Origin of the sequence: Streptomyces sp. C10-9-1 (genome assembly GCF_024497955.1) — a bacterium.
GTDB lineage: Bacteria > Actinomycetota > Actinomycetes > Streptomycetales > Streptomycetaceae > Streptomyces > Streptomyces sanyensis.
On record NZ_JANHKP010000012.1, the window covers coordinates 167,431 to 224,400 of the forward strand.

At 75.5% G+C, this 56,970-nt stretch carries 47 protein-coding genes and 1 riboswitch (2 of these 48 cut by a window edge); of the genes, 30 read left to right on the forward strand and 17 right to left on the reverse strand.

Annotation, left to right across the window (positions count from 1 at the left end; all coding sequences use genetic code 11):
* Positions 1–630, reverse strand: partial view of a PspC domain-containing protein gene (locus NPS70_RS19010; RefSeq protein ID WP_256525499.1) — the start only. It extends 663 nt beyond the left edge of the window; only the first 630 of its 1,293 coding nucleotides appear in the window; the start codon lies at positions 628–630; its stop codon lies beyond the left edge, outside the window.
* A gap of 211 nt (positions 631–841) precedes the next feature.
* Here NPS70_RS19010 and NPS70_RS19015 point away from each other — a divergent pair, with 211 nt between their 5' ends.
* Both NPS70_RS19015 and NPS70_RS19020 read left to right on the forward strand, forming a co-directional pair.
* Entirely contained in the window at positions 842–2,113 is a 1,272-nt protein-coding gene (locus NPS70_RS19015; protein ID WP_256525500.1) for an ATP-binding protein, read from the forward strand.
* Positions 2,110–2,799, forward strand: a complete 690-nt coding sequence (locus NPS70_RS19020; protein ID WP_256525501.1) for a response regulator transcription factor — start codon at positions 2,110–2,112, stop codon at positions 2,797–2,799. The genes NPS70_RS19015 and NPS70_RS19020 overlap by 4 nt, the downstream gene beginning before the upstream one ends.
* A 76-nt stretch (positions 2,800–2,875) precedes the next feature.
* Here the strand turns inward: NPS70_RS19020 and NPS70_RS19025 are convergent, their stop codons facing one another.
* Positions 2,876–3,937, reverse strand: coding sequence for a C40 family peptidase (locus NPS70_RS19025; RefSeq protein WP_256525502.1), 1,062 nt, complete (start codon positions 3,935–3,937; stop codon positions 2,876–2,878).
* Positions 3,938–4,277: 340 nt separating this feature from the next.
* On the opposite strand from NPS70_RS19025, the gene NPS70_RS19030 reads away from it, so the two are divergent.
* The gene (locus NPS70_RS19030) at positions 4,278–4,631 is read left to right on the forward strand and encodes a hypothetical protein (RefSeq protein WP_256525503.1); all 354 of its coding nucleotides are present in this window, start codon (positions 4,278–4,280) and stop codon (positions 4,629–4,631) included.
* An 84-nt stretch (positions 4,632–4,715) separates the two neighbouring features.
* Here NPS70_RS19030 and NPS70_RS19035 read toward each other — a convergent pair whose 3' ends face one another.
* Positions 4,716–5,903, reverse strand: coding sequence for a C40 family peptidase (locus NPS70_RS19035; protein WP_256525504.1), 1,188 nt, complete (start codon positions 5,901–5,903; stop codon positions 4,716–4,718).
* A 1-nt stretch (position 5,904) separates the two neighbouring features.
* Positions 5,905–6,069: riboswitch (cyclic di-AMP (ydaO/yuaA leader) on the reverse strand.
* Positions 6,070–6,325: 256 nt separating this feature from the next.
* On the opposite strand from NPS70_RS19035, the gene pcrA reads away from it, so the two are divergent.
* Positions 6,326–8,806, forward strand: coding sequence for a DNA helicase PcrA (gene pcrA / locus NPS70_RS19040; RefSeq protein ID WP_256525505.1), 2,481 nt, complete (start codon positions 6,326–6,328; stop codon positions 8,804–8,806).
* A 264-nt stretch (positions 8,807–9,070) separates the two neighbouring features.
* Here pcrA and NPS70_RS19045 read toward each other — a convergent pair whose 3' ends face one another.
* Both NPS70_RS19045 and NPS70_RS19050 read right to left on the reverse strand, forming a co-directional pair.
* Complete coding sequence (locus NPS70_RS19045) at positions 9,071–10,765, reverse strand: peptidoglycan DD-metalloendopeptidase family protein (RefSeq protein WP_256525506.1); 1,695 nt, start codon at positions 10,763–10,765, stop codon at positions 9,071–9,073.
* A gap of 265 nt (positions 10,766–11,030) precedes the next feature.
* Entirely contained in the window at positions 11,031–11,975 is a 945-nt protein-coding gene (locus NPS70_RS19050; protein ID WP_256525568.1) for an alpha/beta fold hydrolase, read from the reverse strand.
* 508 nt (positions 11,976–12,483) lie between these two features.
* On the opposite strand from NPS70_RS19050, the gene NPS70_RS19055 reads away from it, so the two are divergent.
* Complete coding sequence (locus tag NPS70_RS19055; protein ID WP_256525507.1) at positions 12,484–12,891, forward strand: cobalamin B12-binding domain-containing protein; 408 nt, start codon at positions 12,484–12,486, stop codon at positions 12,889–12,891.
* Between the two features lie 377 nt (positions 12,892–13,268).
* Here NPS70_RS19055 and NPS70_RS19060 read toward each other — a convergent pair whose 3' ends face one another.
* A complete protein-coding gene (locus NPS70_RS19060) occupies positions 13,269–14,960 on the reverse strand; it encodes a DUF5691 domain-containing protein (protein WP_256525508.1) in 1,692 nt (563 codons plus the stop codon).
* A gap of 63 nt (positions 14,961–15,023) precedes the next feature.
* Positions 15,024–16,406 (reverse strand): SWIM zinc finger family protein, encoded by a 1,383-nt coding sequence (locus NPS70_RS19065; RefSeq protein WP_256525509.1) that lies wholly within the window; start codon positions 16,404–16,406, stop codon positions 15,024–15,026.
* 262 nt (positions 16,407–16,668) lie between these two features.
* Between NPS70_RS19065 and NPS70_RS19070 the strand changes: the two genes are divergently transcribed.
* From NPS70_RS19070 to sucD, 5 genes are all read left to right on the forward strand, one after another.
* Positions 16,669–17,799 carry an AAA family ATPase gene (locus NPS70_RS19070; protein WP_256525510.1) on the forward strand — a complete coding sequence of 377 codons (1,131 nt, stop codon included), beginning with the start codon at positions 16,669–16,671 and terminating at the stop codon, positions 17,797–17,799.
* Entirely contained in the window at positions 17,757–20,108 is a 2,352-nt protein-coding gene (locus NPS70_RS19075; RefSeq protein ID WP_256525511.1) for a DUF5682 family protein, read from the forward strand. The genes NPS70_RS19070 and NPS70_RS19075 overlap by 43 nt, the downstream gene beginning before the upstream one ends.
* Positions 20,105–21,277: a VWA domain-containing protein gene (locus NPS70_RS19080; protein WP_256525512.1), complete on the forward strand. Its 1,173-nt coding sequence runs from the start codon at positions 20,105–20,107 to the stop codon at positions 21,275–21,277. The genes NPS70_RS19075 and NPS70_RS19080 overlap by 4 nt, the downstream gene beginning before the upstream one ends.
* A gap of 333 nt (positions 21,278–21,610) precedes the next feature.
* Positions 21,611–22,792 carry an ADP-forming succinate--CoA ligase subunit beta gene (sucC, locus tag NPS70_RS19085; protein ID WP_256525513.1) on the forward strand — a complete coding sequence of 394 codons (1,182 nt, stop codon included), beginning with the start codon at positions 21,611–21,613 and terminating at the stop codon, positions 22,790–22,792.
* Between the two features lie 21 nt (positions 22,793–22,813).
* Entirely contained in the window at positions 22,814–23,698 is an 885-nt protein-coding gene (gene sucD / locus NPS70_RS19090) for a succinate--CoA ligase subunit alpha (protein ID WP_256525514.1), read from the forward strand.
* Positions 23,699–23,823: 125 nt separating this feature from the next.
* Here sucD and NPS70_RS19095 read toward each other — a convergent pair whose 3' ends face one another.
* Positions 23,824–25,305 carry a helix-turn-helix domain-containing protein gene (locus tag NPS70_RS19095; protein ID WP_256525515.1) on the reverse strand — a complete coding sequence of 494 codons (1,482 nt, stop codon included), beginning with the start codon at positions 25,303–25,305 and terminating at the stop codon, positions 23,824–23,826.
* A 184-nt stretch (positions 25,306–25,489) separates the two neighbouring features.
* Here NPS70_RS19095 and NPS70_RS19100 point away from each other — a divergent pair, with 184 nt between their 5' ends.
* Entirely contained in the window at positions 25,490–27,142 is a 1,653-nt protein-coding gene (locus NPS70_RS19100) for a DUF6350 family protein (protein ID WP_256525569.1), read from the forward strand.
* A 214-nt stretch (positions 27,143–27,356) separates the two neighbouring features.
* Here NPS70_RS19100 and NPS70_RS19105 read toward each other — a convergent pair whose 3' ends face one another.
* A complete protein-coding gene (locus tag NPS70_RS19105; RefSeq protein WP_256525516.1) occupies positions 27,357–28,076 on the reverse strand; it encodes a hypothetical protein in 720 nt (239 codons plus the stop codon).
* A gap of 222 nt (positions 28,077–28,298) precedes the next feature.
* Between NPS70_RS19105 and purN the strand changes: the two genes are divergently transcribed.
* Both purN and purH read left to right on the forward strand, forming a co-directional pair.
* The gene (gene purN, locus NPS70_RS19110) at positions 28,299–28,916 is read left to right on the forward strand and encodes a phosphoribosylglycinamide formyltransferase (RefSeq protein ID WP_256525517.1); all 618 of its coding nucleotides are present in this window, start codon (positions 28,299–28,301) and stop codon (positions 28,914–28,916) included.
* The gene (gene purH, locus NPS70_RS19115; RefSeq protein WP_256525518.1) at positions 28,903–30,477 is read left to right on the forward strand and encodes a bifunctional phosphoribosylaminoimidazolecarboxamide formyltransferase/IMP cyclohydrolase; all 1,575 of its coding nucleotides are present in this window, start codon (positions 28,903–28,905) and stop codon (positions 30,475–30,477) included. The genes purN and purH overlap by 14 nt, the downstream gene beginning before the upstream one ends.
* Positions 30,478–30,623: 146 nt before the next feature.
* Here purH and NPS70_RS19120 read toward each other — a convergent pair whose 3' ends face one another.
* Positions 30,624–31,196 carry a hypothetical protein gene (locus tag NPS70_RS19120; RefSeq protein WP_256525519.1) on the reverse strand — a complete coding sequence of 191 codons (573 nt, stop codon included), beginning with the start codon at positions 31,194–31,196 and terminating at the stop codon, positions 30,624–30,626.
* A 294-nt stretch (positions 31,197–31,490) separates the two neighbouring features.
* Between NPS70_RS19120 and NPS70_RS19125 the strand changes: the two genes are divergently transcribed.
* From NPS70_RS19125 to NPS70_RS19165, 9 genes are all read left to right on the forward strand, one after another.
* Complete coding sequence (locus NPS70_RS19125) at positions 31,491–32,351, forward strand: bifunctional methylenetetrahydrofolate dehydrogenase/methenyltetrahydrofolate cyclohydrolase (RefSeq protein ID WP_256525520.1); 861 nt, start codon at positions 31,491–31,493, stop codon at positions 32,349–32,351.
* Positions 32,352–32,401: 50 nt separating this feature from the next.
* Positions 32,402–32,962, forward strand: a complete 561-nt coding sequence (locus NPS70_RS19130) for a DUF3017 domain-containing protein (protein ID WP_256525521.1) — start codon at positions 32,402–32,404, stop codon at positions 32,960–32,962.
* A 390-nt stretch (positions 32,963–33,352) separates the two neighbouring features.
* On the forward strand, positions 33,353–34,342 hold the full coding sequence (locus NPS70_RS19135) for a malate dehydrogenase (protein WP_256525522.1): 990 nt from the start codon (positions 33,353–33,355) through the stop codon (positions 34,340–34,342).
* A gap of 414 nt (positions 34,343–34,756) precedes the next feature.
* Positions 34,757–36,244 (forward strand): aldehyde dehydrogenase family protein, encoded by a 1,488-nt coding sequence (locus tag NPS70_RS19140; protein WP_256525523.1) that lies wholly within the window; start codon positions 34,757–34,759, stop codon positions 36,242–36,244.
* Positions 36,245–36,266: 22 nt separating this feature from the next.
* Positions 36,267–37,796, forward strand: coding sequence for a GMC family oxidoreductase (locus NPS70_RS19145; RefSeq protein WP_256525524.1), 1,530 nt, complete (start codon positions 36,267–36,269; stop codon positions 37,794–37,796).
* Positions 37,793–38,893 carry a glycine betaine/L-proline ABC transporter ATP-binding protein gene (locus tag NPS70_RS19150; protein ID WP_256525525.1) on the forward strand — a complete coding sequence of 367 codons (1,101 nt, stop codon included), beginning with the start codon at positions 37,793–37,795 and terminating at the stop codon, positions 38,891–38,893. Before NPS70_RS19145 ends, NPS70_RS19150 begins: the two co-directional genes overlap by 4 nt.
* A 46-nt stretch (positions 38,894–38,939) precedes the next feature.
* The gene (locus tag NPS70_RS19155) at positions 38,940–40,937 is read left to right on the forward strand and encodes a proline/glycine betaine ABC transporter permease (RefSeq protein WP_256525526.1); all 1,998 of its coding nucleotides are present in this window, start codon (positions 38,940–38,942) and stop codon (positions 40,935–40,937) included.
* 77 nt (positions 40,938–41,014) lie between these two features.
* A complete protein-coding gene (locus tag NPS70_RS19160) occupies positions 41,015–41,974 on the forward strand; it encodes an ABC transporter substrate-binding protein (protein WP_256525527.1) in 960 nt (319 codons plus the stop codon).
* 382 nt (positions 41,975–42,356) lie between these two features.
* The gene (locus NPS70_RS19165; RefSeq protein WP_256525528.1) at positions 42,357–42,650 is read left to right on the forward strand and encodes a hypothetical protein; all 294 of its coding nucleotides are present in this window, start codon (positions 42,357–42,359) and stop codon (positions 42,648–42,650) included.
* Between the two features lie 141 nt (positions 42,651–42,791).
* On the opposite strand, the gene NPS70_RS19170 is transcribed toward NPS70_RS19165, so the two are convergent.
* A complete protein-coding gene (locus NPS70_RS19170) occupies positions 42,792–43,538 on the reverse strand; it encodes an isocitrate lyase/phosphoenolpyruvate mutase family protein (protein WP_256525529.1) in 747 nt (248 codons plus the stop codon).
* Between the two features lie 11 nt (positions 43,539–43,549).
* The gene (locus NPS70_RS19175; RefSeq protein WP_256525530.1) at positions 43,550–44,041 is read right to left on the reverse strand and encodes a carboxymuconolactone decarboxylase family protein; all 492 of its coding nucleotides are present in this window, start codon (positions 44,039–44,041) and stop codon (positions 43,550–43,552) included.
* Between the two features lie 46 nt (positions 44,042–44,087).
* Between NPS70_RS19175 and NPS70_RS19180 the strand changes: the two genes are divergently transcribed.
* Entirely contained in the window at positions 44,088–45,506 is a 1,419-nt protein-coding gene (locus tag NPS70_RS19180) for a PLP-dependent aminotransferase family protein (protein ID WP_256525531.1), read from the forward strand.
* Between the two features lie 64 nt (positions 45,507–45,570).
* Here NPS70_RS19180 and NPS70_RS19185 read toward each other — a convergent pair whose 3' ends face one another.
* The gene (locus tag NPS70_RS19185; protein WP_256525570.1) at positions 45,571–46,152 is read right to left on the reverse strand and encodes a DM13 domain-containing protein; all 582 of its coding nucleotides are present in this window, start codon (positions 46,150–46,152) and stop codon (positions 45,571–45,573) included.
* A gap of 240 nt (positions 46,153–46,392) precedes the next feature.
* On the opposite strand from NPS70_RS19185, the gene NPS70_RS19190 reads away from it, so the two are divergent.
* Positions 46,393–47,391: an NAD(P)-dependent oxidoreductase gene (locus tag NPS70_RS19190; protein WP_256525533.1), complete on the forward strand. Its 999-nt coding sequence runs from the start codon at positions 46,393–46,395 to the stop codon at positions 47,389–47,391.
* Between the two features lie 30 nt (positions 47,392–47,421).
* Here NPS70_RS19190 and NPS70_RS19195 read toward each other — a convergent pair whose 3' ends face one another.
* From NPS70_RS19195 to NPS70_RS19205, 3 genes are all read right to left on the reverse strand, one after another.
* Complete coding sequence (locus tag NPS70_RS19195; protein ID WP_256525534.1) at positions 47,422–48,465, reverse strand: S66 peptidase family protein; 1,044 nt, start codon at positions 48,463–48,465, stop codon at positions 47,422–47,424.
* A gap of 111 nt (positions 48,466–48,576) precedes the next feature.
* Positions 48,577–49,689: a HAMP domain-containing sensor histidine kinase gene (locus NPS70_RS19200; protein WP_256525535.1), complete on the reverse strand. Its 1,113-nt coding sequence runs from the start codon at positions 49,687–49,689 to the stop codon at positions 48,577–48,579.
* Positions 49,686–50,462, reverse strand: a complete 777-nt coding sequence (locus tag NPS70_RS19205; protein WP_256525536.1) for a response regulator transcription factor — start codon at positions 50,460–50,462, stop codon at positions 49,686–49,688. Before NPS70_RS19205 ends, NPS70_RS19200 begins: the two co-directional genes overlap by 4 nt.
* A gap of 124 nt (positions 50,463–50,586) precedes the next feature.
* Between NPS70_RS19205 and NPS70_RS19210 the strand changes: the two genes are divergently transcribed.
* Genes NPS70_RS19210 through NPS70_RS19220 form a run of 3 tightly spaced genes read left to right on the forward strand, consistent with a single transcriptional unit; the run spans position 50,587 to position 52,702 of the window.
* Positions 50,587–51,309: a glycosyltransferase family 2 protein gene (locus NPS70_RS19210; protein WP_256525537.1), complete on the forward strand. Its 723-nt coding sequence runs from the start codon at positions 50,587–50,589 to the stop codon at positions 51,307–51,309.
* Positions 51,306–51,923, forward strand: coding sequence for a DUF2064 domain-containing protein (locus tag NPS70_RS19215; protein WP_256525538.1), 618 nt, complete (start codon positions 51,306–51,308; stop codon positions 51,921–51,923). The genes NPS70_RS19210 and NPS70_RS19215 overlap by 4 nt, the downstream gene beginning before the upstream one ends.
* A complete protein-coding gene (locus tag NPS70_RS19220; protein WP_256525539.1) occupies positions 51,920–52,702 on the forward strand; it encodes a bifunctional 2-polyprenyl-6-hydroxyphenol methylase/3-demethylubiquinol 3-O-methyltransferase UbiG in 783 nt (260 codons plus the stop codon). Before NPS70_RS19215 ends, NPS70_RS19220 begins: the two co-directional genes overlap by 4 nt.
* A 355-nt stretch (positions 52,703–53,057) precedes the next feature.
* Here the strand turns inward: NPS70_RS19220 and NPS70_RS19225 are convergent, their stop codons facing one another.
* Complete coding sequence (locus NPS70_RS19225; protein ID WP_256525540.1) at positions 53,058–54,515, reverse strand: molybdopterin-dependent oxidoreductase; 1,458 nt, start codon at positions 54,513–54,515, stop codon at positions 53,058–53,060.
* 105 nt (positions 54,516–54,620) lie between these two features.
* Here NPS70_RS19225 and NPS70_RS19230 point away from each other — a divergent pair, with 105 nt between their 5' ends.
* From NPS70_RS19230 to NPS70_RS19240, 3 genes are all read left to right on the forward strand, one after another.
* Positions 54,621–55,994 (forward strand): hypothetical protein, encoded by a 1,374-nt coding sequence (locus tag NPS70_RS19230; RefSeq protein ID WP_374212026.1) that lies wholly within the window; start codon positions 54,621–54,623, stop codon positions 55,992–55,994.
* Positions 55,995–56,261: 267 nt separating this feature from the next.
* A complete protein-coding gene (locus tag NPS70_RS19235; protein WP_256525542.1) occupies positions 56,262–56,558 on the forward strand; it encodes a hypothetical protein in 297 nt (98 codons plus the stop codon).
* 8 nt (positions 56,559–56,566) lie between these two features.
* Positions 56,567–56,970: the start of a glutathionylspermidine synthase family protein gene (locus NPS70_RS19240; RefSeq protein ID WP_256525543.1), read on the forward strand. 778 nt of this gene lie beyond the right edge of the window; the window shows 404 of its 1,182 coding nt (coding positions 1–404); its start codon is at positions 56,567–56,569; the stop codon falls past the right edge of the window.

Consider the following 56,970-nt stretch of genomic DNA (forward strand, 5'->3'; position numbering starts at 1 on the left):
GGCGGCCTCCTCGGGGCCGAGGGCCGCGGCGTCCGAGGGCCCCCACAGGTAGCCGGTCGCCACGGGCCCCGTGGTGCCGTCCTTGAGGATCGGGTCCCGCCACCAGGAGGGGGCGTCCGGCGAGGGCGGCGCCTTGGTCTCGGGCGGCGCCTCCGCCACGGTGTGCGCCGTCGAGGGCGCCGCCGGTGCGCCCTCGGGTGCACCGGCGCGGCGCCGCAGCGACCACACGCCGAGCCCCGCCGTCGCGAGCGACAGCATCGCCGCGAAGGCGAGCAGATCGGCGTTGCGCAGCATCGACAGCAGCAGGCCGCAGCCGATCAGTGCCAGCAGCAGGGCGCTCAGGCAGGCGCGGTCCACCCGCCCGGAGAGCAGGCGGCGGAACTCGTTCTCCCCGTCGGCGTCGCCGTCGGAGGGGATGAGCAACCAGGCGAAGCCGTAGAAGATCAGGCCGATGCCGCCGGTGGCGGACAGCACGCCGATCGAGACCCGGAAGATCACCGGGTCCACGTCGCAGTGCCGGCCGAGCCCACCGCAGACCCCGGCGACCAGCTTGCCCCGCCGGGAGCGCCGCAGCGGAGGCTGCGGCTGCTCGTGCGGCGGGCTGGGCGGTGCGGCGGTCGGCTGGCTCATGCCTCCATGGTGACGGGCCGTCGGGGTGCACGGCAGCCGTCACGACCCTGGACCTCCCCTGATATTGCCCCGGGTCCGGCCCGGGGCGACCGCTTTCCTGCCCGGCACCGAGCCCGGGGTGCGGCCCGGTGGCCGGGCCGGGGCCGGGTCAGGGTCGGTCTCAGGGGCGGCCCTGATGTCCGCGCCCCCGCCTCCGTGTGACGATCTGCGTATGCCAGTCGCCGCCCGCCCGCCCGAGACCGACGAGCCCGCCGTGCGCAAGCTCTACCGCAGTGCCGACGGCAGGATGCTGGGCGGCGTGGCGCGCGGGCTGGCGGGCCACCTGGGCGTGCCGGTGATCTGGGTGCGGCTGGTGTTCCTGGTGCTGTTCATGGCGGACGGCCTGGGCGCGCTGCCCTACGCCGTCCTCTGGATCGCCGTCCCGCTGGGTGTCGGCGGGCGGGAGACCGCTCCGCGTCCGCTCGTCGAGACCACGCCGGACGGCAGGAAGCGCCTGCGCAAACCCGACAAGGGGCAGATCGTCGCCCTCGCCGCGCTGCTCTTCGGCGGTGCGCTGTTCGTGGAGAACCTCGAACGCAACAGCATCAACCGCTACATCGTGCCCACGCTGCTGATCGGCGCGGGCGTCGTGCTCGTGTGGCGGCAGGCCGACAACGCCCGTCGGGCCAGCTGGCTGCCCGGCTCCTCCGGCGGGGGCCGGCTCTTCCCCGTGGCGCGGGTGGTGGCGGGCGTCGCGCTCGCGGCGGCGGGTCTCACCGCCTTCGTCGTGGTGCGCGGGTCGGCCGCCCAACTGGGCAACATCCTCACCGCCGCGATCGCGGTGATCGTCGGTGTCGCGCTGCTCGCCGGTCCCTGGCTGGTGCGCATGACGCAGGACCTCTCGGAGGAGCGGACGATGCGCATCCGGGCCCAGGAGCGGGCCGAGGTCGCCGCCCACGTCCACGACTCGGTGCTGCACACCCTCACCCTGATCCAGCGCAACGCCGAGGACGCCGGGGAGGTGCGCCGGCTCGCCCGGGCCCAGGAGCGGGAGCTGCGCAACTGGCTCTACCGTCCGGAGGGCACGGGCAAGGAGGAGGACGAGGCCCCCGACACGCTGGCGGAGGCGGTCCGCCGGGCCGCCGCCGAGGTCGAGGACAAGCACGGTGTGCCGGTGGAGGTCGTCGTCGTGGGGGACTGCCCGCTCGACGAGCGTCTGGGGGCGCAGCTGCAGGCCGCGCGCGAGGCGATGGTCAACGCGGCCAAGTACGGTGGCTCCGGAGGGGCCGTGCAGGTGTACGCGGAGGTCGAGCCGCGGTCGGTCTTCGTCTCCGTCAGGGACCGGGGGCCGGGATTCGACCTGGACGCGGTCCCCGATGACAGGATGGGTGTCAGGGAGTCGATCATCGGCCGGATGCAGCGCAACGGCGGGACGGCACGGCTCCGCTCGGCGGCGGGCGGGGGGACCGAGGTGGAGCTCGAGATGGAGAGGGCTGACGGATGACCGAGGCTGCGGAGGAGACCGCCGGACGGCGGGTGCGGGTGGTGCTCGTGGACGACCACCGGATGTTCCGGGCGGGTGTCCAGGCCGAGATCGGGCGGACGGAGGAGACGGGCGTCGAGGTCGTCGGGGAGGCCGCCGACGTGGACCAGGCCGTCACCGTCATCACCGCCACCCGCCCGGAGGTCGTCCTGCTGGACGTCCACCTCCCGGGCGGCGGCGGGGTGGAGGTGCTGCGGCGCTGCGCCACGCTGATGGGCGCGGCGGTCGACCCGGTCCGCTTCCTGGCGCTGTCGGTCTCGGACGCCGCGGAGGACGTCATCGGCGTCATCCGGGGCGGGGCGCGCGGCTACGTCACCAAGACGATCACCGGGGCGGACCTGGTGGACTCCGTCTTCCGTGTGCAGGACGGGGACGCGGTCTTCTCGCCGCGCCTCGCCGGGTTCGTGCTCGACGCCTTCGCCTCCACCGACGCGGTCCCCGTCGACGAGGACCTGGACCGGCTGACCCAGCGGGAGCGCGAGGTGCTGCGGCTGATCGCCCGCGGGTACGCCTACAAGGAGATCGCGAAGCAGCTGTTCATCTCCGTGAAGACGGTCGAGTCCCATGTCTCCGCGGTGCTGCGCAAGCTCCAGCTCTCCAACCGGCACGAACTCACCCGCTGGGCGACCGCCCGCCGACTGGTCTGACTCCGGCCCGGCGCGCCGTGCGGGGGCGCCGGGGCAAGGCGGCCGGGCGGCCGGGAGCGGGGGTGGCGCGTCGGCCTCAGGCGACGCGGACCGCGCCCGCGAACGGCATCTCGTCGATGCCCGCGATCCGCACCGGTGACCCGGGCCGCGGGGCGTGGATCATCCTGCCGTCCCCGATGTAGAGCCCGACGTGGGTGATGCCGGGGTAGAAGAACACCAGGTCGCCCGGCGCCAGTTGGGAACGGGCGACCCGCCGCCCCGCCTCGATCTGCGTGTAGGTGGTGCGGGGGAGGGCCACGCCCGCCGAGCGCCAGGCCGCCTGCGTCAGCCCCGAGCAGTCGTAGGAGCCGGGCCCGGTGGCGCCCCACACGTACGGCTTTCCCAGGGCGCCGTAGGCGTAGGCCACGGCCCGCGCGGCCCGTCCGTCGGCCGGACCCGAGGGCGCCCTGGGGGCGGGCATGTCCGCGCGCCCGGCGCGGTCGGCGCGGTCGGGGCCCTCGGCGGCGCCCCGCGCGTAGGCCGCCCGCTCCTCGGCGGTGAGCCGGGCCAGCAGCCGCTCCGCGTCCGCGAGCCGCTTTCGGACCGACTCCTTGTGCCGTGCCGCCCGGCCGCGGTGCTCCTCCAGTTCGGTCGCCCGCAGCCCGGCGCGCTCGCGCAGCTCGGCGAGGTCGACGAGCTGGCGCCGTACCGAGGCGAGGGCGGACGCCCGGCGGTCGCCGACGCGCTCGGCGAGCGAGGCGCGTTCCAGGTACTCGCCGGGATCGGAGGTGAGGGCGAGCCGGAGACCGGGGTCGATGCCGCCCGCGCGGTACTGCGCGGCGGCGAAGGAACCGAGCGCCTCGCGCGAGGTGTTGAGCCGCTCGGTGCGCCGGGCCGCCTCGTCGCGGAGGGCGCCGAGTTCGTCGCGGGCGGCGTCCGCCTGCTCCTTGGCGCCGTTGTAGCGCTCGGTCGCGGCCTCCGCCTCCCGGTACAGCGTGTCCACCTTCGCCTTGACCTGCGCGGTGGTGGGCCGCGGGTCGGCGTGGGCCGTTCCGCCGAGCGCCGTGCCGCCGGCGGCGCCCGCGAGGGCGAGGGCGGCGGCCGTCCGGCCCGCCGGTCCGGTGTGCGGACGCTGCCTGGGTTTCCGGTGCACTGCCACGGTGGCGCCGTTCCTTCCGTCGTACGTCCGTCGTCCCCGGGGGCCCGGCGGCGCGCACCGCACGGGAGAGCGGCGGGCCGCCGGACCCTTCGGCGGGGGTGGCCGAGCCGTCCGGCTGCACGACGGCGGTGGGAGCCGGCCACCTGGTGCTGGACGCTAGACCTCGCCGCCGCCGCGGGAGGCAGCGCCGACCGGAACTGCCCGAAGCCTTCTCTCCGTGCTTCGTCCCGCGGCCGGAGCGGATCGCCGAAGGACCGGGAACGGAAGCCCGCGGACCGATGCCGCGGACGGGGGCGACCCGGTCGGGATCCGGTGGTATGGGCCGCATAGGCTCCGCCGTATGGACGTACTCATCAATGTCTTCGTCGCCCTGCACGTCATCGGTATCGCCGCGCTCCTGGGCGGTTTCCTGACCCAGATGAAGGCGATGGGCGCGGGCACGGCCCGCTTCACGCCGGCGATGCTCCACGGGGCGCTGACCATGCTGGTCACCGGCGTGGCCCTGGTGGGGCTGAACCAGGCGGACGACCGGCCCGTCGACAACGTCAAGATCGCCGTGAAGCTGGCGGTGCTGGTGGTGGTCCTCGGGCTGGTCTACGTCAAGCGGGACGAGGAGCGGGTGGACAAGGCCCTCTTCGGCGCGGTCGGCGCGCTGACCACGGCGAACATCTTCATCGCCACGCTCTGGACCTGAGCCCCGCTCCGGCCCGGCCCCCTTCCGGCGGACGCGGCGGGCGGGGGCGGCCTCCTGCCGCCCCCGCCGCGGTCCTTGCCGGGCTCAGGCCGGGCGGACGCTGCCGTAGACCGGCATGGAGTAGATGGACTCCTCGCGGACGTTGGCGCCCGGCTTCGGTGCGTGGATCATCATGCCCTCGCCGATGTAGATGCCGACGTGGCTGATGTCGTCGTAGAAGAAGACCAGGTCCCCGGGGAGCAGGTCCTGGGTGGCGACCCGGGTCCCGACCTCCACCTGGTCCCAGGTGGTGCGGGGCAGGTCCACCCCCGCGGCCTTCCAGGCGGCCTGGGTCAGGCCCGAGCAGTCGTAGGAGCTCGGTCCGGTGGCCCCCCAGACGTACGGCTTCCCGATCTGCGCGCGGGCGAAGTCGATCACCTTGTCGGCCTTCGCCGCGTACCCGCCGTCCACGGTCCCGCTCCCGGGGTCCGCGTCCTGCGCCGGGGGCTGCGCCGTCTCCTGTGCCGTCTCCCGCTCGCGGGCGGCCTCGGCCTCCTCCGCCGCCTGCCGCTCGGCCTCGGCCCGTTCCGCCTCGGCCCTGGCCTTCTCCTCCGCCTTGCGGCGGGCCTCCTCGGCCTTCTCGCGCTCAAGGGCCGCAAGCCGCGCCTTCTCCTCGGCGGTCAGCCGGGACAGCAGGGACCGCGCCTCGGCCAGCTTCGCCTGCACGTTCTGCTTGCTGGTGCGCAGTGCCTCCTGGGAGGCGCTCAGCTCCTCCAGGCGCTTGCCCGCCTCCGCGCGCTGCTCGGCGGCCTCGGCGCGCTGGGTCTCGTAGTCGGCGACCGCCTGCTGCTGCTGGTCGGTCATCCGGTCCATCAGGCGGGTCTGGTCGAAGTAGGCCTGGGGGCTCTCCGCGAACATCAGCGCCGCGGTCGGCGCCACCGCCCCGGTGCGGTACTGCGCGGCGGCGAAGGTGCCGAGCGCGCGCCGGGACTCGTTGAGCCTGTCCGCCCGCGTGGCCGCCTCGTCGAGCAGGGTGTCCACCTCGCGCCGCTGCTCGGTCGCGGCCTCCTTGGCCTTGTTGTACTCCTGCGTGGCGCTGCCCGCCTGCCGGTAGAGGTCGTCGACCTTCTTCTGCACCTCCTCGATGGAGGGCGAGGGCTCACCGGGTGCGGCGGAGGCGCTCTGTCCCGACAGCAGCGTGACCCCGGCGAGGGCGGCCGTGGTGAACCCGACGGCGGGGGAGGGCTTGGTGCTGCGGCTGCGGATCCTGCGATGCGACGCCAAGGCCGGCATCTCCTTCTTCCGTGGACCGCCTACCGGGTTAGCTGTCGGGTTCGGGCGAACGGAAGACGCCCTACGGGCAGCGCGCGGCGCGGCCCGATTCACCCCGGTCGTGCATCGAGTGGGTCCCCGGCTCCGAACCGCCCAGCGGCAGGCCCGGATTCGGCGTAGTCGACCCGTTCGGCGCGGTTCGCCGGGAGGGGAGCGGGCCGTCTGGTCGAGCACGCTAGCCAATACGTGAGCACCCTGTGAAGGTTGATGTTCGATATGTCCGATACATTTCCGTGACCTTTTTCGAGAGGGGGTGCCGGGGTCCCGCGCCGGATCCGGCCGGTCACCCGGCGTGCACGATCCGCCCCTGCCCGCGTGCGGTGCCGTCCGGCCGGTGGAAGCCGTCCCGGAGTGTCGGTGGGGCGGCCTAGACTCGGTAGGCGATGAGCAGCCTCTTTGACGACAGCTTCCTGACCGGCCTCCAGCCTCCCGAGGAGGAGCCGCACGGGGAGGAGCACCCCCCGCCGCCCGAGGACGCGGCCCCCGAGCCGATCCCGGACGACCTCTTCCAGGGGGCGTACGACGTGCCGCCGGCCCGGGACGGGTACTACCGCGACGGCGCCCCGCGGCCCGCCGTCGATCCCTCGGTGCTGCTGGAGGGGCTGAACGAGCAGCAGCGGGACGCCGTCGTCCACACCGGATCCCCGCTGCTCATCGTCGCGGGCGCCGGGTCGGGCAAGACGCGCGTGCTCACCCACCGGATCGCCCACCTGCTGGGCACCCGTCACGTCCACCCCGGCCAGATACTGGCGATCACCTTCACCAACAAGGCCGCCGGGGAGATGAAGGAGCGCGTCGGCCAGCTTGTCGGCCCTCGGGCGAACGCCATGTGGGTGATGACCTTCCACAGCGCGTGCGTGCGGATCCTGCGCCGCGAGTCCAAGCGGCTCGGCTTCACCTCGTCGTTCTCGATCTACGACGCGGCCGACTCCAAGCGCCTGATGGCCCTGGTCTGCCGGGACCTGGACCTCGACCCGAAGAAGTTCCCGCCGAAGTCGTTCAGCGCCAAGGTCTCCAACCTCAAGAACGAGCTGGTCGACGAGGAGACCTTCGCCGACCGGGCGGCCGGGGGCGCCTCCCAGGCCGAAGGCGCCGGGGGAGGCTTCGAGAAGACGCTCGCCGAGGCGTACCGGATGTACCAGGCGCGGCTGCGCGAGGCCAACGCCCTGGACTTCGACGACATCATCATGACCACCGTCCACCTGCTCCAGGCCTTCCCGGACGTGGCCGAGCACTACCGGCGCCGCTTCCGCCACGTCCTGGTCGACGAGTACCAGGACACCAACCACGCCCAGTACACCCTGGTACGGGAGCTGGTCGGGCAGGGGTACGAGGACCTGCCGCCCGCCGAGCTGTGCGTCGTCGGCGACGCGGACCAGTCCATCTACGCCTTCCGCGGTGCGACCATCCGCAACATCCTCCAGTTCGAGGAGGACTACCCGGAGGCGACGACGATCCTGCTGGAGCAGAACTACCGCTCCACCCAGACGATCCTGTCGGCGGCCAACGCCGTCATCGAGCGCAACGAGTCCCGCCGTCCGAAGAACCTGTGGACGGACGCGGGCGCCGGCGCGCGGATCGCCGGCTACGTCGCGGACACCGAGCACGACGAGGCGCAGTTCATCGCCGAGGAGATCGACCGGCTCACCGACGCGGGCGAGGCGAAGGCGGGGGACGTCGCCGTCTTCTACCGGACCAACGCCCAGTCCCGCGTCTTCGAGGAGGTCTTCATCCGCGTCGGCCTGCCCTACAAGGTGGTCGGCGGGGTGCGCTTCTACGAGCGCAAGGAGGTCAGGGACGTCCTCGCCTACCTGAGGGTGCTGGCCAACCCCGAGGACGCGGTGCCCCTGCGCCGCATCCTCAACGTCCCCAAGCGGGGCATCGGGGACCGTGCCGAGGCCATGGTCGAGGCGCTCGCACTGCGCGAGCGGATCACCTTCCCGCAGGCGCTGCGGCGCGTGGACGAGGCCTACGGCCTGGCGGCGCGCTCGGCCAACGCCGTGAAGCGCTTCAACGTCCTGATGGAGGAGCTGCGCACCATCGCGGAGTCGGGGGCCGGGCCCGCCGTGGTGCTGGAGGCGGTGCTGGAGCGCACCGGCTACCTGGCCGAGCTCCAGGCGTCGACCGACCCGCAGGACGAGACCCGTATCGAGAACCTCCAGGAACTGGCGGCGGTGGCGCTGGAGTTCGAGAAGGACCGGGCCGAGGGCGACGGTACCGGCACCCTCGCGGAGTTCCTGGAGCAGGTGGCGCTCGTCGCCGACTCCGACCAGATCCCCGACGAGGACGAGGAGGGTTCCGGCGTCATCACGCTGATGACCCTGCACACGGCGAAGGGGCTGGAGTTCCCCGTGGTCTTCCTCACGGGCATGGAGGACGGCGTGTTCCCGCACATGCGGGCCCTCGGGCAGACCAAGGAACTGGAGGAGGAGCGGCGGCTCGCCTACGTCGGCATCACCCGGGCCCGCGAGAGGCTGTACCTGACGCGGTCGGCGATGCGCTCGGCCTGGGGCCAGCCCGCGTACAACCCGCCCTCCCGGTTCCTGGAGGAGATCCCCGCCGCCCACCTGGAGTGGAAGCGGACCGGGCCGATGGCCGCGCCGGCGGGGCCGACGTCCGGTGTCGCCTCGTCGCTCTCCTCGTCCCGGTCGCGCGGCAAGGCCTCCGGGTTCGCCACCCGCCGCACCGGCGACAAGCCGGTGGTCTCGCTGGCGGTGGGCGACCGGGTCACGCACGACCAGTTCGGCCTGGGCACGGTGGTCGGGGTGACGGGCTCGGGGTCGGAGGCGCAGGCGACGATCGACTTCGGCGACGACAAGCCCAAGCGGTTGCTGCTGCGGTACGCACCGGTCGAGAAGCTCTGACACCGGCCGGGGCGCCGAGAGGGCCGAGGCCGGTGCCCCGCACGGGCCGGATGTGCGCGGCACCGCTCCCGGCCCCCCGCGGGCCGCGGACAGGGAGCACGGCGGAGGGCGGCTGCCCGGCCGGCTCGCGAGCCGGTGGGTGGAGGGGTGCGCACGGTGCGCGGGAGCCCGCGCCGGGCTTCCCGGGGCACGGCACCACCGCCTGGGCGGTCCGCCGGGGGCGGACCGGGACGGCGAGGCGGGGGCCCTGCGGCCCCCCGGGCCTCAGGTCGGGTCCAGGCCGTGGCTGCGCAGCCAGGCGAGCGGGTCGACCGCCGAGCCGCCGCCCGGACGCACCTCGAAGTGGAGGTGGGGACCGGTCGAGTTGCCGGAGTTGCCCGAGAAGGCGATGACGTCGCCCGCCTTGACCGATCCACTGCGGATCTTGGTGGTGCTGAGGTGGCAGTACCAGGTCTCGGTCCCGTCGGGGGCGGTCACGATCGCCATGTTGCCGTAGGCGCTGTTCCACTGGGTGCGGACCGTGCCGTCCGTGGCGGCCATCACCGGTGTGCCGTACTGGACGGGGAAGTCGATTCCGGTGTGCAGGGACATCCAGTTGACACCGGACTGGCCGTAGTAGGCGCTCAGCCCGTCCTGCTTGACCGGGAGCACGAACTTGGGCCGCATCGCCTCGCGGCGGGCCGCCTCCTCCTCGCGCTTCTTCTTCTCGGCGGCCTGGCGCGCCTTGAGGTCGATCCGCTCCTGGGTGCGCGAGGCGCGGTCGCTGAAGTCGCGGGCGTCGGCACTGAGCGCGGCCAGCTGCGTGTCCATCTTGCTGTTGGCCGCGACGGCCTTGGCGGACGCCGGGTCGGGCGCGGCCAGGGTGGCCTTGTCGTCCTTCTGCTCGGTGCTGCCGAGGTCGCCGACGGAGGCGGCGGCGATACCGGCGGCCCCGAGGACGCAGACGGAGGGCACCGCGACGGTCAGGAGCGCGGAGCGCTTCGCCGGGGTCCGGCGCCGTCCGCGGCCGCCTCCGGACCGGCGGGCCGGCCGGGCCGCTGCGGGGGGCACGGGCACCGCGGTCATGGTCTGGGTGAGGGCGTTGTGCTGGTCGAGCTCCGGCGCGTCGCTCTCCGGTGCGTCGTCCTCGGTCTCGTACCCGTTCTCAGCGGGCGCGGCGGCCTCGTGGACGGCTTCGCCGTGGGCGGCCTCGTGGCCGGACGGGTCCTGGGCCTCGTAGAGGGCGGCCTGTTCGGCGCCGGGGTCGTAGGCGGGTGCCTCGGCGCCGTGGCCGTCCGGTTCGAAGCCGGTGTCCGCGGCGTCGTAGGAGGCGGCCTCGAACACGGCCGTGGGCTCGTAGCCGGGGTGGGCGTCGTAGGCCGTGGTGCCGTACGCGGTGTAGGCGCCTTCGTGGCCGACGGCGTACTCCTCGTACGCTCCGGGGTGTACGGCCGCTCCCTCGGGGCCCGTGCCCGGGGTGAACTCGCCCTGGGGGGCGTCGTATGCGGCGAACTGCTGGTCCGGCGTGTACTGCTGCGGGACCAGGCCCTCCTGGGCGGCCGCGGGGTCGGCGGCGGAGTTCCAGGCGGTGGCGTCGTAGGCGCCGGTCTCGTAGGTGCCGCCCGGGGCGGGGGAGGGCCACGGGGCCGTCGCGTCGTGGGGGAAGGCGGCCGCCGCGGTCTCGTACTGGCCGGTTCCGGAAGCCTGGTTCCAGGCCCCCGCGTCCCACTGGCCGGTGCCCTCGTACGGCGCGTACTGGCCGTACTGGCCCTCGTACTGCGGCAGTTGGGACGGGTCGCCGGCCGAGGCGTAGGCGTCGTACCCGCCTGACGGGTGTGCGCCGGTGCTCCACTGGGAAGAGTCGTACTGGCCGCTGTGGCCGGATGCGTAGTCCTCGGGGAACGACCCGAAAAGCGGGTCGGAGCCATAGCTGCCGGTGGTGTGCTCGGTGTACCCGGCGTGGGCGTGCTGGTCGTTCACCAACTTCTCTCTCGCCTCGGCAGCAGGACCTGCAACCGGGGGCCCTGGCGCTCGGCTTCCCGGGGTGACGCAGTGGCGCGACTGTACCCGGCGGTATGCGATGCCGACAATCTTCGGGGCCCTCCGGCTGCCCGGGAAACGGGCATTCAGCCGTCTTTCGGTGGACGGTGGGCAGAGCTTTGGCCCTACGTTCGAGACGTGTTCGATAAGCGGTCGCCCATGTGCGGACTCTCGGGTTCCGAGGGCGCGCCGGGCCTGGGGCGGGTCAGGCGACCGACGCCGTCCCGCCGCGTCCGGCCGCGCCGCAGGCCCCCTGTTCCCCGGTGGGCGCCAGCGCCTCGCGGACGCGCGAGGTCACGGCCGGATGCACGGGCAGTGCGAGATGGCCGATCCCCCGCACCGGCACGTCCTCCACCAGCAGGTCGGGGTGGACGATGCGGGCCGTCTCCACCGGGGACATGATCCGGTCCAGATCGCTCCAGAAGCAGACGAACCGCGTGCGGCAGCCCGGTGCGGGCCGGGTCAGCTCCTCGATGACCTCCGACCCCGGACGCATCTGCCGCACGACCGGATGGACCCCGGCGAGCGGTACCACCGAGGTACCCGCATGCGGCGTGCCCAGGGTGACCAGGGTGCGCACACGCCGGTCGCCTCCGAGGCGCTGCACGTAGTAGCGGGCGATCAGCCCGCCGAGGCTGTGGCCGACGACGTCCAGCCGGGGATGCCCGGTCCGGGCGCAGATCTCCTCGACGCGGCGGCCCAGCAGCTCGGCCGCCGCCCGGATGTCGCGGGTCAGCGGGGAGAAGTTGAGGCAGCGCACCTCCCGCTGCCCGTCCTGGGCCAGTGCCCGCCGCAGCAGGACGAAGACCGAGCGGTTGTCCGCGAAGCCGTGCAGCAGCAGGGCGGGAGCGGTGCCGCCGGCCGCCAGCGGCGGAAGGGTGTGCAGGGCCCCGGCCTCCGGGCCGCTGCCGGGCGGCTGCGCCGGTCCGCCCGCCGCCGGGTGCGCGGTGCCGTCCCCGTCCGCGCCGGGGCCCGGCACGCCCGCGCCGGGGCCCCGCCCGGGGCGGGGCCGCTCGGGTGCCAGGCCGGAGGGGTACAGCGCGACGTGTCCGGCCAGCACGAGCAGCTCCAGGGTGGTGGCGCGCAGCAGGTCGGCCGGGAGACGGAACCGGCCCAGCCCGCGCAGGCACCGTGCCGCCCCGGCGGCGATCTCCCGTGCCAGGTCGGGCGGGGCGGCCGGGAGTGAGCGGACGAGGGGGCGCAGTGGAGGCGGGAGCAGGGGAAGGGGCCGCGGAAGCGGTTGCGAGGGGGATGACGGAGCCGACACGGCGACCTCCCGACCGGCGCGGCGGGGGCGGCTCTGCCCCGTGCGCCCTGAGTGGGGGCGCACGGCGCGTCGGTGGTCCGGAGCTGCCGGCCGCCGTGCCGTGCGGCTCGCGGCGCGGTGGCTCGGCAGGCTCCGGACCTGCGGCGGCTCCCCTTGCGACCGTGCCGCGGGTCCACACATGTGGGGGGTGTGCGGTGCCCGGTACCGGCACGGAGCTCGGTGAAATATGTCCCAGGTGTGATTTCCCCCTCCCGGCGCACCGCGAAACGGCGGCTTGCGGGATGCTGGACACCGGAAGATAACGTTCGTTCACTTCCGCGTCCGCCTGCCGCGCCCGTCCCGGGGCGCGGAACCCGTGCCGGAGGCGGCGCAACGGTATGTGGAGGCTGAGATGGGTGTGACGGGTCCGATCCGTGTCGTGGTGGCCAAGCCGGGGCTCGACGGCCATGACCGCGGCGCCAAGGTGATCGCCAGGGCGCTGCGCGACGCCGGGATGGAGGTCATCTACACGGGGCTGCACCAGACACCCGAGCAGATCGTCGACACGGCGATCCAGGAGGACGCCGACGCGATCGGCCTCTCCATCCTCTCGGGTGCCCACAACACGCTCTTCGCGAAGGTCATCGAGCTGCTGAAGGAGCGCGACGCGGAGGACATCAAGGTCTTCGGCGGCGGCATCATCCCGGAGGAGGACATCCCGCCCCTGAAGCAGAAGGGCGTGGCGGAGATCTTCACCCCGGGGGCGACCACCTCGGCGATCGTCGACTGGGTCAACGCCAACGTGCGCGCGGCCGCGTAGCCGTCGTCCGGGGCGGCGGCCGGGACGGAGCCGCGGGGCACGCGACGGCCGTCACCGCCGCTCCGGGCCGCCCGGGCCTCTTGGACGGGCGCTGCCGCGAAACCGGTGCCTCCCTCCGGCGGGCGCGGGCCGCGTGCGCCGGAGGGAGGCACGGGCCGAACCTGCCGGGCCCCCGTGCGCCCCGCCGTCCGGCCCCGACCGGCCGCCCCGTGCCCGTGCTCCCGCCCGCCCCGTCCGGGCCGCCGCACTCCTCTCCTTCCCGCACCCGGCACCGGTGCCTCCCCGCCGCCCCTCCCGGGCGGACCCGCCCGCCGCACCCGTGCCGCGGCCGCGCACCGGCGGCGGCACGGGTGCGGCCGCACCGGCGGCGCCGGACCTCAGGCCCCCCGCCCGTCCGGGGCGCCGGCGCCCCGCTCCTCCAGCGCGGCGACCGCACCGGGGCCGGGACCGCCGCCCTCCGCCCCGGAGAGCTCCTCGTGCATGGCGGCCCGCAGGCGGAGGGTCGAGACCAGCCGCCGGAAGGCCTCCGACCAGTAGCCACCCGCCCCCGGGGAGGCGTCCTCACCCTCGTCCGGCACCGCCGTGAGCGCCTGAAGCTGCCGGGCCGCGGCCGGGTCGAGGCACCGCTCGGCGAGCCCCATCACCCCGCTGAAGCTCCACGGGTAGCTCCCGGCGTCCCGTGCGATGTCCAGGGCGTCCACGACCGCCCGGCCCAACGGCTCCGCCCACGGCACCTCGCAGGCACCCAGCAGCTGGAACGCCTCCGAGAGCCCGTGCGCGGCGATGAACGACCCCGTCCAGCGCGCCCGCTCCCCAGCGGGCAGGACCGCCAGCAAGGCCGCCCGCTCCGCCTGCGAGGTCGTTCCCGGGCCGGTGGACGGCGGCGACGCCGGCTCTCCCAGCAGCGCCCGCGCCCACGGCGCGTCGCGCTGCCGGACAGCCGCCCGGCACCAGGCGGCGTGCAGCTCCTCGGCCCAGCCGTCGCGCACGGGCAGGGCCACGATCTCCCGCGCGCTGCGCCCTCCGAGGCGCGGCGTCCAGACCGCCAGCGGCGCGCACTCCACCAACTGGCCAAACCACCAGGCGCGTTCCCCCCGGCCCGAGGGGGCGTGGGGAACCACGCCGTCCGCCTGCATGGCGGCGTCGCACTCGTGCGGCGCCTCGACCAGGACGGCCTCCCCGCAGCCGGTGCGGTCCATGGCCACGCAGGGCACGGCGCGGGCCGCCATCCGTGCCGCGAAGGCCGACTCCGGGAGCGCGGAGAGGAGTTCGGCCGCCGTCGCGCGCACCGTGCGGCTCCGGTCGCGGAGCGCCCGCTCCAGGAAGGGCTCGTCGGCGGCCGAGAGGCCCGCGCGCAGGGAGTCCGTGAACATCAGCCGGTCCTCCGCGCGCTCGGTCGCCCAGGTGGACTCCAGCAGGGCGCGCGCCGCCCCGGGGTCGTGCCGCCGCAGCGAGACCAGCAGGGCGGCGCGCTCGGCGAACAGCCCCTCGTCCCACAGCCGGCGCACCGCCTCCGGGGCCTCGGCCCCCGGAAGGAGGAAGGCGGGCGAGCCCGCCCGCAGGGCGTACCGCCATGCGGGGTTGAGCCGGGCGAGCCACAGCCCGCGCGGACCGGCGAGGACCAGCACCTGCGCCCGCAGGTCGGTACGGGCGCGCCCGGCCTCCAGCAGTGCGGGCAGCAGGGGGGCAGGGGCCCGGTAGCCCCGGGCGTTGGCCGCGGACAGCCACTGCGGCAGCAGCTCCGTCAGGTCCGGTGCGGTACCCCGGCGGCCCCCCGGTCCGGAGGGCGCCGAGCGGTCCGCGAGGAGCCGGGCCAGCCTCTCCCGCGCCGCCACGGGCAGCGGGGGCCGGGAGTCCTCGGGGGCGGGCGCGGGGCGCTCCCCGGCGGCCGCACCCGGCCGGAGCCCCGCCCTGCGGCGCACGGTCCGGAGCGCTGCGGCGTCGAGCAGGGCGAGCGGCGCCCGCGGACCGGGCGCCACCAGCTCCGGCGGCGGCGGGCGGCGTGCCGTGCCGAGCAGCGCGGAGACCACGAGCTGCTCCCAGGGTGAGGCCGGGGCGGTCCGGCGCATGGCGTCCTCCATCGGGCGTACCGGGTGCGGGCAACCGGCCCGGGGCGGGCCGGACGTGCGGGATCAGGTGAGGGTCACCACCTCCGCGGACCGGTCCGTCCAGGCCGCGAGCGGGACGAACCCCCGGTGCCCGAGTTCGCCGAAGACGGTCACCGCCCGGCCCCCCGCCAGTGCGACGAGCCGCCACAGCCCGGGGCCCGCGGCGGCCGCCGGGGTGATCGGCAGGGCGTCCGCGCCCTCCCCGTCGGCCAGCTGCCAGCCGTCGCCGACCGGCAGCGGGACGACGGGGCCGAGGATCACGGGCCGCGACTCCGCCCAGGGATCGTCCACCAGCGCCCTGCCGTAGGCCGCGGCCGCCCCGGCGCAGGACGTACCGCCGGGCGGCGGCCGGCCGGCGGCCGTGGGCGGGCCGTGCGGCTCCGTCAACTCGCCCCGCAGCCCACCCGATCCGCCGTGCGGGGTCACCTCGGCCCGCAGCACCCGGCCGACCGGGAGCGACAGACCGGGGCTGCGCCCCGCCGCCCCGAACGACAGGAGCAGCACGGCGCGTCCCGACTCCCGGCCGTGCAGCCAGATGCGCCGGGTGGTCAGGCCGCCCGCGGAGGCGTCCTGCTGAGAGAGGACCAGCCAGGAGTCCGCCACCGGGGTTCCGTCAGCTGCGGACGGCAGACCGACGCGGGTGCGGACCGTGGCCGCCAGCGGCCCGGGCAGCCGGTCCCGGCCGAGCCAGGCCCGGTTCAGCAGGTGCAGCAGGGCGCACTCCTCCAGCAGCCGTACCGGCCAGTCCGGGCCCGAGCCCGGCAGGTCCCCCAACTCCCTTACGCGTGCCGCCAGTCCGGGGGCCTGGGCGTCGACCATCCGCGCGGCCGCCTCCTCCCGGAGCACGCCCCCGGAGCGCTCCGCCGAGGCCAGCCCCTCGTGCAGCAGGTCGGCGAGCCGCTGCTCCAGTTCGCTCGCCCCCGCCGTGATGCGCGCCGCGCGCCGCTCGGCCCTTCTGCGGGCCTCCCGCTCGGCCGTCCGCCCGGAGCCGCCGGCCGGTGCGCCCGCCGGGCAAGCGCCCCCGGCCCGGCCGTCGTCCAGCGCGCCGAGTCCCTCCCCGAGCCGCTCGGCGACCCAGCCCGGGGCGGTCGACCGGGGAAGGGCCGACGGCCCTGCGGACCCCAGCAGCAGCAGTCCTCGCACGTGCCCGCACGGCGGTTCCGCAGCCGCGCAGGCGCACCACGCCGCCTCGGCGGCGGTGTCGACGACGACCCGCACGCCGGGTGCGCCCCCCTGCCCGCAGAGCCCCCACAGCACCCCGGCCGCGTCGCGGCCCGCCCCGGACCAGGCGTTCGGGTCGGCGGGTCCGAAGGCCTGGTCCGAGGCGGCGTCAGGGGCCGTCCGGTGCCCCCGTCCGGGAGTCCGGCGCACCTCCTGTCCGGGGGCTTCCCCGTTGGGTCGCAGCATGCCCCCGACGCTAGGGCCCCCCACTGACAACGCCCCCGGCCCTGCCGCGTCCGCCCCGGACGGCCCGCTTCCGAGCGGCGGTCGGCGCGCCCGCACGAGAGCCGAGGCCGGCGGCCGCCCCCTGCGGCACGCCGCTCCCGCCCTCCCCCGGAGAGGCCGCCCGCGGCCCCCGGAACCGGCCGCCCCGGGCGGCGGAGCCGATTGTCAGTGGCGTGGTGCACCGTGGAACGCGCAACGGGTCGAACGATCTGGAGGGGGATCCATGACCGTGCCCGCCACCGCGCCGGACACCCCGGCGGCCGCCGAGCCGGCCCCGGGCGGAGTGCTGCGCCCGCACGCGGAGGAGGCCTTCGCCGCCGAACTCGCCGCGCTCGCCGCCCGGGACGACCGCCGCCGCCCGCCCAACTGGCGGCTGTCGCCCTGGGCCGTCGCCACCTACCTGCTCGGCGGCACCCTCCCCGACGGCACGGTGATCACGCCCAAGTACGTGGGCCCGCGGCGTGTGGTCGAGGTCGCCGTCGCCACGCTCGCCACCGACCGGGCCCTGCTGCTGCTCGGTGTGCCGGGCACGGCGAAGACCTGGGTCTCCGAGCACCTGGCGGCGGCGGTCAGCGGCGACTCGACGCTGCTGGTGCAGGGCACGGCCGGCACCCCGGAGGAGTCCGTCCGCTACGGCTGGGACTACGCGCGGCTCCTCGCCCGGGGGCCGAGCCGTCAGGCCCTGGTGCCCAGCCCGGTGATGCGGGCCATGGCCGAGGGCATGACCGCCCGCGTGGAGGAGCTCACCCGCATCCCCGCCGACGTCCAGGACGGCCTGATCACCCTGCTGTCCGAGAAGACGCTGCCGATCCCGGAGCTCGGCCAGGAGGTCCAGGCGGTCCCCGGCTTCAACCTGATCGCCACGGCCAACGACCGGGACCGCGGCGTCAACGACCTCTCCAGCGCCCTGCGCAGGCGCTTCAACACCGTGGTCCTGCCGCTGCCCGCGACGCCGGAGGAGGAGGTCGACATCGTGGCCCGGCGGGTCGGCCAGATCGGGCGCTCGCTCGACCTGCCCTCCTCCGGGGGGCTGGAGGAGATCCGCCGGGTGGTCACCGTCTTCCGCGAGCTGCGCGAGGGCGTGTCCGCCGACGGCCGCACCCGGCTCAAGTCCCCCTCCGGCACGCTGTCGACGGCGGAGGCGATCTCCGTGGTCACCGGCGGTCTGGCGCTCGCCGCCCACTTCGGGGACGGAGTGCTCCGCCCCCGGGACCTGGCCGCCGGGCTCCGCGGCGCGGTCGTCCGCGACCAGGCGGCCGACCGTGCGGCGTGGCAGGAGTACCTGGAGACCGTGGTGCGCGAGCGGGAGGGGTGGAAGGACCTCTACCGCGCCTGCCGCGAGGCGGACGGGTGACCGGCCCCCTGCTCCTCGGCGTCCGGCACCACGGGCCGGGCTCCGCCCGCGCCGTGCGGGCCGCGCTGGATGCAGCCGACCCGCCCGCGGTGCTGGTCGAGGGGCCGCCCGAGGGCGACGCCCTGCTGCCGTTGGCAGCGGCCGAGGGGATGAGGCCCCCCGTCGCGCTGCTGGTCCACGCGGCGAACGACCCGGGCCGCTCGGCGTTCTGGCCGTTCGCCGCCTTCAGCCCCGAGTGGGTGGCGATCCGCTGGGCACTCGCCCGCGGCGTGCCGGTCCGCTTCGTCGACCTGCCCGCCGCCCATCTGCTGGCGGCGGACGAGGCCGCGGGGGCGGAGGTCGGCGGCGGGGGTGCGCACGGGCGGGAGGCGGCGCGGATCGACCCGCTGCGCGCCCTGGCGCACGCCGCGGGCCACGACGACCCCGAACGCTGGTGGGAGGACGTCGTCGAGCACCGCGGCGCTGCCGGGGACCCGCTCGCGCCGTTCGCCGCCCTCGGGGAGGCGATGTCGGCCCTGCGGGAGGCGCACGGAGACGGCGGCCGTCCCCGGGACGCGCTCCGCGAGGCCCATATGCGCCTCTCGCTGCGCGCCGCCCGCAGGGAGTTCGGGGACGCGGTGGCCGTCGTCTGCGGGGCCTGGCACGTCCCCGCCCTCGCCCGCACGGTCCCCGTCGGCGCGGACCGCGCCCTGCTGAAGGGCCTGCCCAGGGTCCGCACGGAGGCCGGCTGGGTGCCGTGGACGCACCGCAGGCTCGCCCGCTCCTCCGGCTACGGCGCCGGGGTGACCTCGCCCGGCTGGTACGGCCACCTCTTCACGGCGCCGGACCGGCCGGTCGAGCGGTGGATGACCCGGGTCGCCGGGCTCCTGAGGGAGGAGGGACGGACCGTGTCCCCCGCGGAGGTCATCGAGGCGGTCCGGCTCGCCGACGCCCTGGCCGCCGTCCGCGGCCGTCCGCTGGCGGGGCTGGGCGAGACCACGGACGCCGTCCGCGCCGTCATGTGCGACGGCTCCGACCTCCCCCTGCGGCTCGTGGCGGACCGGCTGGTGGTCGGCGACGTCCTCGGCGAGGTCCCCGAGGACGCCCCGGCCGTCCCGCTCCAGCGCGACCTGACCCGGCTCCAGCGCCGCCTCCGGCTCCGCCCCGAGGCGGCCGGGCGGACTCTGGAGCTCGACCTCCGCCGCGACAACGACGCCGCACGCAGCCGCCTGCTGCACCGGCTGCGCCTGCTCGGCGTCGACTGGGGCGAACCGGCGGCCGGACGCGCCGGAACCGGCACCTTCCGCGAGACCTGGAGCGTGCGCTGGCGGCCCGAGCTGTCGGTGAAGGTCGCCGAGGCGGGTGTCTGGGGCACCACCGTGGAAGAGGCGGCCTCGGCCCGGGCGGTGGCATCGGCCCGGGCGGCGGCCTCCCTCCACCAGGTCGCCGGGCTCGTGGAGCAGTGCCTGCTCGGGGGTCTCGCCGACGCCCTCCCGGTGGTCGTGTCCGCCCTCGCCGACCGCGCCGCACTCGACAGCGACGTCGGGCGGCTCGCCGACGCCCTCCCGGCGCTCGCCCGCTCCCTGCGCTACGGGGACGTGCGGGCCACCGACACCGCCGCGCTCGCCCGCGCGGCGACGGGGCTCGCCGAGCGCGTCTGCGTCGGCCTGCCCCCCGCCTGCACCGGGCTGGGCGCCGAGGCCGCGGCCGCGATGCGCGCCCGGATCGACGCCGTGCACACCGCGGTCGGGCTGCTGCCCGGCGAGGGCGGGACGACCGGGCGCTGGTGGACCGTGCTGCGCGGACTCGCGGCGCGGGACACCGTCCCCGGGGAGATCCGCGGGCGGGCCTTCCGGCTCCTGCTGGACGGCGGGCACCTCGCCGAGGGCGAGGCCGCCCGGGCCATGGCGCTCGCCCTCTCCCGGGCCGCACCGCCCGCGGAGGCGGCCGGCTGGATCGAGGGCTTCGCGGGCGGGGCGTCCGGCGGCGGGCTCCTGCTGCTCCACGACGAACGCCTGCTCGCCCTCGTCGACGGCTGGCTGGCGAGCGTGCCGCCGGACGCCTTCACGGCCGTGCTGCCGCTGCTGCGCCGCACCTTCGCCGCCTACGAGGCGGGCGTGCGGCGCTCCCTGGGGGAGCTGGTGGGCCGCGGGCCCGCGGCCGTCGGCCGCACCCCCGGCGCCCTCCCGCCGGACGGCTTCGGCGCGTCCACCGACGCGGACCGTGCCGACGCGGTCCTGCCCGTGCTGCACCTGCTGCTCGGGACCGACCGCACCGCCGCCGGCCCCGCCGGCGCCGGGCACCACGAGCACGCGGAGGCGACCGGATGAGCACGCCGGGCAGCGGGACGGGACAGGACGGGGAGCGGCTGCGGCGCTGGCGGCTCGTCCTCGGCGGTGAGGCGGAGGACGGCACCGGCCACCGCCCCACCGGGCCCGACGCGGCCGCGGACGGCGCGCTCGCCGCGCTCTACGGGGTGCCCCCCGGGCACGACGGACGCGGACCGGCACGCTCGGCCGGACTGGGCGCCTCGGCGCCGTCCGTCGCCCGCTGGCTCGGCGACATCCGCACCTACTTCCCGAGCCCCGTCGTCCGGGTGATGCAGCGCGACGCGATCGAGCGGCTCGGTCTCGCCCGGCTCCTGGCCGAACCCGGGGTGCTGGAGGCCGTCGAGGCGGACGTCCACCTCGTGGGCGCACTGCTCTCCCTGCGCCAGGCGATGCCCGAGCAGACCCGCGAGACGGCGCGCGCGGTGGTGCGCGCCGTCGTCCGGGACCTGGAGAGCAGGCTCGCCACCCGCACCCGCTCGGTGCTCTCGGGCGCGCTGGACCGCTCGGCCAGGACGCGCCGCCCGCGCCACCGCGACATCGACTGGGACCGCACCGTCCGGGCGAACCTGCGCACCTACCTCCCGGAGCAGCGCACGGTCGTGCCCGAACGGCTCGTCGGCTACGGGCGGGCGTCGAAGGGGCCGCGGAAGGAGGTCGTCCTGTGCGTCGACCAGTCGGGGTCCATGGCCGCCTCGGTGGTCTACGCCTCCGTCTTCGGGGCCGTCCTCGCCTCGTTGCCCTCGGTCCGGGCCCGGCTGGTCGCCTTCGACACCTCGGTGGCCGACCTGACGGACCATCTGGGCGACCCGGTGGACGTGCTGTTCGGCACCCGGCTCGGCGGCGGCACGGACATCGACCGCGCACTCGCCTACTGCCAGGGCCTCGTCACCCGCCCGGCGGACACCGTGGTGGTCCTCGTCAGCGACCTCCACGAGGGCGGCATACCCGGCGGGATGCTGGGCCGGGTCGCGGCGATGCGCGCCGACGGCGTGCAGGTCGTGGCCCTCCTCGCGCTCTCGGACGACGGCACCCCGGCGTACGACCGGGAGCACGCCGCGGCGCTGGCCGAGCTGGGGGTGCCGGCCTTCGCCTGCACCCCGGACCACTTCCCCGAGGTGATGGCGGCCGCCATCGAGAAGCGGCCGCTGCCCGTCCCGTCAGGGGGCTGAGCGGCCGGGCCCGCGCCCGGCCCGGGGCCGTGCGCGCGCCGGTCCGGAGCGGGGGGCGGCGGCCCGCCTCCGGCGGACCCGGGCGGGTGCGCGGGCGGTGTGCGCGCGGGCCGGCGGCGCCCGGGAGCGGGCGCCGGGCTGTGACCGTAATCACCGCCCGGGTGTGATCTGCGATTTAGGGCAGCGCCTGCTGCGGGGATAACCTGCCAGGCGGACATGCCGCGCCCACGGACACCGTGTGTGCCTCCCTTGTGACAGCGCTCGTCACGTTGCCCTTCGCGGCACGCCCACGCAGACAACGAACCGCGATCTTCAGAAAAGGGACGGACGCGCGTGGACCTGTTCGAGTACCAGGCGAGGGACCTCTTCGCCAAGCACGGTGTACCGGTGCTGGCCGGTGAAGTCATCGACACGCCTGAGGCGGCGCGCGAGGCGACGGAGCGGCTGGGCGGCAAGTCGGTCGTCAAGGCGCAGGTCAAGGTCGGCGGCCGCGGCAAGGCCGGCGGCGTGAAGCTGGCCGCCACCCCGGACGAGGCCGTCGCCCGCGCGACCGACATCCTGGGCATGGACATCAAGGGCCACACGGTCCACAAGGTGATGATCGCGGAGACCGCTCCGGAGATCGTCGAGGAGTACTACGTCTCCTACCTGCTCGACCGCACCAACCGCACCTTCCTCGCCATGGCCTCCGTGGCCGGCGGCATGGACATCGAGGAGGTCGCCGCGACGACCCCCGAGAAGCTCGCGAAGGTCCCGGTCGACGCCAACGAGGGCGTCTCGATCGAGAAGGCGCGCGAGATCGTCGCCCAGGCGCAGTTCCCCGCCGAGGTCGCCGAGAAGGTCGCCGAGGTCATGGTGACCCTCTGGAAGACCTTCGTCGCCGAGGACGCGCTGCTCGTCGAGGTCAACCCGCTCGCCAAGGTCGCCGGCGGCGAGGTCATCGCCCTCGACGGCAAGGTCTCCCTGGACGCCAACGCCGACTTCCGCCAGCCGGAGCACGAGGCGCTGGAGGACAAGGACGCAGCCAACCCGCTCGAGGCTGCGGCCAAGGCCAAGAACCTCAACTACGTCAAGCTGGACGGCGAGGTCGGCATCATCGGCAACGGCGCGGGTCTGGTGATGTCGACCCTCGACGTCGTCGCCTACGCCGGTGAGGACCACGGCGGCGTGAAGCCCGCCAACTTCCTCGACATCGGCGGCGGCGCCTCCGCCCAGGTGATGGCCGACGGCCTGGAGATCATCCTCGGCGACTCGGACGTCAAGTCCGTCTTCGTCAACGTCTTCGGCGGCATCACCGCCTGCGACGAGGTCGCCAACGGCATCGTCCAGGCCCTCGCGCTCCTCGCCGAGAAGGGCGAGGAGGTCAGCAAGCCGCTGGTCGTCCGCCTGGACGGCAACAACGCGGAGCTGGGTCGCAGGATCCTCTCCGACGCCAACCACCCGCTGGTGCAGCGCGTGGACACCATGGACGGCGCGGCCGACAAGGCCGCCGAGCTCGCCGCTGCGGCCAAGTAAGGGAAGAGGGACTGTAGAACCATGGCTATCTTCCTGACCAAGGACAGCAAGGTCATCGTCCAGGGCATGACCGGCGCCACCGGCATGAAGCACACCAAGCTGATGCTGGGCGACGGCACCAACATCGTCGGCGGTGTGAACCCCCGCAAGGCCGGCACCTCCGTCGACTTCGACGGCACCGAGGTACCGGTCTTCGGCTCCGTCGCCGAGGCGATGGAGAAGACGGGCGCCGACGTCTCCGTCCTGTTCGTGCCGCCGGCCTTCGCCAAGGCCGCCGTCGTCGAGGCCATCGACGCGGAGATCCCCCTCGCGGTCGTCATCACCGAGGGCATCGCCGTCCACGACTCCGCCGCCTTCTGGGCCTACGCGAAGTCCAAGGGCAGCAAGACCCGCATCGTCGGACCCAACTGCCCCGGTCTCATCACGCCGGGCCAGTCCAACGCCGGCATCATCCCGGGCGACATCACCAAGCCCGGGCGCATCGGCCTGGTGTCGAAGTCCGGCACGCTGACCTACCAGATGATGTACGAGCTGCGCGACATCGGCTTCTCCTCGGCGGTCGGCATCGGTGGCGACCCGGTCATCGGCACCACGCACATCGACGCGCTCGCCGCCTTCGAGGCCGACCCGGACACCGACCTGATCGTCATGATCGGCGAGATCGGCGGCGACGCCGAGGAGCGTGCGGCCGACTTCATCAAGGCCAACGTGACCAAGCCGGTCGTCGGCTACGTCGCGGGCTTCACCGCCCCCGAGGGCAAGACCATGGGCCACGCCGGCGCCATCGTCTCCGGCTCCTCCGGCACCGCCCAGGCCAAGAAGGAGGCCCTGGAGGCCGCGGGCGTCAAGGTCGGCAAGACGCCGACCGAGACGGCCAAGCTGGCCCGCGCCATCCTGGCGGGCTGAGTCCGCGCCGCGGCGCGAAGCCGCGGCACCCGTGAGGGCCCGCACCCGGAGCACCGGGTGCGGGCCCTCGCGCCTGTCACGAGGCCGGGGCCCCGTCCCGGGGCCCGCCGCACGTCCGGGTGCCGTCAGCCCAGTCCGGGGGTGAGCCGTGCCGGGCCCGCCGCGGGGTCGGCCCGGAGGCGGTCGCGCAGCTTCTTCTCCTTCGCGCTCAGCTTCTGCGGCCCCGGGTGGGGGGCCGGGACGCCCTCGACCTGGCGGCTCGGGGGGACCGGCGGTTCGTACTGCCGGGGCGAGGTCAGCAGGGCCACCCCGGTGGTCGCCACGATCAGGGCCGTCGCCACGACGACCACCCGGGTCCAGCGCTCCGCCCGCCGCTCGCAACCGGTGCGCACGGCGGGCCCCGGGGCGGGCAGCGGTGCCGGGACGCCGTCGGCCAGGACGCGCAGCGCCTCCTGGAGCCGGACCGTGTCGGCGAGGTGGGGCAGCCGTTCGGCCACCGCCTGGCGGGCGTGGAGGACCCGGTTGCCCGCCGCGGGGGTGCTGGCCTCGGTCTCGGCCGCGGTATCGGGCAGGTCGAGCCCCAGGCCGTCGTAGAGCAGCAGGGTGCGCCGGTACACGGGAGGGAGGGTGTGCAGGGCCTCCAGCAGCTCCCGGTGGCCGGGGTCCGCCGGGGGCTCGTCCGGGTGCCGGTGCGCGGGGCGCAGGCGCTGCCACGGGGACAGGGCGTAGTCGTGGGCGGCGGCGCGCACCCAGCCGGTGGGGTCGCGGTCGACGGCCACCTCGGGCCAGCGGTGCCAGGCCAGCTGGAAGGCCTGCTCCACGGCGGCATGGGCCAGCCCGCGGCGTGCCGTGAGGACGTGCGTCTGGCGGACCAGGGCGTCCGCGGCCCGCGCGTACAACTGGTCGAACGCCTCCTCCGGGCTGGCGGCGACCGGGGACACCTCCCGGGCCGCCCGATCCTCGTCGCTGTCGCTGTCGCCGTCGCCGGGATCGGCGCGGTCGCCCCGCTCGGGGGCAGCGGCCGGGGCGCGGGGGGTGCGGCCCTGCGCCGCGTCGCCGTCGCCACCGCCCCCGGGTGCGTACGGGTCCTTCCCCTCGCCCTCCGGGACGCGTGCGCCGTCCCCGGTGTCCGCCTCCGGCGCCCTCCCGGCGGTCCCCGCTGCCGTGTCGCCGTCCGTGCCCCCGGCGCCGGGCTCCGCCCCGGCGCCGGCCCGGTCCCCGCCGCCGTCCCCCTGCCGCGCGGAAGGCCCCGGTGCCGGCCCGGCCGCCTCCGTCCCTTGGTCGTGCGGCGGCTCCCCGGCCGCCTCCGTCCCCGCCGTCACGGAGGCCGCCGCGCTCCGGGCGGCCGCCCGGGCCGTGCCCGCCCCGGCGGGGTGCGCGGTCGGCGCCTCCTCCGCGAAGGAGGCCAGGGCCTTGGCGTAGGCCGCCCTCTTGCGTCCCCGCGGGGTGGTGCGCCCCGTCTCCCAGGACCGGATGGTGGCCTTGGTGACGCCCATCTCGGCGGCCAGCTGGGCCTCGGTCAGCGACTTCGCCTCGCGCAGCCTCCGCCGCTCCTTGGGAGGCGGCAGGGAGGACCCGGATGCGGAGTGAGCGGTGCTCTGTGTCATACGAGGGCTCCATCGGGGCGGGGCGGCGGACGAGGGACGGGGCGGATCAGGGGCGGTGGAGGCGTGGGCCGAACGGCGATCACCGATCAGAAAATTGCATAAAAGTATCTTGTGCGACACTTCCGGCATTGCGGTGTTACGCGGAGGAAGCGCGTGTCGTTGGCAGCATGTCGACGTGACCCCGATGACCGAGCAGAGCACCCGGCCGCAGACCGGCACGGCCCGCCCGGGCGCCTCCTGCGCCGCCGCATGCGTCAGGGGCGTGGTGGCCGCCGGGCTCGGGCTCGGCGTGCTGACGGTGCTGGTGACGGTGCTGTGGATCAGCTCGCCGTACCCGGACGGCGGCTCCGGCACGGCCCTGCGCACCGCCGGAGCGCTCTGGCTGCTCGCCCACGGAACGGACCTGGTGCGCTCCGACACGCTCTCCGGGACCCCCGCCCCGATGGGCCTCGCCCCGCTGCTGCTGCTCGCCCTTCCCGCCTGGCTCGTGCACCGCGCGGCACACGACGCCCTGGAGCCCGCCGAGGGGCACCCCGAACCGGCGGTGCTCCCGGTGGTCGGGGGAGTGGTCGCCGGTTACGTCCTCGTCGGGACACCGCTGGTCTTCTGGGTGGCCGGCGGACCGCTGGCCGCGGACCCGGCCGGGGCCCTGACCCATCTCGCCCTGCTGGCCTCCACCGCCGCGCTGCTCGGAGCCTGGGCCGCCCGCGGCCGCCCTCTCGGCCCCGTGCCGGCCTGGCTTCCCCGGAGGGTGCGCGTGGCGCTGGCGCGCTCGCGCTCGGCGGTGGCCCTGCGCTCCGCCGCCGAGGCGACGCTGGTGCTCGTGGGCGGCGGGGCGGTCCTGGTCCTCACCTCCCTGGTGTGGCACGGCGGTGCCGCCCGGGAGGCGTTCCTCGGCCTCGCCGGCGACTGGTCGGGGCGTGCGGCGGTCGGCCTGCTCGCCCTCGCTTTGCTGCCGAACGCCGCGGTGTGGGGTGCCGCCTACGGCCTGGGCCCCGGCTTCTCCCTGGGGACCGGTGCGACGGCGACCCCCCTCGGGCTGACGGGCACGCCGGCCGTTCCGGACTTCCCGCTGCTCGCCGCGGTCCCGGGACCCGGACCGGGCACCGCGCTGCACGCGGCGGCGGTCTCCGTGCCGCTCGCCGCCGGGCTGCTGGTCGCCTGGCGCGCGACCGAGGGTGCGGCCCCCCGCTACGGGGATCCGGGCCAGGCGTGGACGGTCCCGGCCACGGTCCTGGCCGTCGTCCTCGGCGCCCTGGGGTGCGGCGCGGCCACCGCCCTGCTCGCCGCCGTGGCGGGCGGGCCGCTCGGCAGCGGCCGGCTGGCCGTGTTCGGCCCGGTGTGGTGGCTGGTGGGAGGGGCCGCCGCGCTCTGGACGGCCTCGGTCGCCCTCCCGGTGACACTGGCGGTACGCGCGTGGCGGGTGCGGTCCGGCGCGGGCGGCGGCGTCGAGCCCGAGACGGGCGGCGGGCAGGGCGCGGTCCTCCCGGCCCCCTCCGCGGCGGTCCCGGCCGCCGCGGCCGCGCCGGGGGAGGGGAGCGGCGACGGCTCCCCGGAGGATCCTGACGACGACCTGGAGCCCTACGACTTCCTCCCGCTGGACGCCTGGGCCGAGCGGGCCGCCGCCGTCCCCGCGCCTCCCCCGTCCGCCGTCCCGTCCGGGCCCCCGCCACCGCCGCCCGGGCCGTCCCGTCCGCCGGAGGCTCCCCCCGGACCGCGGCCCGCCCCGGCGGCACCCGCACCCGCCGCGCCCCCGCCCGCTCCGGCGGCAGGCGCCCCCGCAGCGCCCCCGCCCGCCGCGGAGACGCCCCCGCCGCACCCCGGGGCCCCCGCCTGACCGCCGTCCGGCCGTCCCGGGCGCCCCACCCCACCCCCACCCCCGCCCCGCTCGCGAGCCGCGGGGCCCCCGCCCCGGCGCCCCGTCGCCGTCGGCGCGCGCCGTTGCGCCTTCCGCACCCGGCGGCCGGGCCACGCCCCCGAACGCCGCTCGGCCCGGCCCCGTCGAGGGGGCCGGGCCGAGCCGGACGCGGGGGAGCGGTGCCCCCCTGGTGTCACTCCGTGACGCCGAGATAGCCCTGAAGGGGCTCGGGCAGCAGGTCGTTGCAGGCGACCTGGCCCGACTTCGTCAGTGCGTCGTTCACACAGGTGTAGTAGTCGCGGTACACGAGCTGCGCGGTGAACGAGGCCACCACGATCAGCAGCGCGAGGCCCGCCATGGCCAGGCCGCTGATCGCGGCCGTGGTCTGCGGGCGGCTCGGCGGGCCCGCGGGGCGGGCGCCCGCGGGGGCGGCACCCCCGCCGCGCCCCTCGGAGGAGGGCTTGGCGCGCAGCGAGCTGATGCCCCAGTAGAGGGACAGGGCGCCGAGCAGCAGGGCGATCTCGGAGAAGCGGAAGACGGCGAAGAAGAAGGCCCACATGCCGCCGAGCAGTGCGTACCGGGCCCGGCGCTGCACGGGGTCGGTCGGGTCCCAGCGGAGCCCGCCGGGGTTCTCCGGGCCCTGCGCCCCGCCGCGCTGCCCGCCGGGGCGCCCTCCGAAGCCTCCGCCGGAGCGGCCGGGCTGCCGGTCGCTCCACCGGCCGCGGCGACCGGGGGTGCCGTCGGAGCCCTCGTCGGAGTCCGGTGCGTCGGAGGAGTCGTCGCCGGAGGGGCGGCGGGGCTGCCAGGGCTGGTCCGCCCGGCCCTCGGGCGGCGGCGCGAAGGGGTTGTCCTCGTCCGTGGACTGGCGCTCCCGCGGCAACAGGAGGTCCGTACGGTGGCGTCGGTCCGGCATCTGGTGAACGTCTTCCCCTCGTCAAGCCCGTGGTCGAGCCCGCCCGGGCGCGGGCTCTGCCCCCAGACGCTACCTTCCGGCCACGCCCCCGTCCCGCGGGGGCCGTGCTGTGTGCCGGTATCGTTGCTGACGGTCGGCCCCTTCGTAGAGTTCCCCGTATCCGGGAACGCGAAGCCTTCGTACGACCGTACAAAGCCGCACGCAACGCGAAAAGAGTCCCCTGTGGCCCGCGCCCGCCTCGTCGTCCTGGTCTCCGGATCGGGGACCAACCTCCAGGCCCTGCTCGACGCCGTGGCCGCCGATCCCGAGGGGTACGGCGCCGAGGTCGTCGCCGTCGGTGCGGACCGGGACGGTATCGCCGGCCTGGAGCGCGCCGAGCGGGCCGGACTGCCGACCTTCGTGTGCCGGGTGAAGGACCACGCGAGCCGCGAGGAGTGGGACGCGGCGCTGACCGAGGCGACCGCCGCCCACGAGCCGGACCTCGTGGTCTCGGCGGGCTTCATGAAGATCGTGGGCAAGCGGTTCCTCGCCCGCTTCGGCGGGCGCACGGTCAACACCCATCCCGCGCTGCTGCCCAGCTTCCCCGGTGCCCACGGCGTGCGCGACGCGCTCGCGTACGGCGCCAAGGTCACCGGGTGCACCGTCCACTTCGTCGACGACGGCGTCGACACCGGCCCGATCATCGCCCAGGGCGTGGTCGAGGTGCGGGACACGGACGACGAAGACGCTCTCCACGAGCGCATCAAGGACGTCGAGCGCTCGCTGCTCGTCGAGGTCGTGGGGCGCCTCGCCCGGCACGGCTACCGCATTGAGGGACGAAAGGTTCATGTCGGTGAATAACTCCGGTACCTCCGGGAGCAGGCCCATCCGTCGCGCGCTGGTCAGCGTCTACGACAAGACGGGTCTGGAGGAGCTCGCCCGAGGGCTGCACGAGGCCGGCGTCGAGCTGGTGTCCACCGGCTCGACCGCGTCGAGGATCGCCTCGGCCGGTGTGCCCGTCACCAGGGTCGAGGAGCTGACCGGCTTCCCCGAGTGCCTGGACGGCCGCGTGAAGACCCTGCACCCCCGCGTGCACGCGGGCATCCTGGCCGACCTCCGCCTGGACGCCCACCGCGCGCAGCTGGCCGAGCTGGGAGTGGAGCCCTTCGACCTGGTCGTCGTGAACCTCTACCCGTTCCGGGAGACCGTCGCCTCCGGCGCCTCGCCGGACGAGTGCGTGGAGCAGATCGACATCGGCGGTCCGTCGATGGTCCGCGCCGCGGCCAAGAACCACCTCTCGGTCGCGGTCGTCACCAGCCCGGCCCGCTACGGCGACGTGCTCGCCGCCGTGCGCGGCGGCGGCTTCGACCTGGCCGCCCGCAAGCGGCTGGCCGCCGAGGCGTTCCGCCACACGGCCGCCTACGACGTGGCCGTCGCCTCCTGGTTCGCCTCGGAGTACGCCCCGGCCGACGACACGGCCTTCCCCGACTTCCTGGGCGCGACCTGGGAGCGCGAGAACGTGCTGCGCTACGGCGAGAACCCGCACCAGGGCGCCGCGCTGTACGTCACCGGCGAGGGCGGCCTGGCCCAGGCCGAGCAGCTGCACGGCAAGGAGATGTCCTACAACAACTACACGGACACCGACGCCGCCCGCCGCGCCGCCTACGACCACGCGGAGCCGTGCGTCGCGATCATCAAGCACGCCAACCCCTGCGGCATCGCCGTCGGCGCGGACGTGGCCGAGGCCCACCGCAAGGCCCACGCCTGCGACCCGCTCTCGGCCTTCGGCGGCGTGATCGCCGTGAACCGGCCGGTGTCGGTCGCCATGGCCGAGCAGGTCGCCGAGATCTTCACCGAGGTCATCGTCGCCCCCGGCTACGAGGACGGTGCCGTCGAGGTCCTGGCCAGGAAGAAGAACATCCGTGTGCTGCGGGCGGAGGGCGCGCCGTCGGCGGCGGTCGAGCTGAAGCCGATCGACGGCGGTGCGCTGCTCCAGGTCGCCGACCGCCTCCAGGCCGAGGGCGACGACCCGGCCGCCTGGACGCTCGCCGCGGGCGAGGCGCTGTCCGCGGGGGAGCTGGCCGAGCTGGCCTTCGCCTGGCGGGCCTGCCGGGCCGTCAAGTCCAACGCGATCCTGCTGGCCAGGGACGGCGCCTCGGTGGGGGTCGGCATGGGCCAGGTCAACCGCGTCGACTCCGCGAAGCTCGCGGTCGAGCGCGCCGGCGAGGAGCGGGCCCGGGGCTCCTTCGCCGCCTCCGACGCCTTCTTCCCCTTCGCGGACGGTCTGGAGATCCTCACCGCCGCGGGCGTCAGGGCCGTGGTCCAGCCCGGCGGTTCGGTCCGTGACGAGCAGGTCGTGGAGGCCGCGCGGAAGGCGGGCGTGACGATGTACTTCACGGGGACCCGTCACTTCTTCCACTGAGTTCCGGGGGCGCCCGGGGCCCGTACGGTGCCCCGGGCGCCGGCCGTGCCCCGGGGGAGCGCGAACGCGGCGGAGGCCGTGCGCCACAGCTGCGGCGCACGGCCTCCGCCGTCACAAGCGGAACGTTTCTCCGCCCGGGTGGTGCATCAGTGGCGGGGGCGCCGGAACCACTCGGCCGTGTCGCCCTTGGCGGCGAACACGATCAGCAGGATCGCCACGATCAGGGTGATCAGGCCCACCGGTATCGTGAAGAGGCCGCTGATGATCGCGAAGGCGCCGTAGACGATGGCGCAGACGCGGACGGTGTTGCCGCCGCTGTTCCACTTCAGCGCGAGGACGAGGCCGAGCGCGGCGAAGACCAGCGAGAGGCCCAGCAGGAAGCCGAGCAGGCCCTTGCCGATGTCGGCGGCGATCTCGGCCTCGGTGCCGTCCAGACCCGTGGCGTTCGCGTCGAACTCCGAGATGTAGTAGCCGTACAGGGCGGCGACGACCACCTGGCAGGCCACGATCACGAAGAGGAAGATGCGGGCGGCCTTGGTGATGCCCGGCATCTCGGTCGGACCGGCCGCCGCGTAGCCGGGGGCGCCGTAGTTCTGGACCGGCGGGGCCTGCGGGTAGCCCTGGCCGGGCTGGGCGCCCTGCGGCTGGCCGTAGCCGGGCTGCTGGCCCGGCTGCTGGCCCTGCTGGGCGTAGGGGTTGTTCGGGTCGCCGAAGCTCATGGGTTCCTCCGTTGGAATGCGGGGACGACGCGGTCCGAGCGGAGGATCCTTGCTGCGTATGCGGTTCTGCCCCCCGGCACTGCCCGCGGCACTGCGCGCCTCATCGTGGTATCAGCGCCGCCGCGTTGTCCAGTCGCCCACCAGCTCCGTTGTGCGGACGCAACCCCGCACGGGCGGCGGAAGCGGCTGCCCGTGCGCGGGCGCACCCGCACCGGCGGCCCCGCCGCGCCCGTACGGCGAGACGCGGGCGGCCCGGATTGGAACCGGGGCGGGTCCATCCGGGAGGATGGCCCCATGACTGCCCAGATTCTCGACGGCAAGGCCACCGCAGCCGCGATCAAGTCCGACCTGACCGCCCGCGTGGCGGCCCTCAAGGAGCGGGGGGTCACCCCGGGGCTCGGTACCCTGCTGGTCGGCGACGACCCGGGGAGCCGCTGGTACGTCAACGGCAAGCACCGGGACTGCGCCCAGGTCGGCATCGCCTCCATCCAGCGTGAACTGCCCGCCTCCGCCACCCAGGAGGAGATCGAGGCGGTCGTCCGGGAGCTCAACGACAACCCCGAGTGCACCGGCTACATCGTGCAGCTCCCGCTTCCCGAGGGCATCGACGCCAACCGGGTCCTGGAGCTGATGGACCCGGCCAAGGACGCCGACGGGCTCCACCCGATGAGCCTGGGCCGGCTGGTGCTCGGCATCGAGGGCCCGCTGCCGTGCACCCCGTACGGCATCGTGCAGCTGCTGCGCCACCACGACGTGCGGATCAAGGGAGCGCACGTGGTGGTCGTCGGCCGGGGCATCACCATCGGGCGGCCGATGCCGCTGGTGCTGACCCGCAAGTCGGAGAACGCCACGGTGACGCAGTGCCACACCGGCACCCGCGACCTCTCCTCCCACCTGCGGCAGGCCGACATCATCGTGGCGGCCGCCGGTGTGCCGCACCTGGTCAAGCCGGAGGACGTGAAGCCCGGCGCGGCCGTACTGGACGTCGGCGTCAGCCGGGACGAGAACGGCAAGATCGTCGGGGACGTGCACCCGGGTGTCGCCGAGGTCGCGGGCTGGGTCGCCCCCAACCCGGGCGGGGTGGGGCCGATGACCCGCGCCCAGCTGCTCGTCAACGTGGTCGAGGCGGCCGAGCGCGCCGCCGCCGAGGGCTGACCGGGCCGAGGGCCGCACGGGCCGACAGGGAAGGGCGGAGGGCCGGCGCGATGGGCGCAGAATCGAACGAGGTCTCCGGCGCGGACACGCCCGCGCCGCCCGCTGCCGCGCGCGGGGCCGGGCGTCCCCCGGCCGTCGTCGGGAGCGGAGCACCGTCCCCGGAGCCGGCGGACGGCCCCGGGCGGGCGGACGCCGAAGCGCCGGGCGGGCACCCCGCCTCGCGCCGTCCGCCCGCCGTGACCCGCGACACCGCCCGTCCCGAGGGCGGCGGGCGTGCCGCCCCGGGCGACGCGCCCGCCCCGGTCCGGCAGTGGCCCCTGCTCACGGTCCTCGGGATGACGGGGGCGGGCCTGGTCGTCGTCGGCACCGACGCCTTCGCCGACGCCTTCCGGATCGGCACGCTGCTGATCGGCGTCGCCCTGCTCACCGGGGCCGTGCTGCGCCGGGTGCTCGGGCCGGTCGGGATGCTGGCGGTGCGCTCCCGCTTCACGGACATGATCACCTACGGCGTGCTGGGCGCGGCGATCGTGCTGCTGGCGCTGGTGGCCCAGCCGGACCCGTGGCTGGACATCCCGATCCTGGAGGACGCGGTCCAGTTCACGGTCCGCTGACGGCCGACGCCCCGCGGCCGGGCCGCGGTCCCCACGGCACGGGAACGGCGCCCGTCCTCTCCCCCGAGGGAGGACGGGCGCCGTCGTGCGTCCAGGGTCATGGACGTGCCAAGAGGGTTTCAAGGCCGGTCCTGCGGCTGTGGCGCGGAAGTGACCATTCCGCAATCGTGTGATCGTTCTGCCACAAGCGGGTGCGGGGCGGGGGCCCCGCCCCGGCCACCGATACGGACGAGCCCCGGTGCACGGGGCCGGGGGCGGGCGGGGCCCCCGGTCGGATAGCCTGGTCCGCCGGAAGTCTCTTCACGTCAAGATTCAGGTCGGGGCGTGGCCGGGACCTCCCGTTCGAGGGGCAGCGCTGCCCCCACCGCCAGCTGTCTTACGGAGATCGCCATGACCCGCACTCCCGTCAACGTCACCGTGACCGGCGCGGCCGGCCAGATCGGCTACGCGCTGCTCTTCCGTATCGCCTCGGGCCACCTGCTCGGCGCGGACGTGCCGGTCAAGCTGCGCCTGCTGGAGATCCCGCAGGGCATCAAGGCCGCCGAGGGCACCGCCATGGAGCTCGACGACTGCGCCTTCCCCCTGCTCAGGGGCATCGACATCACCGACGACCCGAACGTGGCCTTCGACGGTGCGAACATCGCCCTGCTCGTCGGCGCCCGCCCCCGCACCAAGGGCATGGAGCGCGGCGACCTGCTCTCCGCCAACGGCGGCATCTTCAAGCCGCAGGGCAAGGCCATCAACGACAACGCCGCGGACGACGTCAAGGTCCTGGTCGTCGGCAACCCGGCCAACACCAACGCCCTGATCGCCCAGGCCGCCGCCCCGGACGTACCGGCCGAGCGCTTCACCGCGATGACCCGCCTGGACCACAACCGCGCCATCTCGCAGCTGGCCGCGAAGACGGGCGCCGACGTCTCCGACATCAAGCGCCTGACCATCTGGGGCAACCACTCCGCGACCCAGTACCCGGACATCTTCCACGCCACGGTCGCCGGCAAGAACGCCGCCGAGGTCGTCTCGGACGAGAAGTGGCTGGCCGACGCGTTCATCCCGACCGTCGCCAAGCGCGGTGCGGCGATCATCGAGGCCCGGGGCGCCTCCTCCGCGGCCTCGGCCGCCAACGCCGCCATCGACCACGTCCACACCTGGGTCAACGGCACCGCCGAGGGCGACTGGACCTCCATGGGCATCCCGTCCGACGGCTCCTACGGCGTCCCGGAGGGCATCATCTCCTCCTTCCCCGTCACCTGCGCGGGCGGCTCCTACGAGATCGTGCAGGGCCTGGACGTCAACGAGTTCTCCCGTGCGCGCATCGACGCCTCGGTGCAGGAGCTCGTCGAGGAGCGCGACGCGGTCCGCGGACTCGGCCTCATCTGACGGGTCCCTCCGCCCGCCCCGCACACGCACGCACCGCCCCCGTCGGCTCCGGCTGACGGGGGCGGTGCGTTTGCGCGTCCGCGCACCCGCCGTGCGCGGCTCGCCCGTCAGGGTGGAGCCGTGTCCGGAGGGTTGACGGAGGGGCCCTCGGCCGCCCCGGCCTGTCGGCGGCGCCGCTTCCGGGGCGCGGCCGCCGGCGGGTGCGGGGGCGGCCCTGCTCGGCCCGTGGTGACTCAACGACGGGATGAACCAGACAAAAGGGCTCCAAATGCTCGCGCTTTGGGGGCCGGAAAGTGAAACAGGCCACTTTCCGTGAAGTGCTGCGCATGGTTTTTCGGTCCCGGGGCAGGCGGCCAGACCGCCGGGTCGTGCCCGGCAGGGGGACGAATCGGTAACGAAAGGCCATAACGCGACGTGTCGGCAGCACAACAGAGCATCCATGTGGGCGGAGAATGGCGCGCAGCCGTCTCCGGGGCCACGCGCGAGATCATCGACCCCGTCGACGCGAGCGTCTTCGCCGTCGTCGCCGAGGGTGGCGCGGTGGACACCGACGAGGCGGTAGCCGCCGCACGGGCGGCCTTCGACGACGGCTCCTGGCCGCGCACCCCGGTCGCCGAGCGTGCCGCGCTGCTGCGCCGGGTCGCCGACCTGCTGGAGCGCGACCGCGAGAAGCTCGGCGCCCTGGAGAGCCGCGACGCGGGCAAGACGCTGGAGGAGGGGCGCGTCGACATCGACTGCGTCCGCGACGCCTTCCGCTACTTCGCCGACCTCGTGGCGGGGGAGGGCGGCGGTCGCGTCGTCGACGCCGGGTCGGACGAGATCCACAGCGTCGTCGTCCACGAGCCCGTCGGCGTCTGCGCGCTGATCACGCCGTGGAACTACCCGCTGCTCCAGGCCAGCTGGAAGATCGCCCCGGCGCTGGCCGCGGGCAACACCTTCGTGATCAAGCCCAGCGAGATCACCCCGCTGACCACCGTCGCGCTGGTCGAGCTGCTGATGGAGGCCGGCCTGCCGCTCGGCGCGGCCAACATCGTCACCGGCCCCGGCGCCACCGTCGGTGCCCGGCTCGCCGAGCACCCCGACGTCGACCTGGTCTCCTTCACCGGTGGCCTGGTCAGCGGCACCAAGGTCGCCAAGGCCGCCGCCGACTCCGTCAAGAAGGTCGCCCTCGAACTCGGCGGCAAGAACCCCAACGTGGTCTTCGCCGACGCCTGCGCCACCCCGGAGGGCTTCGACACCGCCGTCGACCAGGCCCTCAACGCGGCCTTCATCCACAGCGGCCAGGTCTGCTCCGCCGGGTCCCGGCTGATCGTCGAGGAGTCCGTCCGCGACCGCTTCGTCGCCGAACTCGCCCGCCGCGCGGAGCTGATCCGCCTCGGCCGCGGCACCGACGAGGGCGTGGAGTGCGGCCCGCTCGTCTCCGCCGCGCAGCTGGCGAAGACCGAGGACTTCGTGGCCTCCGCCCTGAAGGAGGGCGCCGTGCTGAGGGCCGGTGGCGTCAGGCCCGAGGGGCCCGGCTACTTCTACCGCCCCACCGTGCTGGACCACTGCCACCGCGGGATGCGCGTCATCCGCGAGGAGGTCTTCGGCCCGGTCCTCACCGTCGAGACCTTCCGCACCGAGGACGAGGCCGTGGCCCTCGCCAACGACACCGAGTACGGCCTGGCCGGCGGCGTGTGGACCGCCGACGCGGGCCGCGCCCGCCGGATGGCCGCCCGGCTGCGCCACGGCACCGTCTGGATCAACGACTTCCACCCCTACCTGCCGCAGGCGGAGTGGGGCGGCTTCGGCAAGTCCGGCATCGGCCGCGAGCTCGGCCCCACCGGCCTGGCCGAGTACCGGGAGTCCAAGCACATCTACCAGAACCTCGCTCCGCGTCCCGTGCGCTGGTTCGCGGGCTGACCGGAGAGAGGGAGACACGCACATGAACGACCACCAGGAAGACCTCTACGACTACGTCGTCGTCGGCGGCGGCACCGCCGGCTCGGTCATCGCCTCCCGGCTCACCGAGGACCCCGGCACCACCGTCGCCGTCATCGAGGGCGGCCCCAGCGACGTCGGCCGCGAAGACGTGCTCACGCTGCGCCGGTGGATGGGCCTGCTCGGGGGCGAGCTGGACTACGACTACCCCACGACCGAGCAGCCCCGCGGCAACTCGCACATCCGCCACAGCCGCGCCCGGGTGCTGGGCGGCTGCTCCTCCCACAACACCCTGATCGCCTTCAAGCCGCTGCCCTCCGACTGGGACGAGTGGGCGGAGGCCGGGGCCGAGGGCTGGGACGCCGCGTCCATGGACCCCTACTTCCCCAGGCTGCGCAACAACATCGTCCCCGTCGACGAGGCCGACCGGAACGCCATCGCGCGCGACTTCGTCGACGCCGCCCAGGGCGCGCTCGGCGTCCCGCGCGTCGAGGGCTTCAACCGGAAGCCCTTCCACGAGGGCGTCGGCTTCTTCGACCTCGCCTACCACCCGGAGAACAACAAGCGCTCCTCCGCCTCGGTCGCCTACCTCCACCCCTTCCTGGACCGGCCGAACCTCCACATCGCGCTGGAGACCTGGGCCTTCCGGCTGGAGCTGGACGGCACCCGCGCCACCGGCGTGCACGTGCGCACCCAGGACGGCGAGGAGCGCCTGGTGCGCGCGAGGCGCGAGGTGCTGGTGTGCGCCGGCGCCGTGGACACGCCGCGCCTGCTGATGCACTCCGGCATTGGCCCCCGGGCCGACCTGGAGAAGCTCGGCATCCCGGTCGTGCACGACCTGCCCGGCGTCGGCGAGAACCTGCTCGACCACCCCGAGTCGGTCATCGTCTGGGAGACCCACGGGCCCATCCCGGAGAACTCCGCGATGGACTCCGACGCGGGGCTGTTCGTCCGCCGCGACGACTCCGAGCGCGGCCCGGACCTGATGTTCCACTTCTACCAGGTGCCCTTCACCGACAACCCCGAGCGCCTCGGCTACGAACGCCCCGCGCACGGCGTGTCGATGACCCCGAACATCCCCAAGCCGCGCAGCCGCGGCCGGCTCTACCTCACCAGCGCCGACCCCGAGGTCAAGCCCGCCCTCGACTTCCGGTACTTCACCGACGAGGACGACTACGACGGCCGCACCCTCGTCGACGGCATCCGCATCGCCCGCGAGATCGCCGCCCGCGAGCCGCTCGCGGGCTGGCTCAAGCGGGAGGTCTGCCCGGGGCCCGAGGTCACCTCCGACGAGGAGCTGAGCGAGTACGCGCGCAAGGTCGCGCACACCGTCTACCACCCGGCCGGAACCTGCCGGATGGGCGCCGCCGACGACGAACTCGCCGTCGTCGCACCCGACCTGAGGATCCGGGGCCTGGAGGGCATCCGGATCGCCGACGCGTCCGTCTTCCCGACCATGACCGCCGTGAACCCGATGATCGGCGTGCTCATGGTCGGCGAGAAGTGCGCGGACCTGCTGGGAGGCAACCGATGACAGCACCGACCGCACCCGAGGCGGCGAAGGACACGGCCGCGGACGGCCCCTCGGACGAGCCCGTGTTCTCCGTACGCGGCCTGTGGAAGGTCTTCGGCCCCAAGGCCGACCGCGTGCCGGCCGACCCGGAGCTGGCCGCCCTCGACGCCGCCGAACTGCGGGCCCGCACCGGCTGCACCGCGGCCGTGCGCGACGTCTCCTTCGACGTCCGCAAGGGCGAGGTCTTCGTCGTCATGGGGCTCTCCGGCTCCGGCAAGTCGACCCTGGTGCGCTGCCTCACCCGGCTGATCGAGCCCACCTTCGGCGCCATCGAGATCGACGGCGAGGACGTGCTCTCCATGGACGCCTCCCGGCTGCGCGAACTGCGCCGCCACCGCGCCTCCATGGTCTTCCAGCACTTCGGCCTGCTGCCGCACCGCTCGGTCCTCGACAACGTGGCCTACGGCCTGGAGGTCCAGGGCGTCTCCCGCTCCGAGCGCCGCGCCCGCGCGGCCGAGGTGGTCGCGAAGGTCGGCCTGGAGGGGCTGGAGCACCGTCGCCCCGGCCAGCTCTCGGGCGGCCAGCAGCAGCGCGTCGGCCTCGCCCGCGCCCTCGCCGTCGACCCCGAGGTCCTGCTGTTCGACGAGCCGTTCAGCGCGCTCGACCCGCTGATCAGGCGCGACATGCAGGAGGAGGTCGTCCGGCTGCACCGCGAGGAGGGCCGCACCATGGTCTTCATCACCCACGACCTCAACGAGGCGCTCAAGCTCGGCGACCGCATCGCCCTGATGCGCGACGGCCGCGTCGTGCAGCTCGGCACCCCGGAGGAGATCGTCGGCGCACCGGCCGACGACTACGTCCGCGACTTCGTCCGCGACGTCCCCCGCGAGCAGGTCATGACCGTCCGCACCGCCATGCGCCCGCCGCTCTCCGGCGAGGCCGACTCCGGCCCCGCGCTGCCGCCCGGGGCGACCGTCTTCGAGGCCATCGAGGCCGTCGCCCGCACCGGGGAGGCGGCACGGGTCGTCGAGGACGGCCGCTGCCTCGGCGTCGTCGACCACGCCGCGCTGCTCACCGTGGTCGCGGGCACGGACCGTCGCGAGGAGGTGGCCGCGTGATACCGCATCCCAGAACCCACGCGGCCCCCGAGGGGCGGTGGACGCCATGAGCGCCACCGCCACGGCGCGGCCCGCGCCCGAGAAGACGGCCCCCGCCGTCACCGCCTCCCGCCCCTCCCTCGCCGAGCTGCTGCGCCACCCCCTGCGCGGGAAGCTCGCGGTCCTGGCCCTGGTCGCGGCCGTGGTCGTACCGACCGCCGCCCTGCTGTGGGGCACCGGTGCCTGGCCCGAGAACCTGACCGCGGACATCTCCGCCCCGCTCGACGACGCCAACCGGTGGGTCATCGACAACCGCGACACCCACCCGCTGTTCCTGTACTTCCTGCTGCACCTGTCCAACACGGCCACCGACGCCGTCGGCAGCGTGTACGACGTGCTCGACGCCATGGGCTGGACCGGCGTCCTGGCCGCCGCCGTGCTGTTCGCCTGGCGTGCCGCCGGCCTCGGCCGCCCCGGCGCCAAGGTCGCCGCCACCGCCTTCGGCGCCTTCGCCGTCTGCGGGCTGCTGGGCATGTGGGACGCCACGCTGCTCACCCTCGCGCTGATGGTGGTGGCAGTCACCCTGGCGGCTCTGCTCGGCATGGCCATCGGCCTGCTCGCCGGGCTCTCCGACCGGGTGGACCGCGCCCTGCGCCCGGTCCTCGACACCATGCAGGTGCTGCCCGCCTTCGCCTACCTGCTCCCGTTCGTGCTGGTCTTCGGCACCGGCACGCCCGCGGCCCTGTTCTGCACCGTCATCTACGCCGCACCGCCCATGGCCCGGCTGACCGCGCTCGGGCTGCGCGGCGCGGATCCGTCGGTGCTGGAGGCGGTCACCTCGCTGGGCACCAGCCCCTGGCAGCGGCTGCGCACGGCCCGGCTGCCGCTGGCCCGCAAGCAGATGCTGCTCGGCCTCAACCAGACGATCATGATGGCGCTGTCCATGGTGGTCATCGCCGCGCTCGTGGGCGCCGGCGGTCTCGGTGAAGAGGTCTACTCGGCGCTGTCCACCGTCGACGTCGGCAAGGCGCTCGCGGCGGGCATCCCGATCGTGCTCATCGCCGTGTGGCTGGACCGCACCACCGGCGCGGCCGGGGACCGCATCGGCCAGGGGGCGCCGGGCGCCGGCCTGCTGCACGGCCGCTCCGCCTGGGCCCTGGTCGCCGGCGGCGTCGCCGCGGCCGTCGCCGCGCGGTTCGCGGTCGGCGCCGCCTGGCCCGAGGGCTGGACGGTCAACATCTCCACGCCCGTCAACCAGGCGCAGGCGTGGGTCACCGACAACCTGTCCTCGGGCGTGCCGCTGCTCGGCGGGACCGAGGTGTGGTCGGAGAACTTCACCCTGTGGATCCTCAACCCCCTGCGCGACGGCCTGATGTGGCTGCCCTGGTGGTCCGTCCTGCTGCTGGTCGCCGCGATCGCCTGGCTGGTCGGCTCCTGGGTCTCCGCCCTCACCGCGACGGCCGCTATGTCGCTGATCGGCGTGCTGGGTGTGTGGACGAAGTCCCTGGACACGCTCTCGCAGGTGCTCGCCGCCCTCGTCGTGACGCTGATCCTCGGCGTGGCCGCCGGTGTGCTGTGCGCCCGGGCCGGACGGCTGGAACGCTGGCTGCGGCCGCTGCTCGACGCCATGCAGACCATGCCGCAGTTCGTCTACCTGATCCCCGTCGTCGCCCTGTTCGGCGTCACCCGCACCTCGGCGATCATCGCCGCGGTCGTGTACGCCCTGCCCGCGGTGGTGCGCATCACCGCCCAGGGCGTGCGCGAGGTCGACCCGGCGGCGATGGAGGCCGCCCGCTCGCTGGGAGCCTCCACCCGGCAGCAGCTGCTCCAGGTGCAGCTGCCGCTCGCCCGGCCGGCGCTCCGCCTCGCCGTCAACCAGGGCGTCGTCCTCGTACTCGCCGTGGTCGTCGTCGGCGGCCTCGTCGGCGGCGGTGCCCTCGGCTACGACGTGGTCAAGGGCCTGTCCCGTGGCGAGATGGGCCTCGGCATGACCGCAGGAGTGGCCATCGTCTGCCTCGGCCTCGTCCTCGACCGGGTCACCCAGTCCGCCCGCAAGCGCGGCTGAGGCGCCCTCCGGGCCCTCGTCCCCGCCCCCGTCCCCCCGTTTCACCCAACCCTCGTCCCACACCAGGAGCACCACCCATGCGAAAGCTCACCAGAACCACCCGCGTCGCCGCCGCTGCCACCGCCGTGTTCGGCATGGTCGCGCTCAGTGCCTGCGGCGCCGCCGAGACCGGCAAGAGCCAGGACGCCAAGGGCGACAAGACCGTCAAGCTGACCGTCCCGTCCTGGGTCGGCGCGCAGGCCAACACCGCGGTCGCGGCCTACATCCTCGAGAGCGAGCTCGGCTACGAGGTCAAGCAGCAGCAGATGGGCGAGGTGCTCGCCTGGGACGCGCTGTCCAAGGGCGACATCGACGCGATCATGGAGGACTGGGGCCACCCCAAGGAGGAGAAGCGCTACATCGAGGACAAGAAGACCGTCGTCAAGGGCGGCGACCTCGGTGTCGAGGGCCACATCGGCTGGTTCGTCCCGAAGTACTTCGCGGACGAGAACCCCGACGTGACCGACTGGAAGAACCTCAACAAGTACGCCGACCAGTTCCGCACCGCGGAGAGCGGCGACAAGGGCGAGATCCTCGAGGGCTCCCCCGACTACGTCACCAACGACGACGCGATCATCAAGAACCTCGACCTGAACCTCAAGACGAACTACTCGGGTTCCGAGGCCGCGCAGATCACGGCGATCAAGAAGTACGCCAAGGAGAAGAAGCCCTTCCTGACGTACTGGTGGACGCCGCAGTGGCTGAACGCCGAGGTCGACCTGGTCGAGGTCCAGCTCCCCGAGTACACCGAGGGCTGCGACGCCGACCCGGAGAAGGTCGCCTGCGCCTACCCGGTCACCTCGCTGCAGAAGTTCCTCAACGCCGACTTCGCCGAGAACGGCGGGGACGCGGCCCAGTTCCTGAAGAACTTCACGTGGAGCACCGAGCAGCAGAACGAGGTCGCCCAGATGATCGCGGGCGACAAGATGGAGCCCGAGGCCGCGGCCAAGAAGTGGGTCGAGGCCAACGAGGACACCTGGAAGAAGTGGATGCCGTAGGCGGCACCGCCTCCACGGCCACCGGGGCCGGGCCGTCGGGCCCGGCCCCGGCCCCGTTCCGGGGGCGAGCGTCGGGCCGCCGGACGGCCCTCCTCGACCGCGGGCCCCGAGGGCGGGAGGACCGCCGCGCGGGCGCGCGTCCCGGGAGCGGGCGCACGCCGGGTCGACCGCGGGGCGGGGACGCGCCCGCCGAACGGTCCCGCGGGCCCCGGCGGATCGGTGCGCGGCGCCGGATGCGGTGCGTCGCAGGGCGGAGGGGCGCCCCCATACTGGGTGCATCCGGGTGAGGCGCGAACGCGGTCGGGTGCCGTGGCCGTCGTCGTGCGCCCGCCGGGGACCCACGGTCCCCCTGCCGTTCCCGACACGCCAGGAGGAATCCGCCATGAGGCCCCGCCGCACGACCCGGACCGCGCTGCTGGTGGCCGCCGGCCTGCTGGCCCTGGCCGGCTGCTCCCCGGAGCCCGAGGTGCCCGCCGGTCCCCGCACCGACGACGCCGCCGGGGAGGTCTGGGAGGGCCTCGACGCGACCCATGTCGCCGGCATCTGCCGCGCCTACGAGGCGGCCGAGCCCGACGGCGAGGGCCAGCGGGCCCTGCACGACGCGCTGCGGGACCTCGGCAAGGACGAGACGGAGACCGCCCGTCTGCTCCCGCACGCGCTCAACGCCTGCGGTTGAGCGCGCCGGGCCCCGCCGGGAGCCCCCGACCACCGCACGGCCCCGCCCCGCCCCGCCGGGAGCCCCCGACCACCGCACGGCCCCGCCCCGCCCCGCCGCGCGCCGACCGGACCCCCGTCCCGGTCGCGGCCCGGCCCCGCGTCACCCCCGGCGCCCCGCGCCCGGTGCCAGCTCCCGGGCGAGTTGGGCCACCATGCCCTGGACCCGCTGCTGGAGGCCCCCGCCGAAGGTGATCCGCCGGGCGCCGAGCCGTCCCAGAGCCGCCGGGCCGGCGCCCTCGGACTCGGCGAGCACGTTCACCGGCAGCTCCGTCCCGGCGCACAGCCGGGGCAGGTGCCCGGCGGGGGCGCAGATCGGGTACACCCCGTCCGCGCCCGCGGCCGTGTAGAGCGCGATGCGGGCGAGGGCGTCCGCCAGGTCCCCCGTGCCGTGGAGGTAGGTGTCCACCCGGGCGTTGACGAACAGCGCCCCGCCCGCCGCCGCGCGGAGCCCGGCGAGCCGGTCGGCGTGCCGCCGGGGGTCGCCCGGGGCGCCGGTCGCCGCGTCGCCGTCCTCCAGGTTGCAGCCGACCGCGCCGGTCCCGAGGATGCGTTCGGCCAGTTCGGCCGGCGGCAGCCCGTAGCCGCCCTCGACGTCCACGCTGACGGGGACGTCGACCGCCCGTACGATCCGGGCGACGGCGGCGAACATCTCCTCCGCGGGCACCGAACCGTCGGCGTACCCGAGGGAGGCCGCCACCCCGGCGCTCGGCGTGGCCAGGGCGGGGAACCCGGCGTCGGCGAAGGCGCGGGCGCTCGCGGCGTCCCACGGTCCGGGCAGCACCAGGGGGTCGCCGGCCGCGCGGCCGGTGTGGAGGGCGCGGAAGGCCTCCGCGGTGGGGGTCGCCATGGCGGTGCCCTTCAGTGGGAGTGGGAGCCGGGTGTGTAGTGCCCGGGGGAGAGGCGCCCGGTCACCCCGAAGCGGTTCCAGGCGTTGATGACCGTGATGGCCGTGATCAGGCGCGCGAGTTCGGGCTCGTCGAAGTGGGCGGCGGCCCTCGCGTACACCTCGTCCGGTACGAAGCCGTCGGTCAGCACGGTCACCGCCTCCGTCAGCTCGATCGCCGCGATCTCCTTCTCCGTGTAGAAGTGCCGCGATTCCTCCCAGGCGCTGAGCTGGACGATCCGTTCCACCGACTCGCCCGCCGCCAGCGCGTCCCTGCTGTGCATGTCGAGGCAGAAGGCGCAGTGGTTGATCTGCGAGGCGCGGATCCTCACCAACTCCAGCAGCACGGGGTCGAGTCCCGTGCGGGAGGCCGCGTCCAGCCGGACCATCGCCTGGTAGACGTCGGGCGCCACCTCGGCCACGGAGATCCTCGGGGAGTGCTCGGTGTGCTTCGCGTCGGTCGTCATGCCCCGAGCCTAGGAGCGGGATGGCGCAGCGCTATGGTCCACTTCCATGACGGATCAGCGGGCCACTTCCGGTGCCGACCTGCACCTGGAACTCCGCGGCCCGCGCCTGCGCTCGGGACTGATGGACGCCCTGCGCGAGGCGGTACGCAGCGGGCGCCTCGCCCCGGGCGCCCGGCTGCCCTCCTCCCGTTCGCTCGCCGCCGATCTCGGCGTCGCCCGCAACACGGTCGCGGACGCCTACGCGGAGCTGGTCGCCGAAGGGTGGCTGACGGCACGTCAGGGGTCGGGCACCCGGGTCGCACGGCGGGCCGATCCCCGCCGTCCCCCGGCGCGCGCCGTACCCGCGCGCCCGGTGCGGACCCGCCCCGCCTACAGCCTGATGCCGGGCAGCCCCGACCTGGCCTCCTTCCCCCGCGCCCAGTGGCTGGCCGCCGCCCGCCGGGCCCTGAACGCCGCGCCCCACGAGGCGCTCGGCTACGGGGACCCGCGCGGCCGCATCGAGCTGCGCACCGTCCTCGCCGACTACCTCGCCCGGGCCCGCGGTGTCCGGGCCGACCCCGAACGGATCGTGGTCTGCGCCGGGTTCGCCCACGGGCTGCGGCTGATGGGGGAGGTGCTGCGGCGGCGCCGGGTCCGGGTCGCGGCGGTCGAGTCCTACGGCCTCGACTCCCACTGGGCGGTGCTCCGCCAGGCGGGTCTGGCCATGCGGGTGCTGCCCTTCGACGCGCACGGCACCCGCGTCGGCGAACCGGACGGGCTGCGGGGCGCGGGCGCCGTGCTGATGACCCCGGCCCACCAGTTCCCGCTCGGGACGGCCCTGCACCCGGACCGCCGGACCGCCGCCGTGGACTGGGCGCGCCGCAGCGGCGCGCTGGTCCTGGAGGACGACTACGACGGGGAGTTCCGCTACGACCGCCAGCCGGTCGGCGCGCTCCAGGGGCTGGATCCCGAGCGGGTGGTGTACCTCGGCACGGCCAGCAAGTCGCTGGCGCCGGGGCTGCGGCTCGGCTGGATGGTCCTGCCCTCCGACGCGGTGGAGGAGGTGCTTCGGGCCAAGGGCCACGAGGAGTGGGCCGCCGGGGCCTTCGACCAGCTGACGCTCGCCGAGTTCATCGCCTCCGGCGCCTACGACCGCCATGTGCGCGGCATGCGGGTGCGCTACCGGCGCCGCCGGGACCACCTGGTGGCGCTGCTGGCCGAGCAGGCCCCGCGGGTGCGGGTGAGCGGCATCGCGGCCGGGCTGCACGCGGTCCTCGAACTCCCGCCGGGAGGTGAGGAGCCGGCGCTGCGGGCGGCGGCCTGGCAGGGGCTGCTGGTGCCCGGGGTGGGCCGCTTCCGCCATCCCGACGCGCCGCAGAGCGGCCCCGAGGGCCTGGTGGTCGGCTACGGCACCCCGCCGGACAGCGCCTGGGCGGGCACCCTGGGAGCCCTGTGCAACGCGCTGCGGGCCGCGGGCGGGGCCTGACCCCCGCCGGGCCCGCGGCCGGTCCCGCCGCCTGGGTCCGCTTCCCCGGGCGGCGGGACCGGGATCAGGCGCGGGCCAGCTCGGCGGCCCCGAAGGAGACGTCGAAGCGGTCGCACCAGATGGTGACGCTGCTGTACGCGGACGGGTCGACGCCCTCGGGCAGCGGGTAGTTCTGGCTGCCCTTGTTGCCCTTGAGCTTCCCCAGGCTCACGTACTGCCCGTCGTCGAAGACGTGCCAGCCCGCCTTGCCCTCCTTGACCGGGGCGTCGGTCAGCCAGACCCGCAGGTCGGGCCCGTTGCTGGTGTCCAGGTCCTCCAGCCGGACCACGTGGGAGCCGTCGGCGAGGCGCACCAGGCGGACCGTGCCCGTCGTCGTGTGCTCGTGGCTGATCAGCTCACCGCTCGCCACCGTCTCCGGGCCCGCGGGGGCCGGGGACGCCTCCTCGGAGGGCGCGGCCTCGGAGGGCGCGGGGGAGACCGCCTGGGCGGGGGGTGCCGCCGCCACCGCTCCGGGCAGGGACTCCTCCACCGTGGTGTCCTGCCACAGCTTCCACGGCTGGAACCAGTACAGCCCGGCCCCCAGCAGTACCACCGCGACCGCCGCCGCCACCGCGACCGTCCCCCGGCCGAATCGCCCGCCCCGCATGCCTGCCATCGTGCTGCTCCCTCTTCGTGTGCCGTTCCCCGCCATTCAACGCCACCGGGGGGCGCTGCGGGGGCCGCGGAAGGTGACGGAACCCTTACGGCCACCGCCCCGGGCCCGCCCGCTCGGACCCGGGCGGGGGCGGGGCGGCGGCCCGAGAGCGGGAGAAGGGGTCTTACGGAGCGGTGACGCGCGGGCGTGGCCCACCGCCCGGACGGGGCCGGGGCTCCTACCGTGGCCGGTATGCGAGTTCTGGTCACCGGCGGTGCCGGGTTCATCGGGTCCCATGTGGTCGAGGCGCTGGCGGCGCGCGGCCACGAACCGGTCGTGTTCGACCTGCGGGAGGACGCCGCCGCGGACGTCCGCGACCGCGCCGCGGTGGCGGAGGCCCTGTCCGGCGCGGACGCGGTCTGCCACCAGGCCGCGATGGTCGGGCTCGGCAGCGGCGTCGCCGACGCGCCCGACTACGTCTCGCACAACGACCTCGGCACCGCCGTGCTGCTCTCGGCGATGGCCGAGGCGGGCGTGGCCCGGCTGGTGCTGGCCGGATCGATGGTGGTCTACGGGGAGGGCCGCTACCGCTGCGCCCGGCACGGCGGGGTGCGGCCGGGCCCGCGGGCGGTCGGGGACCTCGCGTCGGGGCGCTTCGAGCCGCCGTGCCCGGTGTGCGGCGACCCGCTGGAGCCGGCCGAGGTCACCGAGGACGCGTGCCCCGACCCGCGCAACGTCTACGCGGCCACCAAGCTGGCCCAGGAGCACCTGGCCGCCGCGTGGGCGCGTGCCACGGGCGGCTCGGCGGTGTCGCTGCGCTACCACAACGTCTACGGCCCGAGGATGCCCCGCGACACGCCGTACGCCGGCGTGGCCTCCTTCTTCCGCTCCGCCCTGGCCCGGGGCGAGGCGCCGCGGGTGTTCGAGGACGGCGGGCAGCGCCGTGACTTCGTCCACGTCCGGGACGTCGCGGAGGCCAACGCGGCCGCCCTGGAGGCGGACCCGGTCCCCGGGCTGCGCGTCTACAACGCCGGGAGCGGCACCCCGCGCACCGTCGGCGAGATGGCCGACGCCCTGGCGGCCGCCCACGGGGGGCCGCACCCCGTGGTGACCGGCGAGTACCGCCTGGGCGACGTGCGGCACATCACCGCGGACTCCTCCCGCCTGCGCGCCGAGCTCGGCTGGAAGCCGGGGGTCGACTTCGCCTCCGGGGTGCGGGAGTTCGCCCGCGCGCCGCTGCGGGAGGAGTGACGGCCCGCACCGGGCGCCCGGTGCGGGCCGTCAGTACGCGGCGGTGAGGCGCCGCGCCGGTCCGTCGACCGTCATGGTGCCGCCGTAGGGGACGACCACCTGCGGGTCGGTGTGGCCGAGGTCGACGTCGAACACCGCGGGGATGCCGGGGGCGTACTCGCAGAGCGCCCGGAGCACGGCCTCGCGCTGCTCCGCGCGGTAGCGGGCGCGCTCCCGCGGTCCGTTGGGCCGGTCGAGGTGCCATGCCTTCGCCCGGCCCATGACCAGGGCCGCGAACCGCTTCAGGAGCCCCCGCTCGCCCAGGGAGCGCAGGACGCGGTAGACCTCGGCGGCCCGCGGCATCTCCTCGGAGGTCTCCAGGAGCAGCACGCAGCCCTCGTAGGCCTCGGGCGGCAGGATGCCCCGGTCCGCCATCAGCAGCCAGGACAGGACCTCGATGTTGCCGCCCCAGGTGGGGCCCTCGACGCGCCGGTTCGGGTTGTGCCAGGTCCACGGTTCGGCCGGTTCGCTGTCGGGCTCGCGGTCGAGGGTGGCGGGGTCGGCCCAGTCGCCGGTGGCCGTGTCGATCCGGTCGGGTGCGGTCAGTTCGTGCGGACCGGATCCGAACAGCGCGGCCCGCAGGGAGCCGGCCGTCGACGGCGCCATGGCCGCGGGGCGGCCGAGCTGCACCATCACCGACCCCCCGTGGTAGCCGACGATGCCCAGGTTCCACAGCGTCACCAGCAGGTTGGTGTTGTCGCTGTACCCGAAGAAGGGCTTGGGGTGGGCGCGCAGCAGCTCCGTGTCGAGGTGGGGCGTCACCAGGATCTGGTCCTCGCCGCCGATGCTCGCGAAGACCGCCGTGATCCCGGGGTCGGCGAACGCGGCGTGGATGTCCGCTGCGCGCTCCTCGGGGGACGCCCCCGCCCGCCGCGTCGTCGGGTACTCCACCGGGACCAGGCCGAACTCCTCCCTCAGCCGGCGCAGTCCGAGCTCGTAGGGGGCCGGGAAGACGGCGGGCAGCCCGGCGGAGGGGGACAGGACGGCCACGGCGTCACCGGGCGAGGGCTTGGGGGGATGGCGCAGTGGGTGCATCCGCGGATGCTACGGGGCGGACGGCGCCGAAGCACCCGGTTCGACCTGCACGTCCGCCGGGCCGGAGCGGCCCGCCGGCGCCCCCGGCGCCGCCCCCTGCCGCGCGGGCCGTCACAGCCCCGCGGTCGGGAGCGTCACCTCGAAGCGGCAGCCGCCGGGGATGTTGCGGACGGTGGTCCGCCCCTGGTGCGCCTCCACGATGCCCCGGACGATGGCGAGCCCCAGGCCCGCCCCCGCGGGCGGGGTGCGGGCGTCGCTGCCCCGCCAGCCGGTGTCGAAGACCCGCGGCAGCTCCTCCTCGGGGATGCCGCCGCATCCGTCGGACACGGACACCACCACACCGTTGCCGGAGCGCTCCGCGGTCACCGCCACGGTCCCGTCCGCGGGGGTCCGGCGGATGGCGTTGACGAGCAGGTTGCCCAGCACCCGGCTCATCTCCGTGCTGTCCACCTCCACCGGCACCGCCTCGACGGCGGTGCCCACCAGCTTCACCCGGTGCTCCCGCGCCAGCGGGTCCGCGCCGGCCAGGGCGTCGCCCACCAGGTCGTGCAGGGAGATGCGGGCCGGGGTGAGCGCGAGGGTGCCCGCGTGGATGCGGGACAGCTCGAACAGATCGCCGACCATGCCGTTGAGCCGCTCGACCTCCGTCCTGATCTGCCGCAGGTAGCGGTCCGGGTCGGCGGCCACCCCGTCCTCCAGGGCCTCGGCCATCGCCCGCAGCCCCGCGAGCGGGGTGCGCAGGTCGTGGGAGATCCAGGCGACGAGCTCCCGCCGGGAGGACTCCAACGTCCTCTCGCGCTCCCGCGACTCGGCCAGCCGGGCGCTGGTGGCGGCCAGTTCGCCGCTGAGCGCGGCCAGTTCCGCCGTGGTCGGCCCGTCGGGTGCGTCGAAGGCCCCGCCGTCGCCGAAGGACCGGGCCGCCAGACGCAGCTCGTTGCTGCGGGCGACCACCCAGCGGCCGAGCAGCAGGGCCGTCGCCAGGGACACCACCGCGGCCATCGCCACCACCGTGGTGACCACCGCCAGGTCGTGCGGGGAAAGGAACATCGCCCAGGCCACGGCCAGCGTGCCGGCCAGCATCGCGGCCACGGCGACGGTGGCGACCACGGCCAGCGAGGCCGTGACGGAGCGGCGCCGCAGGGGCAGGAGCACGGCCGCGCCGAGCACCCCGGCGACGGCCGCCCCCATCAGGGCGTACAGGGCGATCAGCACGGTCTCGCTCACGGCCGGTCCCCGCCCTCGCCGGTGCCCGTGCCCGGGCCGGACGGTCCGCCGTCCGGCCCGCCCGCGGCCTCGAACCGGTAGCCCACGCCCCACACGGTCCGGATCAGCCGGGGCCGGGCGGGGTCGTCCTCGATCTTGCCGCGCAGGCGGCGCACATGGACGGTCACGGTGGACAGGTCGCCGAAGTCCCAGCCCCACACCTCCTGCATCAGGTCCTCGCGGCTGCAGGCCCGCCCCGGATGGCGCAGGAAGAAGGCCAGCAGGTCGAACTCGCGCAGGGTCAGCGAGAGCTCCGTCCCGCCCTTGCGGGCGCGCCGCGCCGCGGGGTCGACGGTGATGCCCGCCGCGCTCAGCGGGCGGCTGCTCTGCGGGGGGAGGGTCCGGCGGAGCACCGAGCCGACCCGCAGCACCAGCTCCCGGGGGCTGAACGGCTTGGTGACGTAGTCGTCGGCGCCCACCTCCAGCCCCATGACCCGGTCGTCCTCGTCCCCCCGGGCGGTGAGCATGATGACCGGCACCGGTCCGCGCCCCCGGAGCCGCCGGCACACCTCCAGCCCGTCCATACCGGGCAGCATCAGGTCGAGGACCACCAGGTCGGGCCAGTGCTCGGCGGCCCGCAGCAGGGCACCGGGACCGTCCCCGGCCCGGTCGACGGCGTAGCCCGCCCGGTCGAGGTACCCGGCGACCACCTCCGCCACCGTGGGGTCGTCGTCGACGACCAGGACACGCGCGGCCGTGCCGGCGCCATGCTGCTGGGGGGACTGCTGCTCCATGCGCCCAGCCTCGCACCGCGGTGCCGCCCGTGGGGGGTCCCGACCGGGCCGGGACGGCCGACGTCCGTGTTTCGTAAGGGCGAGGAGCCCGGTTTGCCCGATTAGGGTCCGTAGGGTGAGGCGTGTGACGACGCCCACAACACCTCCGGAAGCCGAGATCGTGCTCCCCTGCCTCGACGAGGCCGCCGCCCTGCCCTGGGTCCTGGCGCGCATCCCCTCGGGAATGCGCGCCATCGTGGTGGACAACGGCTCCACCGACGGCTCCGCCGACATCGCCCGGGAACTGGGCGCGCGGGTGGTCCACGAGTCCCGGCGCGGCTTCGGCGCCGCCTGCCACGCGGGCCTGGCCGCCGCCACCGCCGACATCGTGTGCTTCTGCGACTGCGACGCCTCCCTCGACCCCGGGAACCTGGTGCCGTTCGTGCGCCGGGTCCACGAGGGCGCGGCCGACCTCGTCCTCGGACGCCGGCGGCCCGAGAGCAGGGGCGCGTGGCCACTCCACGCCCGGGCGGGCAACCTCGCCCTGGCCCGGATGCTGCGCCGCCGCACCGGGCTCCGCCTGCACGACCTCGGCCCGCTGCGCGCCGCACGGCGGGAGGCGCTGCTCTCCCTCGGCCTGACCGACCGGCGCAGCGGCTACCCGCTCCAGATGGTCGTCCGCGCCGCCGACGCCGGGTGGCGGATCACCGAGCGGGACGTCCCCTACCGTCCGCGCACCGGCGCCTCCAAGGTGACCGGCACCTGGCGGGGCACCTGGGGGGCCGTCCGGGACATGCGCCGGGTGCTCGCCGAGCCCCCCGGGCAGGCGGAGCCGGCCGAGCCCGAGGCGGCGGGGGCGGTGCGGTGACCACCCTCCTCGTCATCGCCAAGGAACCGCGCCCCGGCCGGGTGAAGACGCGCCTCACCCCGCCCTACACCCCCGAGGAGGCGGCCCGGCTGGCCGCCGCGGCGCTCGCCGACACCCTGGGGGCGGTGGCCGCGGCCCCCGCCTCCCGCCGCGTCCTCGTCCTCGACGGGGCGCCGGGCCCCTGGCTGCCGCCCGGCTTCGACGTCCTCCCGCAGTGCGGCGGAGGCCTGGACGCCCGCCTGGCCGCCGCCTTCGCCGCCTGCGAGGGACCCGCCCTGCTGATCGGGATGGACACGCCGCAGGTCGCCCCCGAACTGCTGGCCGGAGCGCTGGACGGCCACGACGCCTGCTTCGGCCCCGCCGAGGACGGCGGTTTCTGGGCCCTGGGCCTCACCGCCCCCGACCCCGCCCTGCTGCGGGGGGTGCCCATGTCCACTCCCGCCACCGGGGCCGCCCAGCGAGCCCGGCTCGCCGCGGCGGGGCTGCGGGTGCGCGAACTGCCGCTGCTGCGTGACGTCGACACCGCGGAGGACGCCGAGGCGGTGGCGCGGCAGGCGCCCGGGAGCCGCTTCGCCGCCGAACTCGCCCTGCTGAGGAGGCCGGTCCACCCATGAGCACCCGACACGACCGGCCCTCCCGGGCCGCCTCCCGCTCCGCGACCTGGTCCGCCGAGCCCTATGCCGACGCCCTGCGGACCGGCCGCGGGCCGCTGTTCCTGCGCCGCCGCGACGGCTGGCTGCTGCCGCTGGACGTGGAGCGCTGGTGCGCGGGCCCGGACGCCGTCGACCTGGCGGTCCTGGAGCGCTGCGAAGGCGCCGTGCTCGACGTGGGATGCGGGCCCGGGCGGCTCGTCGGGGCCCTCGCCGCCCGCGGCCGCCGTGCCCTCGGCATCGACGTCAGCGACGCCGCGGTGGCCCGCACCGCGGCGCTCGGCGGCCATGCCCTGTGCCGCTCGGTGTTCGAGGCGCTGCCGGGCGAGGGCCGCTGGGACACCGCCCTGCTCCTCGACGGCAACCTCGGCATCGGGGGCGACCCCCGGGCCCTGCTGGACCGGCTGTCGGAGGTGGTCGCCCCGGAGGGGCTGCTGATCGCGGAGACCGCCCCGGTGGACGTCGACGAGCGCGCCGACGTCCACCTGGTACGCGGTGCCGACCCCCGGGCCGACGCCGGCTCCGCCTTCCCCTGGGCCCGGCTGGGCACCCCGGCCCTGCTGCGCCACGCCCGCGCGCTGGGCTGGGGCGCCGCCGATCAGTGGTCGGCCGGCGGCCGCTGCTTCGCCGCCCTGCGCAACCGGAGCGCCAGCAGCAGGCCGGAGGCGCCGAACAGGACGGCCGTGATGAGCAGCCAGCGGGCGGCGAACCCGTCCCCCGGCAGTCCCGTGCCCGCCTCGTAGCGTTCCGCCACCCGGCCGCTGATCAGGGGGAACCACAGCAGCAGGAGCAGCCCCGACAGGGCGGCCGGGACGCGCACGTACAGCACCGCGTCGCGGTGGCCCAGCGCGCCGAGGCCGTGCACCAGGGCGCGGTCCGCCGCCGTGTACAGCGGCAGCAGCACGAGGTCGTGCAGCAGGGCCGCGCCGACGAACCACAGCAGGATCCCGAACCAGTCGCCGGACAGCAGCCGCACCCCCGCGTAGCCCGCCAGGGCGAACGAGGCCGCCAGCAGCACCAGTTGCAGGGGACTGCCCGCAGCGGCGCGCAGCCGTTCCCGGGACGGGGGCACCGGTCGCAGGGAGCGCAGGGACCGCATCACGACCGCCCTCCGTCGGAGCCGGACAGGTCGCCGAAGTCCAGCCGGGTGACCCACTTGGTGTTGAGCACGCCGGGCGCGTTGGGGACGATCACCCGGGCGGGGAAGCCGTGGTCGGGGGTCAGGGGCTCGCCGTTGACGTCCAGTGCGAGCAGTGAGCGCCCGTCGGCCACCTGGTTGGCGCGCAGGGCCGCGACGCGGAACGAGCCGCGCCGCTGGAGCGACTCCACGAGCACGTCCGGCGGGTCCTCGGGGCGGTACCCGGCGAGTTCTGCGAGGTCCCGCAGGCGGACCCCGCGCCACCACTGGGCGGAGGTCGACCACCCCTCCACGCAGGCGATGGGCAGTGCCGCGCTGTGGAGCGGCAGCTCCAGCAGCCCGGCGCGGCTGAGGCGGACGGTGCCCGCCGGACCGGTGACGGTCAGCCGCCAGGCGTCCTCGGTGGTCTCGGCCGGGCGGATGCCCCGGGAGGCGGCCGTCTTGTTGATCTGGAAGCCGCCCGGTCCGCTCCCCGGGTCGGTCCACCCGTGGGGGGCCAGCAGGGCGGTGGTGCGCAGCGGGCCGTCGAAGCTGCGGCCCACCGTGGTGGCGAAGAGCAGCAGCGAGCCGCCGCCGACGAACCACAGGGCCCCGCGCCGGGACACCGTGGGCGCGTCGGGCCGGGGTGCCGCCAGGCCCGCCGGGTCGGGGTCCGCCGGGTCGGGGTCCGCCGGTGGGCCGCCGTCCCCGCCCTCCGGTCTCCCGGCGGTGGCCTCCGGCTTCCCGTCGCCGTCCCCAGGCCCTCCGGCGGCCTCCGGCGCGCCTCCGGGCGCCGGGCCCGCGGCCCCGCGGGTGCCCTCCGGGGGCCCTTCCGGGCCCGCCGGCGGCGGGGGAGGCGGTGCGGCCCCCCGGCGGTGCGCGCGCAGCGTGCGCAGCGCCGTCGGCGTCCGCAGCGCCGCATGGAGGGCGAACGCGGCGAAGAACACCCAGGCGCCGTAGAAGTGCAGCCGGTAGAAGGACCCGGGGAAGATGTAGTCCAACTGGATGTTGAGCAGCCCGGTGACGAACTGGAAGAGCGCACCGCCCACCAGCAGCAGCAGCGACAGCCGCTCCAGCCCGTGCGCCAGGGACCGGGCCGGGGGCATCGCGAACAGCTTCGGCACCACCGACCACAGCTTGGCCAGGAGAACCGGCACCAGCACCACGCCCAGCGTCACATGGACGCCCTGGGTGAACCGGTACAGCCACACCGGGTCGGTGGGCCAGTCGAACAGGTAGAAGCCCAGCAGGCCCTTGTCGGGCGTCTTGTCGTTCACCCGGGACAGGTCCGGGTTGTAGGCGGCGTACGACAGCAGACCGGTCACGAACAGCACCGTTATCCCGGCCAGCAGCACCACGCCGAGTACCGAGGTGAACCGGGTGCCGCGCAGGGGGCTGCGCCAGAACCGGGGCGAGGAGGGAAGCCTGTGCTCGTGCATGCCCCGACCGTAGGCCGCGAAGGGGGCCTTGGAGCGGGTGCGACTCATGACGAAACCCTGACGCCGGCCCCGCCGCGCCCGTTCGGGGGCCGTCGCGGGCCTAGCGTGCCGGGTGTGATCCGCTCGTGCCTGCGACGCGACCTGGCAGCCGCCTCGGTCGCCGCCCTCCTCGTCCTCGTGGCCGTGCTCGTCGGCCACTACGTCCAGAACACCCAGCACAACCTGTCCGTGCGATGGGCGCCCTTCGTCGCGACCTGGAACCCCCACGTCGGGCCGGGCACCGCGGCGGCCCCGCTGGTCGCCGCGGCCGTGATCGCGTACGGCCCCCCGCTCGCGGACCGGCTGCCCTGGCGCGGGCTGCTGCCGGGCCTCTGGGCTGCGGCCATGGCGTGGATCTGGTCGCTGGCCCTGATCGACGGCTGGTGGCGGGGCGTCGCCGTCAAGCTGACGACCCGGTACGAGTACCTCCAGGTGATCGACCGCTTCGACGACATCCCGGCCACACTGCGCACCTTCAACGACCACATCCTGATCGGCACCCCCGACAACTGGCCCCCGCACATCGCGGGCCACCCGCCCGGCGCGACGCTCACCTTCGTGCTGCTCGACCGGATCGGCCTCGGCGGGGGAGCCTGGGCGGGCGCGTTCGTCATCACCGCCGGCGCCTCGGCGGCCGTGGCGGTGGCGGTGGCCGTGCGGGCCCTGGCCGGCGAGCGCCTGGCCCGGCGCGCGGCGCCCTTCCTCGCCCTGGTCCCCGGCGCCGTGTGGATGGGGACCTCGGCCGACGCCTACTTCGCCGGGGCCGCCTGCTGGGCCGTCGCCCTGCTGGCCCTGGCCGTCACCCGCCGCTCGCCCTGGTGGGCCTCCGCCTCGGGGCTGCTGTTCGGCTGGTGCCTCTACCTCTCCTACGGCTTCACCCTGCTCGCCCTCGTCGCCGGGGGCGTGCTGTTCCTCGGGCGGCGGCGGCTGAGGGAGCGGCCGCTGCTGCTCGTGCACCTGGTGGCGGGGCTGGCCGTGGCCCCGGTGGCGTTCACCCTGCTGGGCTTCGCCTGGTGGGAGGCGTACCCCCTGCTCGTCGAGCGCTACCACCAGGGGGTGGGCGGCACCCGGCCCTACTGGTACTGGGTGTGGGCCAACCTCGCGCTGGCGGTGGTGATCACCGGACTCGCCACGGCGCCCGGTCTCCGCCGCACCGGGGCGGCGCTGCGCGCGGAGCCCCGGGGGGCGCTCACCGCGCCGGGCACCGGCGGCGAGGACGCGGCCGCCGCACGGCTCGCCGTGCTGGTCGCCGCGGTCCTGCTGGCGATCGCGGCGGCGGACCTGTCGGGGATGAGCAAGGCGGAGACGGAACGGATCTGGCTGCCGTTCGCGATGTGGCTGCTGCCCGCCTGCGCCTTCCTGCCCCGGCCCCGCGGGTGGCTGGCGGCCCAGGCGGTCCTGGCGCTGCTGGTCAACCACCTGCTGCTGACCAGCTGGTGACGCGGGGCCACGCGCGGGCGCCGACCGCCCCGCCTCTGCCCCGCGCGCCGCCCTCCCGCCCCTGCGCCGGCGGCCCGCTGCCGACCGTACGCAGCGCACCGGGCCCGGGGACTGCCGGACCCGGGCAGTGCCCGGCGGACCGCTCCTCGGGCAGAATCGGGGGACCGGAGCGCCGGACGCATCCGTCCGCCACGCTCCCGCCCCGCGCACCCGCCCGCATCGGACGGGCGTGCGGCGGACGCACGACGACACGGGGGAGGACCGGGGATGGAACGGCGCAGACTGCGCTCGGGCGCGGTGGTGCTCGGAGGGATGGGGCTGCTCGCGGCCACGCTCACGGCCTGCGGGTCGGAGCCCGACAGACGCTGCGTGGACCCCTCGTCCTACGACGTGCTGCCCGACTCCAGGTGCCGCGACAACCGCGGCGGCGGGGGCAGCGGCAGTGGTACCTACTACTACGGCGGGACCGTGAAGAACGGCAAGGTCTCCGGCGGCAGCTTCAGCAAGTCCGCCGTCAGCCGCGGCGGCTTCGGCAAGTCCGGCTCCGGGTCCGGCGGAGGCTGAGGCACTCAGTGGAACGCCACACCATCGAGCCCCGCCCCGGCTGGCAGGAGACGGTCGAGGCACAGGGCTGCGTCTACCCGCTCACCCGCCACCCCGACGACTCCCTGCGCCCCTACTGGGACGAGAGCGCCTACTACGCCTTCTCGCTGCCCGAGGTGGAGGTGCTGGAGGAGGTCGTCGAGGAACTGCACGCGATGTCGCTGGCCGCCGCCGCGCACATCGTGGAGAAGGACCGCTTCGCCGAACTGGGCGTCACCGACCCGCAGGTGGCCCGCCTGGTGGCCGAGTCCTGGCACCGCCGCGAGGAACTGCCCTCCCTGTACGGGCGGTTCGACCTCCACTACGACGGCACCGGCCCGGCGCGGATGCTGGAGTACAACGCCGACACGCCGACCTCGCTGGTCGAGGCCGC

Coding starts and splice junctions, on each gene's coding strand:
- NPS70_RS19015 (WP_256525500.1), top strand. CDS start 842: ATGCCAGTCGCCGCCCGCCCGCCCGAGACCGACGAGCCCGCCGTGCGC.
- NPS70_RS19020 (WP_256525501.1), top strand. CDS start 2,110: ATGACCGAGGCTGCGGAGGAGACCGCCGGACGGCGGGTGCGGGTGGTG.
- NPS70_RS19030 (WP_256525503.1), top strand. CDS start 4,278: ATGGACGTACTCATCAATGTCTTCGTCGCCCTGCACGTCATCGGTATC.
- NPS70_RS19035 (WP_256525504.1), bottom strand. CDS start 5,903: ATGCCGGCCTTGGCGTCGCATCGCAGGATCCGCAGCCGCAGCACCAAG.
- pcrA (WP_256525505.1), top strand. CDS start 6,326: ATGAGCAGCCTCTTTGACGACAGCTTCCTGACCGGCCTCCAGCCTCCC.
- NPS70_RS19055 (WP_256525507.1), top strand. CDS start 12,484: ATGGGTGTGACGGGTCCGATCCGTGTCGTGGTGGCCAAGCCGGGGCTC.
- NPS70_RS19060 (WP_256525508.1), bottom strand. CDS start 14,960: ATGCGCCGGACCGCCCCGGCCTCACCCTGGGAGCAGCTCGTGGTCTCC.
- NPS70_RS19065 (WP_256525509.1), bottom strand. CDS start 16,406: ATGCTGCGACCCAACGGGGAAGCCCCCGGACAGGAGGTGCGCCGGACT.
- NPS70_RS19070 (WP_256525510.1), top strand. CDS start 16,669: ATGACCGTGCCCGCCACCGCGCCGGACACCCCGGCGGCCGCCGAGCCG.
- NPS70_RS19080 (WP_256525512.1), top strand. CDS start 20,105: ATGAGCACGCCGGGCAGCGGGACGGGACAGGACGGGGAGCGGCTGCGG.
- sucD (WP_256525514.1), top strand. CDS start 22,814: ATGGCTATCTTCCTGACCAAGGACAGCAAGGTCATCGTCCAGGGCATG.
- NPS70_RS19095 (WP_256525515.1), bottom strand. CDS start 25,305: ATGACACAGAGCACCGCTCACTCCGCATCCGGGTCCTCCCTGCCGCCT.
- NPS70_RS19100 (WP_256525569.1), top strand. CDS start 25,490: ATGACCGAGCAGAGCACCCGGCCGCAGACCGGCACGGCCCGCCCGGGC.
- NPS70_RS19105 (WP_256525516.1), bottom strand. CDS start 28,076: ATGCCGGACCGACGCCACCGTACGGACCTCCTGTTGCCGCGGGAGCGC.
- purH (WP_256525518.1), top strand. CDS start 28,903: ATGTCGGTGAATAACTCCGGTACCTCCGGGAGCAGGCCCATCCGTCGC.
- NPS70_RS19120 (WP_256525519.1), bottom strand. CDS start 31,196: ATGAGCTTCGGCGACCCGAACAACCCCTACGCCCAGCAGGGCCAGCAG.
- NPS70_RS19125 (WP_256525520.1), top strand. CDS start 31,491: ATGACTGCCCAGATTCTCGACGGCAAGGCCACCGCAGCCGCGATCAAG.
- NPS70_RS19130 (WP_256525521.1), top strand. CDS start 32,402: ATGGGCGCAGAATCGAACGAGGTCTCCGGCGCGGACACGCCCGCGCCG.
- NPS70_RS19135 (WP_256525522.1), top strand. CDS start 33,353: ATGACCCGCACTCCCGTCAACGTCACCGTGACCGGCGCGGCCGGCCAG.
- NPS70_RS19145 (WP_256525524.1), top strand. CDS start 36,267: ATGAACGACCACCAGGAAGACCTCTACGACTACGTCGTCGTCGGCGGC.
- NPS70_RS19150 (WP_256525525.1), top strand. CDS start 37,793: ATGACAGCACCGACCGCACCCGAGGCGGCGAAGGACACGGCCGCGGAC.
- NPS70_RS19155 (WP_256525526.1), top strand. CDS start 38,940: ATGAGCGCCACCGCCACGGCGCGGCCCGCGCCCGAGAAGACGGCCCCC.
- NPS70_RS19160 (WP_256525527.1), top strand. CDS start 41,015: ATGCGAAAGCTCACCAGAACCACCCGCGTCGCCGCCGCTGCCACCGCC.
- NPS70_RS19165 (WP_256525528.1), top strand. CDS start 42,357: ATGAGGCCCCGCCGCACGACCCGGACCGCGCTGCTGGTGGCCGCCGGC.
- NPS70_RS19170 (WP_256525529.1), bottom strand. CDS start 43,538: ATGGCGACCCCCACCGCGGAGGCCTTCCGCGCCCTCCACACCGGCCGC.
- NPS70_RS19175 (WP_256525530.1), bottom strand. CDS start 44,041: ATGACGACCGACGCGAAGCACACCGAGCACTCCCCGAGGATCTCCGTG.
- NPS70_RS19180 (WP_256525531.1), top strand. CDS start 44,088: ATGACGGATCAGCGGGCCACTTCCGGTGCCGACCTGCACCTGGAACTC.
- NPS70_RS19185 (WP_256525570.1), bottom strand. CDS start 46,152: ATGCGGGGCGGGCGATTCGGCCGGGGGACGGTCGCGGTGGCGGCGGCG.
- NPS70_RS19190 (WP_256525533.1), top strand. CDS start 46,393: ATGCGAGTTCTGGTCACCGGCGGTGCCGGGTTCATCGGGTCCCATGTG.
- NPS70_RS19195 (WP_256525534.1), bottom strand. CDS start 48,465: ATGCACCCACTGCGCCATCCCCCCAAGCCCTCGCCCGGTGACGCCGTG.
- NPS70_RS19205 (WP_256525536.1), bottom strand. CDS start 50,462: ATGGAGCAGCAGTCCCCCCAGCAGCATGGCGCCGGCACGGCCGCGCGT.
- NPS70_RS19220 (WP_256525539.1), top strand. CDS start 51,920: ATGAGCACCCGACACGACCGGCCCTCCCGGGCCGCCTCCCGCTCCGCG.
- NPS70_RS19225 (WP_256525540.1), bottom strand. CDS start 54,515: ATGCACGAGCACAGGCTTCCCTCCTCGCCCCGGTTCTGGCGCAGCCCC.
- NPS70_RS19235 (WP_256525542.1), top strand. CDS start 56,262: ATGGAACGGCGCAGACTGCGCTCGGGCGCGGTGGTGCTCGGAGGGATG.